Origin of the sequence: Pedococcus badiiscoriae, assembly GCF_013408925.1 — a bacterium.
Taxonomy (GTDB): Bacteria; Actinomycetota; Actinomycetes; order Actinomycetales; family Dermatophilaceae; genus Pedococcus; species Pedococcus badiiscoriae.
This window is the reverse complement of sequence record NZ_JACCAB010000001.1, coordinates 2,046,550-2,102,238: the sequence shown is the minus strand read 5'-3', so window position 1 is coordinate 2,102,238 and position 55,689 is coordinate 2,046,550. Positions and strand designations below refer to the sequence as shown.

The 55,689-nt window shown below is 70.7% G+C and carries 56 protein-coding genes (2 of these 56 cut by a window edge); 28 read left to right on the top strand and 28 right to left on the bottom strand.

From position 1 onward, the window contains the following. The 4 genes from BJ986_RS10075 to bar all read left to right on the top strand — a co-directional run. On the top strand, window positions 1-729 hold the 3' portion of the coding sequence (locus BJ986_RS10075) for a PucR-like N-terminal domain-containing protein (protein WP_179421857.1). The gene continues 504 nt to the left of window position 1, outside the view; only the last 729 of its 1,233 coding nucleotides appear in the window; its start codon lies off the left edge, out of view; it ends in the stop codon at window positions 727-729. 29 nt (window positions 730-758) lie between these two features. Next, the gene (locus BJ986_RS10070) at window positions 759-2,267 is read left to right on the top strand and encodes an acetyl-coenzyme A carboxylase carboxyl transferase subunits beta/alpha (RefSeq protein ID WP_179421856.1); all 1,509 of its coding nucleotides are present in this window, start codon (window positions 759-761) and stop codon (window positions 2,265-2,267) included. 107 nt (window positions 2,268-2,374) lie between these two features. Then, a complete protein-coding gene (locus BJ986_RS10065) occupies window positions 2,375-3,349 on the top strand; it encodes a carbamate kinase (RefSeq protein ID WP_179421855.1) in 975 nt (324 codons plus the stop codon). Window positions 3,350-3,354: 5 nt separating this feature from the next. Continuing rightward, window positions 3,355-4,494 carry a barbiturase gene (gene bar / locus BJ986_RS10060; protein ID WP_179421854.1) on the top strand — a complete coding sequence of 380 codons (1,140 nt, stop codon included), beginning with the start codon at window positions 3,355-3,357 and terminating at the stop codon, window positions 4,492-4,494. A 121-nt stretch (window positions 4,495-4,615) separates the two neighbouring features. Here the strand turns inward: bar and purH are convergent, their stop codons facing one another. From purH to BJ986_RS10040, 3 genes are all read right to left on the bottom strand, one after another. Further along, a complete protein-coding gene (gene purH, locus BJ986_RS10055; RefSeq protein ID WP_179423733.1) occupies window positions 4,616-6,211 on the bottom strand; it encodes a bifunctional phosphoribosylaminoimidazolecarboxamide formyltransferase/IMP cyclohydrolase in 1,596 nt (531 codons plus the stop codon). A gap of 89 nt (window positions 6,212-6,300) precedes the next feature. Further along, window positions 6,301-6,912 carry a phosphoribosylglycinamide formyltransferase gene (purN, locus tag BJ986_RS10045; protein ID WP_337795112.1) on the bottom strand — a complete coding sequence of 204 codons (612 nt, stop codon included), beginning with the start codon at window positions 6,910-6,912 and terminating at the stop codon, window positions 6,301-6,303. Between the two features lie 55 nt (window positions 6,913-6,967). Further along, window positions 6,968-8,203: a cell division protein PerM gene (locus BJ986_RS10040; protein WP_179421853.1), complete on the bottom strand. Its 1,236-nt coding sequence runs from the start codon at window positions 8,201-8,203 to the stop codon at window positions 6,968-6,970. A 189-nt stretch (window positions 8,204-8,392) separates the two neighbouring features. Here BJ986_RS10040 and BJ986_RS10035 point away from each other — a divergent pair, with 189 nt between their 5' ends. Further along, a complete protein-coding gene (locus BJ986_RS10035; RefSeq protein WP_179421852.1) occupies window positions 8,393-8,893 on the top strand; it encodes an RNA polymerase sigma factor in 501 nt (166 codons plus the stop codon). Beyond that, window positions 8,886-10,331 carry a hypothetical protein gene (locus BJ986_RS10030; RefSeq protein WP_179421851.1) on the top strand — a complete coding sequence of 482 codons (1,446 nt, stop codon included), beginning with the start codon at window positions 8,886-8,888 and terminating at the stop codon, window positions 10,329-10,331. Before BJ986_RS10035 ends, BJ986_RS10030 begins: the two co-directional genes overlap by 8 nt. 97 nt (window positions 10,332-10,428) lie before the next feature. Here BJ986_RS10030 and sucD read toward each other — a convergent pair whose 3' ends face one another. After that, entirely contained in the window at window positions 10,429-11,319 is an 891-nt protein-coding gene (gene sucD, locus BJ986_RS10025) for a succinate--CoA ligase subunit alpha (protein ID WP_179421850.1), read from the bottom strand. 19 nt (window positions 11,320-11,338) lie between these two features. Further along, window positions 11,339-12,526 (bottom strand): ADP-forming succinate--CoA ligase subunit beta, encoded by a 1,188-nt coding sequence (gene sucC, locus BJ986_RS10020; protein WP_179421849.1) that lies wholly within the window; start codon window positions 12,524-12,526, stop codon window positions 11,339-11,341. 269 nt (window positions 12,527-12,795) lie between these two features. On the opposite strand from sucC, the gene BJ986_RS10015 reads away from it, so the two are divergent. Further along, window positions 12,796-14,697, top strand: a complete 1,902-nt coding sequence (locus BJ986_RS10015) for a CocE/NonD family hydrolase (RefSeq protein ID WP_179421848.1) — start codon at window positions 12,796-12,798, stop codon at window positions 14,695-14,697. Between the two features lie 41 nt (window positions 14,698-14,738). Here the strand turns inward: BJ986_RS10015 and BJ986_RS10010 are convergent, their stop codons facing one another. Continuing rightward, entirely contained in the window at window positions 14,739-15,149 is a 411-nt protein-coding gene (locus BJ986_RS10010) for a coenzyme B12-dependent isobutyryl CoA mutase small subunit (RefSeq protein WP_179421847.1), read from the bottom strand. A 126-nt stretch (window positions 15,150-15,275) separates the two neighbouring features. On the opposite strand from BJ986_RS10010, the gene BJ986_RS10005 reads away from it, so the two are divergent. Continuing rightward, on the top strand, window positions 15,276-16,259 hold the full coding sequence (locus tag BJ986_RS10005) for a lipase family alpha/beta hydrolase (protein WP_179421846.1): 984 nt from the start codon (window positions 15,276-15,278) through the stop codon (window positions 16,257-16,259). A gap of 112 nt (window positions 16,260-16,371) precedes the next feature. Then, window positions 16,372-17,151: a peptidoglycan DD-metalloendopeptidase family protein gene (locus BJ986_RS16785; RefSeq protein WP_179421845.1), complete on the top strand. Its 780-nt coding sequence runs from the start codon at window positions 16,372-16,374 to the stop codon at window positions 17,149-17,151. Between the two features lie 19 nt (window positions 17,152-17,170). Here BJ986_RS16785 and pcrA read toward each other — a convergent pair whose 3' ends face one another. Further along, on the bottom strand, window positions 17,171-19,627 hold the full coding sequence (gene pcrA, locus BJ986_RS09995; RefSeq protein ID WP_179421844.1) for a DNA helicase PcrA: 2,457 nt from the start codon (window positions 19,625-19,627) through the stop codon (window positions 17,171-17,173). Window positions 19,628-19,765: 138 nt separating this feature from the next. Here pcrA and BJ986_RS09990 point away from each other — a divergent pair, with 138 nt between their 5' ends. From BJ986_RS09990 to BJ986_RS09980, 3 genes are all read left to right on the top strand, one after another. Further along, on the top strand, window positions 19,766-20,605 hold the full coding sequence (locus tag BJ986_RS09990) for a uracil-DNA glycosylase (protein ID WP_179421843.1): 840 nt from the start codon (window positions 19,766-19,768) through the stop codon (window positions 20,603-20,605). A 62-nt stretch (window positions 20,606-20,667) separates the two neighbouring features. Then, entirely contained in the window at window positions 20,668-21,657 is a 990-nt protein-coding gene (locus BJ986_RS09985) for a quinone oxidoreductase family protein (RefSeq protein WP_179421842.1), read from the top strand. 30 nt (window positions 21,658-21,687) lie between these two features. Further along, window positions 21,688-22,881: a DNA polymerase IV gene (locus tag BJ986_RS09980; protein ID WP_179421841.1), complete on the top strand. Its 1,194-nt coding sequence runs from the start codon at window positions 21,688-21,690 to the stop codon at window positions 22,879-22,881. Between the two features lie 56 nt (window positions 22,882-22,937). Here BJ986_RS09980 and BJ986_RS09975 read toward each other — a convergent pair whose 3' ends face one another. Together BJ986_RS09975 and BJ986_RS09970 are read right to left on the bottom strand one after the other, a co-directional pair. Then, entirely contained in the window at window positions 22,938-23,618 is a 681-nt protein-coding gene (locus tag BJ986_RS09975; RefSeq protein WP_179421840.1) for a LuxR C-terminal-related transcriptional regulator, read from the bottom strand. Then, window positions 23,605-24,978 carry an ATP-binding protein gene (locus BJ986_RS09970; protein WP_179421839.1) on the bottom strand — a complete coding sequence of 458 codons (1,374 nt, stop codon included), beginning with the start codon at window positions 24,976-24,978 and terminating at the stop codon, window positions 23,605-23,607. The genes BJ986_RS09975 and BJ986_RS09970 overlap by 14 nt, the downstream gene beginning before the upstream one ends. Before the next feature lie 125 nt (window positions 24,979-25,103). On the opposite strand from BJ986_RS09970, the gene BJ986_RS09965 reads away from it, so the two are divergent. After that, window positions 25,104-26,555 (top strand): PspC domain-containing protein, encoded by a 1,452-nt coding sequence (locus tag BJ986_RS09965; protein ID WP_179421838.1) that lies wholly within the window; start codon window positions 25,104-25,106, stop codon window positions 26,553-26,555. A 5-nt stretch (window positions 26,556-26,560) separates the two neighbouring features. Beyond that, window positions 26,561-26,941, top strand: coding sequence for a tetraspanin family protein (locus tag BJ986_RS09960; protein ID WP_179421837.1), 381 nt, complete (start codon window positions 26,561-26,563; stop codon window positions 26,939-26,941). Window positions 26,942-26,965: 24 nt separating this feature from the next. On the opposite strand, the gene BJ986_RS16780 is transcribed toward BJ986_RS09960, so the two are convergent. Both BJ986_RS16780 and BJ986_RS09950 read right to left on the bottom strand, forming a co-directional pair. Beyond that, window positions 26,966-27,694, bottom strand: coding sequence for an NUDIX hydrolase (locus tag BJ986_RS16780; RefSeq protein ID WP_337795109.1), 729 nt, complete (start codon window positions 27,692-27,694; stop codon window positions 26,966-26,968). Then, window positions 27,691-28,866, bottom strand: coding sequence for a glycosyltransferase (locus tag BJ986_RS09950; RefSeq protein WP_179421836.1), 1,176 nt, complete (start codon window positions 28,864-28,866; stop codon window positions 27,691-27,693). The genes BJ986_RS16780 and BJ986_RS09950 overlap by 4 nt, the downstream gene beginning before the upstream one ends. Before the next feature lie 35 nt (window positions 28,867-28,901). On the opposite strand from BJ986_RS09950, the gene BJ986_RS09945 reads away from it, so the two are divergent. Genes BJ986_RS09945 through BJ986_RS09935 form a run of 3 tightly spaced genes read left to right on the top strand, consistent with a single transcriptional unit; the run spans window position 28,902 to window position 31,292 of the window. After that, window positions 28,902-29,747, top strand: coding sequence for a PIG-L deacetylase family protein (locus BJ986_RS09945; RefSeq protein ID WP_179421835.1), 846 nt, complete (start codon window positions 28,902-28,904; stop codon window positions 29,745-29,747). After that, entirely contained in the window at window positions 29,744-30,868 is a 1,125-nt protein-coding gene (locus BJ986_RS09940; protein WP_337795108.1) for a lysylphosphatidylglycerol synthase transmembrane domain-containing protein, read from the top strand. Before BJ986_RS09945 ends, BJ986_RS09940 begins: the two co-directional genes overlap by 4 nt. Beyond that, a complete protein-coding gene (locus tag BJ986_RS09935; protein WP_337795107.1) occupies window positions 30,861-31,292 on the top strand; it encodes a hypothetical protein in 432 nt (143 codons plus the stop codon). Before BJ986_RS09940 ends, BJ986_RS09935 begins: the two co-directional genes overlap by 8 nt. A gap of 22 nt (window positions 31,293-31,314) precedes the next feature. Here the strand turns inward: BJ986_RS09935 and BJ986_RS09930 are convergent, their stop codons facing one another. Both BJ986_RS09930 and BJ986_RS09925 read right to left on the bottom strand, forming a co-directional pair. After that, complete coding sequence (locus tag BJ986_RS09930) at window positions 31,315-32,133, bottom strand: type 1 glutamine amidotransferase (protein WP_179421834.1); 819 nt, start codon at window positions 32,131-32,133, stop codon at window positions 31,315-31,317. Then, window positions 32,130-33,491 (bottom strand): Mur ligase family protein, encoded by a 1,362-nt coding sequence (locus BJ986_RS09925; RefSeq protein WP_179421833.1) that lies wholly within the window; start codon window positions 33,489-33,491, stop codon window positions 32,130-32,132. The genes BJ986_RS09930 and BJ986_RS09925 overlap by 4 nt, the downstream gene beginning before the upstream one ends. Before the next feature lie 530 nt (window positions 33,492-34,021). On the opposite strand from BJ986_RS09925, the gene BJ986_RS09920 reads away from it, so the two are divergent. Then, window positions 34,022-34,249: a hypothetical protein gene (locus BJ986_RS09920; RefSeq protein WP_179421832.1), complete on the top strand. Its 228-nt coding sequence runs from the start codon at window positions 34,022-34,024 to the stop codon at window positions 34,247-34,249. Window positions 34,250-34,344: 95 nt separating this feature from the next. On the opposite strand, the gene BJ986_RS09915 is transcribed toward BJ986_RS09920, so the two are convergent. Beyond that, the gene (locus tag BJ986_RS09915; protein WP_179421831.1) at window positions 34,345-34,968 is read right to left on the bottom strand and encodes an antibiotic biosynthesis monooxygenase; all 624 of its coding nucleotides are present in this window, start codon (window positions 34,966-34,968) and stop codon (window positions 34,345-34,347) included. 184 nt (window positions 34,969-35,152) lie between these two features. Between BJ986_RS09915 and BJ986_RS09910 the strand changes: the two genes are divergently transcribed. After that, window positions 35,153-35,722, top strand: a complete 570-nt coding sequence (locus BJ986_RS09910) for a dihydrofolate reductase family protein (RefSeq protein WP_179421830.1) — start codon at window positions 35,153-35,155, stop codon at window positions 35,720-35,722. A 42-nt stretch (window positions 35,723-35,764) separates the two neighbouring features. Here BJ986_RS09910 and BJ986_RS09905 read toward each other — a convergent pair whose 3' ends face one another. The 4 genes from BJ986_RS09905 to BJ986_RS09890 form a co-directional block, all read right to left on the bottom strand. Beyond that, window positions 35,765-36,715 (bottom strand): proline iminopeptidase-family hydrolase, encoded by a 951-nt coding sequence (locus BJ986_RS09905; RefSeq protein WP_202881225.1) that lies wholly within the window; start codon window positions 36,713-36,715, stop codon window positions 35,765-35,767. A gap of 37 nt (window positions 36,716-36,752) precedes the next feature. After that, window positions 36,753-37,190, bottom strand: a complete 438-nt coding sequence (locus BJ986_RS09900) for a VOC family protein (RefSeq protein WP_179421829.1) — start codon at window positions 37,188-37,190, stop codon at window positions 36,753-36,755. Between the two features lie 66 nt (window positions 37,191-37,256). Further along, entirely contained in the window at window positions 37,257-38,204 is a 948-nt protein-coding gene (locus tag BJ986_RS09895; protein ID WP_202881224.1) for a phosphotransferase, read from the bottom strand. Window positions 38,205-38,302: 98 nt separating this feature from the next. Continuing rightward, on the bottom strand, window positions 38,303-38,944 hold the full coding sequence (locus BJ986_RS09890) for an NUDIX domain-containing protein (protein ID WP_179421828.1): 642 nt from the start codon (window positions 38,942-38,944) through the stop codon (window positions 38,303-38,305). A gap of 330 nt (window positions 38,945-39,274) precedes the next feature. Between BJ986_RS09890 and BJ986_RS16395 the strand changes: the two genes are divergently transcribed. Further along, entirely contained in the window at window positions 39,275-39,649 is a 375-nt protein-coding gene (locus BJ986_RS16395) for a DivIVA domain-containing protein (protein ID WP_179423719.1), read from the top strand. 139 nt (window positions 39,650-39,788) lie between these two features. Further along, window positions 39,789-40,277: a hypothetical protein gene (locus tag BJ986_RS09880; RefSeq protein WP_179421827.1), complete on the top strand. Its 489-nt coding sequence runs from the start codon at window positions 39,789-39,791 to the stop codon at window positions 40,275-40,277. 85 nt (window positions 40,278-40,362) lie between these two features. On the opposite strand, the gene BJ986_RS09875 is transcribed toward BJ986_RS09880, so the two are convergent. Next, entirely contained in the window at window positions 40,363-41,076 is a 714-nt protein-coding gene (locus tag BJ986_RS09875) for a VanZ family protein (RefSeq protein WP_179421826.1), read from the bottom strand. On the opposite strand from BJ986_RS09875, the gene BJ986_RS09870 reads away from it, so the two are divergent. Beyond that, the gene (locus tag BJ986_RS09870) at window positions 41,060-41,575 is read left to right on the top strand and encodes a DUF2975 domain-containing protein (protein WP_179421825.1); all 516 of its coding nucleotides are present in this window, start codon (window positions 41,060-41,062) and stop codon (window positions 41,573-41,575) included. The two genes, BJ986_RS09875 and BJ986_RS09870, sit on opposite strands and share 17 nt — an antisense overlap. Continuing rightward, window positions 41,575-41,799 carry a helix-turn-helix domain-containing protein gene (locus BJ986_RS09865; RefSeq protein ID WP_179421824.1) on the top strand — a complete coding sequence of 75 codons (225 nt, stop codon included), beginning with the start codon at window positions 41,575-41,577 and terminating at the stop codon, window positions 41,797-41,799. Before BJ986_RS09870 ends, BJ986_RS09865 begins: the two co-directional genes overlap by 1 nt. A 373-nt stretch (window positions 41,800-42,172) precedes the next feature. On the opposite strand, the gene BJ986_RS09860 is transcribed toward BJ986_RS09865, so the two are convergent. Both BJ986_RS09860 and BJ986_RS09855 read right to left on the bottom strand, forming a co-directional pair. After that, window positions 42,173-43,171 carry a DUF2510 domain-containing protein gene (locus BJ986_RS09860; protein ID WP_238338363.1) on the bottom strand — a complete coding sequence of 333 codons (999 nt, stop codon included), beginning with the start codon at window positions 43,169-43,171 and terminating at the stop codon, window positions 42,173-42,175. A gap of 157 nt (window positions 43,172-43,328) precedes the next feature. After that, window positions 43,329-43,793 carry a cupin domain-containing protein gene (locus tag BJ986_RS09855; protein ID WP_179421822.1) on the bottom strand — a complete coding sequence of 155 codons (465 nt, stop codon included), beginning with the start codon at window positions 43,791-43,793 and terminating at the stop codon, window positions 43,329-43,331. A 295-nt stretch (window positions 43,794-44,088) separates the two neighbouring features. Between BJ986_RS09855 and BJ986_RS09850 the strand changes: the two genes are divergently transcribed. Together BJ986_RS09850 and BJ986_RS09845 are read left to right on the top strand one after the other, a co-directional pair. Next, the gene (locus tag BJ986_RS09850; protein ID WP_179421821.1) at window positions 44,089-44,490 is read left to right on the top strand and encodes a hypothetical protein; all 402 of its coding nucleotides are present in this window, start codon (window positions 44,089-44,091) and stop codon (window positions 44,488-44,490) included. A 170-nt stretch (window positions 44,491-44,660) separates the two neighbouring features. After that, window positions 44,661-45,455, top strand: coding sequence for an N-acetylmuramoyl-L-alanine amidase (locus BJ986_RS09845; protein WP_179421820.1), 795 nt, complete (start codon window positions 44,661-44,663; stop codon window positions 45,453-45,455). 36 nt (window positions 45,456-45,491) lie between these two features. Here the strand turns inward: BJ986_RS09845 and BJ986_RS16885 are convergent, their stop codons facing one another. Together BJ986_RS16885 and BJ986_RS16640 are read right to left on the bottom strand one after the other, a co-directional pair. Continuing rightward, on the bottom strand, window positions 45,492-45,941 hold the full coding sequence (locus BJ986_RS16885; RefSeq protein WP_179421819.1) for a ribonuclease E inhibitor RraB: 450 nt from the start codon (window positions 45,939-45,941) through the stop codon (window positions 45,492-45,494). A gap of 422 nt (window positions 45,942-46,363) precedes the next feature. Then, complete coding sequence (locus BJ986_RS16640; RefSeq protein WP_272955380.1) at window positions 46,364-46,495, bottom strand: hypothetical protein; 132 nt, start codon at window positions 46,493-46,495, stop codon at window positions 46,364-46,366. A 356-nt stretch (window positions 46,496-46,851) separates the two neighbouring features. Here BJ986_RS16640 and BJ986_RS09835 point away from each other — a divergent pair, with 356 nt between their 5' ends. Beyond that, window positions 46,852-47,814 carry an oxidoreductase gene (locus BJ986_RS09835; RefSeq protein WP_179421818.1) on the top strand — a complete coding sequence of 321 codons (963 nt, stop codon included), beginning with the start codon at window positions 46,852-46,854 and terminating at the stop codon, window positions 47,812-47,814. 121 nt (window positions 47,815-47,935) lie between these two features. Here the strand turns inward: BJ986_RS09835 and BJ986_RS09830 are convergent, their stop codons facing one another. The 4 genes from BJ986_RS09830 to BJ986_RS09815 form a co-directional block, all read right to left on the bottom strand. Further along, window positions 47,936-48,688, bottom strand: coding sequence for a lysophospholipid acyltransferase family protein (locus BJ986_RS09830; RefSeq protein WP_337795103.1), 753 nt, complete (start codon window positions 48,686-48,688; stop codon window positions 47,936-47,938). A 39-nt stretch (window positions 48,689-48,727) separates the two neighbouring features. Continuing rightward, on the bottom strand, window positions 48,728-50,308 hold the full coding sequence (guaA, locus tag BJ986_RS09825) for a glutamine-hydrolyzing GMP synthase (protein ID WP_337795451.1): 1,581 nt from the start codon (window positions 50,306-50,308) through the stop codon (window positions 48,728-48,730). A 105-nt stretch (window positions 50,309-50,413) separates the two neighbouring features. Then, window positions 50,414-50,752, bottom strand: a complete 339-nt coding sequence (locus BJ986_RS09820; protein ID WP_179421817.1) for a DUF3817 domain-containing protein — start codon at window positions 50,750-50,752, stop codon at window positions 50,414-50,416. A gap of 10 nt (window positions 50,753-50,762) precedes the next feature. Then, window positions 50,763-51,536 (bottom strand): SURF1 family protein, encoded by a 774-nt coding sequence (locus BJ986_RS09815; RefSeq protein ID WP_179421816.1) that lies wholly within the window; start codon window positions 51,534-51,536, stop codon window positions 50,763-50,765. 140 nt (window positions 51,537-51,676) lie between these two features. On the opposite strand from BJ986_RS09815, the gene BJ986_RS09810 reads away from it, so the two are divergent. Both BJ986_RS09810 and BJ986_RS09805 read left to right on the top strand, forming a co-directional pair. Next, window positions 51,677-53,458, top strand: a complete 1,782-nt coding sequence (locus BJ986_RS09810) for an ABC transporter ATP-binding protein (RefSeq protein WP_179423713.1) — start codon at window positions 51,677-51,679, stop codon at window positions 53,456-53,458. Window positions 53,459-53,496: 38 nt separating this feature from the next. Then, window positions 53,497-55,233 (top strand): ABC transporter ATP-binding protein, encoded by a 1,737-nt coding sequence (locus BJ986_RS09805; RefSeq protein ID WP_179423711.1) that lies wholly within the window; start codon window positions 53,497-53,499, stop codon window positions 55,231-55,233. Window positions 55,234-55,507: 274 nt separating this feature from the next. Here BJ986_RS09805 and BJ986_RS09800 read toward each other — a convergent pair whose 3' ends face one another. Then, window positions 55,508-55,689: the 3' portion of a GMC oxidoreductase gene (locus BJ986_RS09800; RefSeq protein WP_179421815.1), read on the bottom strand. It continues 1,558 nt past the right edge of the window; 182 of the gene's 1,740 nt are visible here — the last part of the coding sequence; its start codon lies beyond the right edge, outside the window; it ends in the stop codon at window positions 55,508-55,510.

Here is a 55,689-nt window from a genome sequence, read left to right as displayed (position 1 = left end):
AGCCAGGAACGCCGGCTCGAGCGACTGGCCCTCGACCTGGTGCGGGGCGCTTCCGACGAGGTGACCACCCGCCGGGCGGAGCGTGCCGACTGGGCGCCGCCGACGACGGTCACCGTGCTGCTGGTCCCCGACGAACGGCTGCACCAGGCCCGGGCGCTGGTGGACCCGCGGTCGCTGTTCCTCAGCGAGGACCTGCCCGACCTGGCCGCCTCCGAGGACTTCGTCGCACTGCTGGTGCCCGACCTGCGGGCGCCCGCGCGGCGTCGGTTGCTGCGGTCCCTGCGCGACTACGGGTGCGTGTTGGGACCGGCCAGGCCCTGGCTCCAGACGGCGTCCTCCTACCGTCGCGCGCTCCGCGCCGCACGCCTGGTGGCGGCCGAAAACCCCACGCACGCAACGGCATACGACACCGACGCGCACCTGGCCGAGCTCGTCCTGAGCGCCGACCCCGAAGCCCTCGGCGACCTGAGGGCACGCATCCTCAAGCCCCTGGACGACCTGTCGCCGTCCGCCCGCGAGAAGCTCGTCGAGACCCTGCGGCTGTGGCTGCTGCTGGGCGGAAGGCGCGAGGCCGTCGCGGCCGGGTTGTTCGTCCACCCGCAGACGGTCCGCTACCGCATGGGCCAGCTCCGCGAGCTCTTCGGCGACGACCTCGACGACCCGCTCGTCGTCCTCGACCTCGTCATGGCGCTGGGCGTTCCCGCCGCGCAGGAGACGGGCACGCCCTAGGCTCAGCGCCTTCGCACCAGGGAGGTGGCATGTCAGTCCCCGCAAAGCGCGCACGCCGACTCGGCGGGCTCGAGCTCGCCACTGTCGTGCTCGACCCGGACAGCTGGGTGTCGTGGGACGGTCCCGTCCGCGACGTGGCGCCGGAGGGCTCGGCGTATGCCGCGGAGCTCGCCGCGGCCCGGGAACGCTCTGGTGCCGACGAGGCCATCATCACCGGCGAGGGACGCATCCGGGGGCGCCGCGTCGCCCTCATCGCGGGTGAGTTCCGCTTCTTGGCCGGGTCGATCGGCAGCACCGCAGCCGAGCGGGTGGTGCTCGCGTTCGAGCGCGCCCGCCGCGAGGAGCTGCCTCTCTTCGCCGCACCCTCGTCGGGTGGCACCCGGATGCAGGAAGGCACGCCCGCCTTCGTCGGCATGGTCAAGATCAGCGCCGCCTGCGCGGAGTTCAAGGAGGCCGGACTCCCCTACCTCGTCTACCTGCGGCACCCCACGACCGGTGGCGTCTTCGCCTCGTGGGGTTCGCTGGGACACGTCACCGTGGCCGAGCCCGGTGCGATGATCGGGTTCCTCGGCGCCCGGGTCTACGAGGCGCTCTACGACCACCCGTTCCCCGAGGGCGTCCAGACGGCCGAGAACCTCTTCGACCACGGACTCATCGACGCGATCCTGCCCGTCGAGGCGCTCGCGGAGGTGGCCGACCGGGCCCTGACCGTGCTGACCGGGCCCCGACAGGACCTCCCCGACGTCCCCGAGGTGCCCAAGGAGCAGCTCCCCGACACCCCGGCCTGGGAGTCGATCACCCGCTCGAGGCGGACCGACCGGCCGGGGGTGCGCGCCCTGCTGCGGCTCGGCGCGACCGACGTCCTCCCGCTGCACGGCACCGGGCAGGGTGAGTACGACCCCGGGATGCTGATGGCCCTGGCTCGGTTCGGTGGCGCCCCGTGCATCGTGCTGGGTCAGGACCGGGACCGCCAGACTTTCGACGAACCGTTGTCCCCCAAGGGACTTCGCGTGGCCAGGCGGGGCATGAAGCTGGCGCACGAGCTCAAGCTGCCCCTGGTCAGCATCATCGACACCGCCGGCGCCGCCCTGTCCAAGGAGGCCGAGGAGGGCGGGATGGCCGGCGAGATCGCCCGCTGCCTCGCCGAGCTGGTCATGCTCGACGCGCCCACCGTCTGCGTGCTGCTCGGCCAGGGCACCGGGGGCGGCGCGCTGGCGGTCATGCCCGCAGACCGGGTGATCAGCGCGCAGCACTCGTGGCTGTCGCCGCTACCTCCCGAGGGCGCCTCGGCCATCCTGCACCGCGACACCAGCCACGCCCCGGAGCTCGCCACCAGCCAGCGGGTGCGCTCCCTCGACCTGCTCCGCGCCGGGATCGTGGACCGCATCGTCGCGGAGCACCCCGACGCGGCCGACGAGCCCGAGGACTTCTGCCGAAGGATGTCGCAGGCCATCCAGCACGAGCTGGCCACCCTGGCGCGCGAGGACCCGGCCGCCCGCCTGGCCGCCAGGCTGGAGCGGTACCGACGCCTGGGCTGAACCGGCATACATCTGCCAAGGCGGCACCCGCCATTGGGCAGGTCCTGCCAACGTCATCGGCCGCCGCGCATCCCTAGGCTCGCCGCACGACGACGAACGGAGGTGGCATGCGGGTCCTGATCGCGCTCGGCGGCAACGCCATGACCGGTCCTGACGGCAGCGCCACCCCCCAGGCCCAGCGAGAGGCCATCGGGCGGGCCATGGCTCACGTCGCCACTGTCGTCGCGGCCGGCCACGAGGTCGTGCTCACCCACGGCAACGGTCCGCAGGTCGGCAACCTGCTGGTCAAGAACGAGCTCGCCGCGCAGGTCGTCCCGCCGGTGCCGCTCGACTGGTGCGGGGCCCAGACGCAGGGAACGATCGGCTTCACCATCCTCGACACCCTCGAGCCCGCCCTCGCGACGCTCGGGCAGTCCCACCCGGTCGCGGCACTCGTGACCCGCACGCTGGTGGATCCGGACGACCCCGGGTTCGCCACGCCGACCAAGCCGATCGGCCGGTTCCTGCCCTACGACCAGGCCCGACCGCTCATCGAGCACGGCGAGACCTGGGAGGACCGCGGCGAGAAGGGATGGCGCCGCGTCGTGGCCTCCCCCGAGCCGGTCGAGGTCCTCGAGACCCACACCCTGCTCACCCTGCTGGGCGCCGGCTACGTCGTCGTCGCCGCGGGTGGCGGCGGGATCCCTGTGGTCCGTGACGCCGACGGCACCGTCCGCGGCGTCGAGGCGGTCATCGACAAGGACCTCACCGCCGCCGTGCTCGCCCGCGCCATCGGCGCCGACGCACTCGTCATCGCCACCGACGTGGAGAACGCGGTGCTCGACTTCGGGACCCCCCGGGCCCGACCGGTCGGCCGCGTGACGCTCGCCGAGATGGAGGCGTATGCCGCGGACGGCCAGTTCGCCTCGGGGTCGATGGGGCCCAAGGTCGAGGCCGCCCTGAGGTTCGTGCGCGAGGGCCACGGGCGCAGCGTCATCACGGCCCTCGACCGCATCGCCGACGCCCTCGGCGGCGAGGTGGGCACCGTGGTGACTGCGCCGCACACCGAATCGTCAACAACCGCACAGTCGTCAGGAAGGTAACTCCCGTGCCCGAGCCCATTGAGGTCCGCAAGGTCCCGATCCACAGCGTGTCCGACGCGAGCGAGCTGGCCAAGCTCATCGACGACGGGGTGATGGAGGCGAGCCGCGTCATCGCCATCATCGGCAAGACCGAGGGCAACGGCGGGGTCAACGACTACACCCGGATCATCGCCGACCGTGCGTTCCGGGAGGTGCTGGTCGCCAAGGGCGCTCCCGCCGAGCAGGTGAAGCAGGTGCCCATCGTCTGGTCCGGCGGCACCGACGGGATCATCAGCCCGCACGCGACGATTTTCGCCACCGTCCCGGCCGACCAGGCGGAGCAGTCCGACGAGGCCCGCCTGACGGTCGGGTTCGCGATGAGCGAGCCGATCCTGCCCGAGGAGATCGGCTACACCGGCATGATCAGCAAGGTCGCCGATGCGGTGAAGGTCGCGATGGAGCGTGCGGGGATCACCGACCCGGCCGACGTGCACTACGTGCAGACCAAGACCCCACTGCTGACCATCCACACGATCCGTGACGCCGAGTCGCGCGGCAAGTCCGTCTGGACCCACCACACCCACGAGTCGATGGACCTCTCGAACGGCACCACCGGCCTCGGCATCGCCGTCGCCCTTGGCGAGATCGAGATGCCGACGAACGAGGACGTGATGAACAACCGCTCGCTCTTCTCCGCGGTCGCGTCCTGCTCGTCGGGTGTCGAGCTCGACCAGGCGCAGGTCGTGGTCGTCGGCAACGCCAAGGGCATCGGCGGTCGCTACCGCATCGGCCACTCCGTGATGCGCGACGCGCTGGACGCCGACGGGATCTGGGCGGCCATCAAGGACGCCGGACTCGACCTGCCCGAGCGCCCGCACACCAGCGACATCCAGGGCCGGCTCGTCAACGTGTTCCTCAAGTGCGAGGTCAGCCAGGACGGGGCCGTGCGAGGTCGGCGCAACGCCATGCTGGACGACTCGGACGTGCACTGGCACCGGCAGATCAAGTCGGCCGTGGGCGGGGTCACCGCCTCCGTGACCGGCGACCCGGCGGTGTTCGTCTCGGTGTCGGCGGCCCACCAGGGGCCCGACGGCGGTGGCCCGGTGGCCGCGATCGTCGACCTCGGCTCAGGTGAGCCGACCGGGTACCGCGCGCCGACCACCTGAACCCCGGCACAGCGCCGCCTCACCCTGTCGCCGGACATTCCCCGCCCGGCGACAGGGTCAGGCGGCGCTGTGTCTGGTGGCTGCTGTGTCTGGTGGCTGCTGTGCCCAGCGGCTGCTGTGACTAGTGACTGAAGTGGCGGGTGCCGGTGAAGTACATCGTCACGCCGGCAGCCTCGGCCGCGGCGACGACCTCCTCGTCGCGCACCGACCCGCCGGGAGCGACGACCGCTCGCACGCCCGCGTCGAGCAGCACCTGCAGCCCGTCGGCGAACGGGAAGAACGCGTCCGAAGCCGCCACCGCACCCCGCGCCCGGTCGGCGCCGTCGGTGTTCGCACGTGAGACCGCCAGGTGGCACGAGTCCACCCGGTTGACCTGACCCATGCCGATGCCGACCGAACCGCCGTCCTTGGCGAGCAGGATCGCGTTGGACTTCACTGCACGCACCGCCCGCCACGCGAACTGCAGGTCGGCCAGCGTCGCCTTGTCCGCGGCCGCGCCGGCCACGAGCCGCCAGTGCGAGGCGTCGTCACCGCCCGGCGCCGAACCCTCGACGACGGCGTCGATCCGGTCGGGGACCTGCACCAGCAGGCCACCACTGATGGGGCGGGTCTCGATGGGGTCGCGGTGCGCTGCCAGGTCGGCGGGGAGCTGCAGCAGGCGACGGTTCTTCTTCTCCCGCAACACCTCCAGGGCGTCAGCGTCGAAGGACGGAGCGGCGATCACCTCGCTGAAGGTCTCGTTCGCGGCCAGCGCCATCGCCTTGGTCACCGGGACGTTGGTCGCGATGATGCCGCCGTAGGCGGACACGGGGTCGCAGGCGTGCGCCGCGGCATACGCCTCCTCGACATTGGCGCCCACGGCGATGCCGCACGGGTTGGCGTGCTTGATGATCGCCACGGTCGGCTGGTCGCCGTGGTCGTGGGCAGCGCGGACGGCGGCATCGGTGTCGATGTAGTTGTTGTAGGACATCTCCTTGCCGTGCAGCTGCTCCGCCGAGGCAACCCCGGGCCGCCAGTGCGTGTAGAGGGCTGCCGGCTGGTGCGGGTTCTCCCCGTAGCGCAGCACGTTGGCGCGCTGGAACGTCGCACCCGTCCACGCCGGGAAACCGGTGCCGTCGCTGGTGTCCGCGTACGTGTTGCCCATCCAGTTGGCCACCGCGGTGTCGTAGTCCGCGGTGTGCACGAAGGCCTGCGCGGCCAGCCGCTTGCGCTCCGTCAGGGAGAACCCGCCGGCCGCGACGGCCGACAACACCGCCGGGTATGCCGCGGGGTCGGTGATGACCGCGACGCTCGGGTGGTTCTTGGCTGCGGCCCGGACCATGGAGGGTCCGCCGATGTCGATCTGCTCGATGACCTCGTCGGGGCTGGCCCCGGAGGCGACGGTCTCGCGGAAGGGGTAGAGGTTCACGACGACGAGCTCGAACGGCTCGACCTCGAGCTCGGCGAGCTGGGCGAGGTGGTCGGCCTTGCGGGTGTCGGCCAGGATGCCCGCGTGCACGCGCGGGTGCAGGGTCTTGACGCGGCCCTCGAGGCACTCGGGGAAGCCGGTCAGGTCCTCGACCTTGGTGACCGGGAGGCCGAGACCCTCGATGAGGGCCGCCGACCCGCCGGTCGACACGATGGCGACGCCGGCCTCGTGCAGTCCCCGCGCCAGCTGCTCCAGCCCCGTCTTGTCGTACACGGAGACCAGTGCCCGGCGGATCGGGCGCCGCTGCAGGTCGGTTGCGCCCTCGGCTGGGCGGTCGGCGGCCTGGTCGGTTGGGCGCTCGGCTGGGCGGTCGGCGGTGTGGTCGGTCGGCTGCTGGCTCACGGGATGCTGGCCTTCCCCTCGGAGACGGTGATTCCTTCGCGGGCTGCGCGGCCCACGATCTGGACGAGCAGCGGGTGCTCGACAGCTTTGATGCGCTCGTGCAGGGTGTCCTCGGTGTCGTCCCCAGCCACGTCCACCGTGGCCTGGGCGAGCACTGGTCCGGTGTCCACCCCGGCGTCGACGACGTGCACGGTGCACCCCGTCTGCGCGGCCCCGGCGGCGAGCGCGTCGCGGACCGCGTGGGCGCCGGGGAACGCGGGCAGCAGGGCCGGGTGGGTGTTGACCACGGTCCAGCGACCGAGGACCGCTGGGCCGAGCAGCTTCATGAAGCCGGCCGACACCACGAACGCAGGGTCGTGCTCGCCGATCAGCTCGGCGAACGCGGCATCCCAGTCGGCGCGCGAGGCGAAGTCCTCGACCCGGCACACGAGGGTGGGGATGCCCGCAGCCTCCGCACGACGCAGACCCTCGATGCCCGCGCGGTCCGCGCCCACGGCGAGGATCCGCACTCCGTAGGCAGGATCGGCTGCGGCGTCGATGAGGGCCTGGAGGTTGGTGCCGGACCCGGAGACCAGGACGACGATCCCGGTGGGCTCAGGCGAAGTCACCCGGGAGACGATACCGAGGCGCGAGCCCCGACCCGCACCCGCGTCCACGCCTCCGTCAGCGGCGGAGCTTCCAGCGGTCCCAGGCCAGGACCAGCGAGGCCCCGATGCCGAGCTCGACGAGCAGGGCCAGCGTCATGAGGCCCGCAGGCGCCCCGATGTGGGACAGCCGCGCGACCCCCAGCGAGCTGCCGCCCAGCATGTCCAGCAGGCCCAGGGTCCCGGCCGCCACGAGCACGGCCGCGCCGGCGACCGTCAGCTTGGTGCGTTCGGTCGACAGCCGCGCGACCGCACGCAGCGACCGCCATCCGACGAGGGCGCCGACCGCGACCGGCAGCAGCACCACGACGGGCAGCACCCCCGGGAAGGCGCCCGGCTGGGGCAGTGCACCGAAGACCGGAACCATCGGCAGCAGCGAGGTGCGGCTGCCGGTCCAGGTCGCCGACGCGCCCTGCACGGCGGAGAACCCGGTCCCGGCGACGAACGACACCGCCCACAAGGCCAGGTTCGGCAGCACGGCGAGCTGGCCGAGGGTCAGGACCACGCCACCGATGAACCCGGGAGCCAGCTCGCCCTGGAGGTGGCTCACCCGGTCGAAGTGCAGCACGACGAACAGCACGCACAGCACCATGGCCGCACCGAGCAGGGCGCCGGCCCCCTCCAGACCCGGCCGCAGGGCACGTCGGACCGCGTCGGGCAACCATCGCGGTCGACCGAGGCCGGGTCCGGCCAGCTCGGGACGCCGCGTGACGAGCCTGGCCAGGGCGATGGCGGCCGACAGGGCCGGAACCCCCAGCACGGGCAGGACCAGCGTCCACACGACGGGACTCGGACCCGCCAGGAAGGCGATGAGCACCCACAGCAGCGCGCACGCGGCATACCCGGCGGTCCAGGCGCCCAGCGCGAGGGCTAGCGGTCGGTGCACGGTGTCCCCGACGAGACGGATGGTGCGCGCCTCGGCGGTCTCGCGCGCGGCACGCATCGCGGCCCACGATCCGATGGCGACGTTGACCGCGAGGGCGAGCAGCGGGACCACGGTGACCTGGGCGATGCCCACGCTCAGGTGGGCACCGCAGGCGAGCAGCCACAGGCTGGCCCCGACCCCCAGCGAGCTGGTCCAGGACACGGTGCTCTCCGGCGCGGCCACCCAGACCAGAAGGGCCGGCAGGACGAACACCGAGGCGGAGCCGGCGGCCGCCAACGCTCCAGCCAGCATGGCCCGCCGGTGCTCGACGAGGCCGGGCCCGCCGTCGGTCGACACGGTTCCCCCACGCAGCATTTCCATCACAGTCATCGCTGCTCCATCGTCGCCGAACCGGTCGTCGCAGCCCGCGTGCAACGCCGAGCAGCGCGCAGAAATGTCCGAACGCGCCGCAACCCAACCTCGCGCGAGCGCGTCTGCTGCGGTGTGATGGCCACAGTGGTCCCGACGGGCGCCGCCGTTCCGAGGGGAAGAGTCGAGCCGACCGGGCAGGGGGTGGCGATGGGCGCGCAGTCCGCCGAGGCGGAGTTCGACGCGTTCTACCGCGACACCGCCCGGCGGGTCGTGCAGCTCGTCTATGGCTTCACCGGCGATCTCACCGTGGCCCAGGACTCGACCCAGGAGGCCTACGCCCGCGCTTGGCAGCAGTGGGCGACGGTCCGCCACCACGACGACCCGCTCGCCTGGGTGCGCACCGTCGCCCGCCGGGTCGCCATCTCCGGCTGGCGCAAGAAGACCAGCCAGTCCCGCGCGCACGAGCGCCACGGCGCCCACGACACCACGGCGCCACCCACCGAGGACCGGGTCGCCGTGGTGGCGGCCCTGCGCACCCTTCCCGAGCCTGTGCGTGAGGCCGTGACCCTGCACTACATCGGCGACCTGAGCATCGACCAGATCGCCCACGAGACCAACACCCCCGCAGGCACCATCAAGGCGCGCCTGCACCGGGGTCGCGCGCAGCTCGCGCTGGCCCTGCGGCACGAGGAGAACCCCCATGGCTGACCACGACGACTGGACGGCGGACGACGACGCCCGGCTGCGGGCTGCCCTCAGCTCCCTGCGCACAGAGGTCGAGTCCGCCCCCCTGCCCGACGCCCGCTTCGTCAGGGCCAGGGGGCGCGTGTTGCGGCGCCGCCGGTTCCTCGCCGTGGGTGCCGCCGCCGCAGCCGCTGCCGTGGTCGCCGGCACCATCGGGTATGCCGCGTGGAACCCGGCCGGTGACATCGTGCACCTCCCGGCTGGACGCACGACGAGCACCGCACCGGTCACGACCACCTCGCCCGGGCCGTCACCCAACACTTCGTTCTCGCTCGACAAGCCCGGCATCCTGCCGCTCGCCGAGGAGTGGGAGACCAGTCTCAAGCTACCGGCGCACTCCGTGCAGATCGTCCAGGCCACAACGCTCGAGGGTGGCGTCGAGTGCGCCGACCCGATGGGCAAGCCGACCGCGCAGCAGTCGGTCACGCAGGCCGGCTCTCCGGTGAGCGCCGCGGCGACCTACTGGCAGACCGGGGGCGACAAGGCCAAGGTGAGCTCGTTGGAGCAGGCCGTGCTGACCTGCCAGGCGGGGCCCGGGTTCACCGTCAAGTCGGAGTCCGTGGGCGGCTACGCGCTGTACTCCTACAGTGCTGGGGCGGCCGGGTCCGGCTGGTTCGCCGTCGTACCCGGCGACGACGGGGTCGAGCTGCTCCAGCTGATCGACCCCGCCCACCCGGACGTGAGGTCGGGCGGGTTCATGAAGGACGAGCTGGTGGCGCTGTCCGAGCTGGCCCAGATGCGACTCGGCGTCTATGCGACGGGTCCCCTGCCCACGGAGCTCACCAGCCCGACCGGTGGGTCCACCAAGGCGTCCGAGAAGATGATGATCGTCAGCGGACCCGACCCCCTACCACCGTCGAGCCTGTTCGTCCCGGCGTCGCAGTGGCGGAATCCCCTCTTCGGGAAGGGCGCCGGGACCATCTTGGGCCAGAGCGCCGACATCGGAGACATCGGGGTCTTCTGCGAGACCAAGGACTTCCTGTCCGGGTTCGGCGGGGAGCTCGGGGTCGCCGAGATCAGCAGGGGCCCTGGCGACGCCACCGTGATCGGGCACCAGCGGGTGCGGGTCGACCAGTCGGCCGACCCGGCCCTGGCCAAGGACTCGGTGAACGCCCAGCTCCAGCAGGAGCGAGCGCTGCTGGCCAAGGGCTGCACCGAGTCCGACGGCACCGTGACGGCCACGCGGGGACCGACGGAGGGCACCTACCTGCTGACCAAGAGGGCCAACGGCGGGGCCACCCGCACCGACTACCGCTGGGTGGGCGTCACCGCCATGGCGACCCCCGGCGCCTGGACCACGGTCGTGTTCCCAGGCAGCAGCGATGGCCAAGGCTTCCAGGGCACCGCGGCGCAGGGGTTCGCCGAGCTCCACCGACTGCTCTCCCTGGCCCACCTGAAGTAGGGACCAGTGCGGCCCGGGCCGCCGGCCCGCGGCATACCCGCATGCGCGAGGGCCGCCACCCACTGGGTGACGGCCCTCGCGAAAGGTGACGCAGGACCTACTTCTGGAGACCCTTCATGATCTCGCGCATCAGGTCGGCGGTCGCGGACGGCGTCTTGCCGACCTTGACCCCGGCGGCCTCGAGGGCCTCCTGCTTGGCTGCGGCCGTGCCCGCGGAGCCGGAGACGATGGCGCCGGCGTGGCCCATCGTCTTGCCCTCGGGAGCCGTGAAGCCCGCGACGTAGCCGACGACCGGCTTGGTCACGTGCTCCTTGATGTAGGCCGCGGCCCGCTCCTCGGCGTCGCCGCCGATCTCGCCGATCATGACGATGGCGTCGGTCTCGGGGTCCTTCTCGAACGCCTCGAGGCAGTCGATGTGGGTGGTGCCGATGATCGGGTCACCGCCGATGCCGACCGCCGTGGAGAAGCCGAACTCCCGCAGCTCGAACATCATCTGGTAGGTCAGGGTGCCCGACTTGGAGACCAGGCCGATGCGCCCGGGTCCCGCGATGTTGGCGGGGATGATGCCCGCGTTGGACTTCCCGGGGCTGATCAGGCCGGGGCAGTTGGGTCCGACGATCCGGGTCACCTTGCCGAGCGAGTAGTTGTAGAACTCTGCCGAGTCCTTGACCGCGATGCCCTCGGTGATGACGACCGCGAGCGGGATCTGCGCGTCGATCGCCTCGACCACGGCGGACTTCGCGAAGGCCGGAGGCACGAAGATGACCGACGCGTTCGCACCGGTCTCCGCGATCGCCTCGGCGACCGTCCCGTAGACGGGCACCGAGACACCACCGTCGAAGTCGACCGACGTGCCGGCCTTGCGCGGGTTGACCCCACCCACGATCTGGGTGCCGGAGGCGAGCATGCGCTGCGTGTGCTTCATGCCCTCTGAGCCGGTCATGCCCTGGACGATGACCTTGGAGTTCTCATCGAGAAAAATTGCCATTGGTATGCCGTTCCTTCGGTCAGTTCGTCGCGGCCGAAGCCAGCTCGGCGGCCTTGCGGGCCGCGCCGTCCATGGTCTCTTCGATGGTCACCAGCGGGTGGTTGGCCTCGGCGAGGATGCGCCGGCCCTCCTCCACGTTGTTGCCGTCCAGTCGGACGACCAGCGGCTTGGTGGCCTCGTCGCCCAGGTTGTTCAGCGCGCCGACGATGCCGTTGGCCACGGCGTCGCACGAGGTGATGCCACCGAACACGTTGACGAACACCGACTTCACCTGCTCGTCGCCGAGGATGATGTGCAGGCCGTTGGCCATCACCTCCGCCGAGGCGCCACCGCCGATGTCGAGAAAGTTCGCCGGCTTGGGCTGGCCCGGGAACTCCTCGCCGGCGTAGGCCACGACGTCGAGGGTCGACATGACCAGCCCGGCGCCGTTGCCGATGATGCCGACCGAGCCGTCGAGCTTGACGTAGTTGAGGTTCTTCTCCTTGGCGGCGGCCTCGAGCGGGTCGGCCGCGGCCTTGTCCTCGAGGGCCTCGTGGTCGGGGTGGCGGAAGCCTGCGTTCTCGTCCAGCGTCACCTTGCCGTCCAGCGCGACGATGTCGCCCGACTCGGTCTTGACCAGCGGGTTGACCTCGACCAGCGTCGCGTCCTCGTCACGGTAGACGGTCCAGAGCGCCTGCAGGACGGGGACGATCTTGGCGGCGGTCTCGTCGTCAAAGCCGGCGGCGGACACGATCTCCTGCGCCTTGGCCTCGTCGATGCCGGTGTTCGGGTCGACCGCGATGCGGGCCAGTGCCTCGGGGCGCTCGACGGCCAGCTGCTCGATCTCCATGCCGCCCTCCTTGCTGCACATCGCAAGGTAGGTGCGGTTGGCCCGGTCGAGCAGGATCGAGAAGTAGTACTCCTCGGCGATCTGGGCGCCCTGGGCGATCATCACGGTGCCCACGGTGTGGCCCTTGATGTCCATCCCGAGGATGGCCTCGGCGTGCTGCTGCGCCTCGTCAGCGCTCTTGGCGACCTTGACGCCGCCGGCCTTGCCACGACCACCGGTCTTGACCTGCGCCTTGACGACGGTCACGCCGCCGCTCTTGGGGCCGATCTCCTCGGCGGCCGCGCGGGCCTGCTCGGGAGTGGTGGCGATGGCACCGGCGAGCACCGGCACGCCGTGCGCCTCGAACATGTCTCGGGCCTGGTATTCGAACAGATCCACGTCTGACGTCCTCGTCCTAAGGATGGGTTGGTTCGAGGCCGAGACTAGCCCTGTCACGCCTGCCGGGCTCGCGCGGGTGCGTGCTCACCAGCGCAATGGGACCAATCTCACGCGACGGCGGTATGCCGCGTGGGACGCGCGTGCCGCGCCTCCGCTGAGCACGACGGGCACCCCACGGGCCGGGGAAACGTAACCGCCCAGGTCACGGCCTCGTTGACAGACCACTGGAGCGGTGCCACCCCGGCCCGCCCGCCCACAGTGGAGGCCCGATGTCGCGCCGCACCTCGTCCCCCATCCGGTCCGTCGCCGTCCTGGCGGCTGCCACCCTGGCCGGAACCGCGCTGGCGGTGCCGCTGGCCGCCGCCCCCGCCGCGCAGGCTGCAGCCGCCCCCGCGCTGGGCACGGTCGACACCTACACCGGACTGAAGTTCACCGTCCCCGCCGGCACCAACGACCTCGGACAGCCGCAGACCTGCACGATCGATGCAGACCTCTACAAGCCGCACTCGGCGAGCCCCTCCGCCCGGGTGCCGGCCATCCTCACCACCAACGGGTTCGGTGGCAGCAAGGCCGACCAGGCGGGGCTGGGCGAGGCCTTCGCCAAGCGCGGCTACGCCGTGTTGTCCTACACGGGCCTCGGCTTCCCCAACAGCGGCTGCAAGATCTCCCTCGACGACCCGGCAGTCGACGGTGTGGCCGCCTCGTCGCTGGTGACCTTCCTCGGCGGCGGCGGCTCCGCGGCATACACGTCCTCGCAGGTGGGCGGCACGACCGGTGGGCCGGGGACCCTCGGCGTCGACTTCACCGTGCTGGACAACCCGGCCACCCATGACCCGCGGCTCGGCATGATCGGAGGGTCCTACGGCGGGCAGATCCAGTTCGCTACTGCCGCAGTCGACTCCAGGGTCGACACCCTCGTCCCGCTGATCACCTGGAACGACCTGCGTTACTCCCTCGCGCCCAACAACACGAGCTTCACGAGTGGGGTGACCTATGCCGGGTCCGTGCCCGGCACCGAGAAGCTCGGCTGGACCGACCTGTTCTTCGGCGTCGGGATCGCCGACGGCCTGCAGGGCGCCGCGATCGACCCGACCCGGAACGTCGGGTGCCCCAACTTCGTCCTCGAGGCCTGCGGGGCCAAGGCCACCCTGGACACGCTTGGGTATCCCACCCCCACGACCTACCAGCTCACCGACCGGGTGTCCGTCGGTCACTACATCGACAAGGTGCGGATCCCGACCTTCTTGATCCAGGGCGAGAACGACACCCTCTTCAACCTGCAGGAAGCCGCCGCGACCTACCGGTCGCTCAAGGCCCGTGGTGTGCCGGTGACGATGGCCTGGCAGTCCTGGGGCCACTCCGGCGGGACCGGCAGCAACAGCGGCGCGGCTCCCGGTGAGCTCGACCTCAGCGGCCAGCACATCGAGGACACCTACCTCGGCCTGCGCATCAAGAACTGGTTCGACCATTACCTCAAGCGGGCCGCGGTCTCGACCGGTCCGACGTTCGCCTATTTCCGCGACTGGGTGGGCTACACCGGCAGCGCGGCTCCGGCCTACGCCAGCTCGAGCACGTACCCGGTGGGGACCCGCAAGGCCCTGTACCTCTCCTCGGCCAACGAGCTGGTCTCGTCGAAGTCGGCGATCCTGCCCGGCTCGACGTCCTGGTCCAACCCGGGAGGGGGCGCGGCCGCCTCGTACACCGAGATCTCCGGCCTCGAGGGCCGGGTGCCGCTCCCCAGCGGCCTCACGACGCCGTTCGACACCCCCGGCACCTTCGGCGCCTGGTCCACCCCCGCGCAGTCGACGCCGCTGACGATCGTCGGCGCCCCCACGCTGGACGTGCGGTTCGACTCGCCGGCCGTCGCACTCACCCAGTCGGCCGGACCCAGCGGTCAGCTGCAGGTGTTCGCCAAGCTCTACGACGTGGCCCCTGACGGCACGAAGACGTTGGTGCACAAGCTGATCAGCCCGGTCCGGGTGGCCGATGTGACCCAGCCCGTGCACATCGAGCTGCCGGCGATCGTGCACCGCGTCGCCGCGGGCCACCGGATCGAGCTGGTGCTGGCCAGCACCGACGCGGCCTACAAGAACGCCTATGCCGTGCAGCCGGTGACGGTGCACGCCTCACCGCTCACCCCGGCGACGCTCAGCCTGCCCGTGACGCCGTGAGCAGCGGTGCGCGGCGCAGCGTCGGCCTCGTGAGGAGCGGGTCAGGCGTCCTCGTCGGGCCGGACGGCGCCGCGCACCCAGGCCACGATCTCGGTCGTGGTGGCGCCGGGGGTGAACACCTTGGCCACCCCGATCTTCTCCAGCTCGGGGATGTCGGCCTCGGGGATGATGCCGCCGCCGAAGACGACGATGTCCTCGGCGTCACGCTCCTTGAGCAGCTCCATGACCTTGGCGAAGAGCGTCATGTGCGCGCCCGAGAGGACGGACAGGCCCACCAGGTCGGCGTCCTCCTGGATGGCCGCCTCGACGATCTGCTCGGGCGTCTGGTGCAAACCGGTGTAGACGACCTCCATGCCTGCATCACGCAGGGCACGGGCGACCACCTTCGCGCCGCGGTCATGTCCGTCGAGTCCGGGCTTGGCCACGACGACGCGCAGGGGAGATCCAGTCATGGCCGCAGACTAGCCACTCCCGGCGGCCAGGAGTGGCTCGGGTGGCGCACGCCACGAGCAGACACGCGCCACAGAGCAGCCGGTGACCCCGTTGCCGCCCCGTCAACCGCTACGTTCACTTAGGTCATGTCGCAGAGCATCCCGCGCCCTCATCGACCGACAGCCGCAGAGCAGCGGGCGTCGGACGGGACTTCGCGCCCCGGCCTCCTCACGCGTGCGACAGGCGGTGTCCGCACCGTCTCCGAGGCGGCGGCCGACATCGTCGGCGGAGCCGTCAAGGCCCTGGCCACCCCCACGGGCGCGCTGGGCGCCGTCGTGGAGGCCGCCTGGGTGACGACCCACCTGGCTCTCTACCCCTGGGGCGTCGTCGGTCGTCACGGACGGGACAGCCAGCTCGGGTTCGGGGTCGAGCACCTGCCGCCGATCCAGCGCGGCCTGGTGATCTCCGACGTCGAGGCCGCCGGCACGCCGATCCTGCTCGTGCACGGCATGGTGGACAACCGGTCGATCTTCACCCTGCTGAGGCTCGGGTTGCGCCGCCGTGGCTTCGGCCGGGTCACGAGCATGAACTACTCCCCCTTCACCGCGGACGTTCGCGTGGCGGCGGCCCAGCTCGCCGAGGAGGTGGAGGCCCTCGTGGCCGAGACGGGCTATGAGCGGATCCACGTCGTCGGCCACTCGATGGGCGGCCTGATCGCCCGCTACTACGTCACCCGGCTCGGTGGCGACGAACGCGTCCACACCCTCGTCACGCTGGGCACCCCCCACCAGGGCACGTACACGGCATACGGATGGCACAACCAGCTGACGCGTCAGCTGCGCCCCGGCAGCGGGCTCATGCGCGAGCTGGACCAGCCAGTGCCCGACTGCCGCACCCGGTTCGTCGTGTACTGGTCGGACCTGGACCAGATGGTCTTCCCGCAGCGCAACGCGGCCCTGACCCATCCCGACCTGAGCGCCCGCAACATCGACCTGCACGGGGTCGGTCACATGTCCCTGCCCATCATCGGCAGCGTCGTCCACGGCATCTCCAGCACGCTGGCGCACCTCGACTCCGAGGGCCACACCCTCACCCCGGGGGTCACCGAGCTGCGCCGGCACGGCTCCTGACGACGGATATTTCGGACATTCAACGCGGATTTTGCCGGAACGATTTTGGATAACGAACTGATCACGCTACCCTCTGTGACTCCGTGTCCCCCCGCACGCAAGGTTTCCATTCGTGACCAACGCTGACTACCAGGGCCGCCACCGTGCCCCGGGCCGCCACCGCGCGCCTCGCAGAGGAGCCCGCTTCGCCCGAAGCGGCTACCTCCTCCCCGGAGCTGCGGCAGCCGCACTGGTCGTCACCGCGACGGGGGCCAGCGTGGCCGAGTCCGCGCCGGCGTACTTCAACCTGAAGACCGCCCCGGCCAAGGCCAAGACACAGGACGACGCCTTCGCGAAGTTCGACCGCGTCGATGCCGCTCAGCAGCGCGAGGTGCAGCTCACGGCCGTGCAGGCCCGAGTCCTCGAGGCGCAGCGCATCGCCCGCAGCGCCGAGCGCCACTCGGTCGCCAAGAAGGGCGCCGCGGCGGTCGCCCTCATCAATGCAGAGACCGTCCGCAAGAACAGCGAGAAGTGGGTCATGCCCATCCAGGGCGCGGTCTTCACCTCCGGCTACGGCTGGCGCTGGGGCCGCCTGCACGCCGGCGACGACTTCGGCACCCCCGTCGGGACCCCGCTCAAGTCGATGTCCACCGGCACCGTCACCTTCGCCGGCTGGGAAGATGGCTACGGCAACAAGATCGAGATCCAGTACTGGGACGGCACCGTGTCGGTGTTCGCCCACCTGAGCCAGGTCGAGACGACGGTCGGCCGCAAGGTCGCCCCCGGTGAGCTCGTCGGCCTGTCGGGCAACACGGGCCACTCCACCGGCCCCCACCTGCACCTCGAGATCCACCCCAACGGCGGCGCCCCCATCGACCCCGCCCCCTGGCTGCGCGACCACGGCCTGCAGTAGGCGTTGTCAGCCGAGGTCGTCAGAGCTTCTCGAGCGGGGCGTACCGCAGCAGGAAGCGCTTGACCCCGGTGTCGCCGCCGAAGTCGACGTGGGCCTGTGTCTTGTCGCCCTCGCCCTCGGTCTTGACGACCGTGCCCATGCCGTAGCTGTCGTGCGTGACCTTGTCACCCGGGTGCAGCGCGATCAGCGGGCGGTTGCCGGGCGAACGCACCCCCGGACGCTGGGCCAGCGTCGCGACCGCCGGCATGCCCGGACGTCGCGAGGTGGTGGCCGCCTCCGCCCGCTGCCACTCGACCAGCTCGCCGGGGATCTCGTCGAGGAACCGGCTGGCCGGGTTGTACTGCGGGGCGCCCCAGGCCGACCGCACGGCGGCACGCGACAGGTGCAGCCGCTCGCGGGCCCGCGTGATGCCCACGTAGGCGAGCCGGCGCTCCTCCTCGAGCTCCTTGGGATCGCCCAGCGCGCGCAGGTGCGGGAAGGTGCCGTCCTCCATGCCGGTGAGGAACACGACGGGGAACTCGAGGCCCTTCGCGGTGTGCAGGGTCATCAGCGTGACGACCCCGAGGTCCTCGGCCTCCTCGGAGTCGGGGATCTCGTCGGCATCGGCGACCAGTGAGACCTGCTCGAGGAAGTCCTCGAGCGACGCCACCTCACCGGTCTGGGCGCGCGTCTCGTCGAACTCCTGCGCGACGGCGACGAGCTCGGCGAGGTTCTCGACGCGGGTCTCGTCCTGCGGGTCGTGGGACGCCCGCAGCTCCGCGAGGTATCCCGACTTCTCGATGACCGCCTCGAGCAGGGCACCCACGCCCTGCTCGTCGTCGGCGTGGATGGTGCCCAGCTCCTCGAGCAGAGCGGTGAAGCCCTTGATCGCCGCGACGGAGCGGGTCGCGATGCCCGGGGCGTCCTCGGGACGTCCCAGGGCGGCGATGAACGGGATCCGCTCGCGCTCCGCGAGGGCCGCGACACAGGCCTCGGCCCGGTCGCCGATGCCTCGCTTGGGGGTGTTGAGGATGCGGCGCAGGTTGACGGTGTCCGTGGGGTTGGAGATGACCCGCAGGTAGGCCAGCGCGTCCTTGACCTCGCGACGCTCGTAGAACCTGGTGCCACCCACCACCTTGTAGGGCAAGCCGACCCGGACAAAGACCTCTTCCAGCGCCCGGCTCTGGGCGTTGGTGCGGTAGAACACCGCGACGTCCTTGGGCTTGACCCCGGCCGAGTCGCCGAGCTCGTCGATGGTCTTCGCGACGAAGGCCGCCTCGTCGTGCTCGTTGTCGCCGACGTAGCCGATGATGGCCGCGCCGTTGCCGCTGTCGGTCCAGAGGTTCTTCTTGCGACGCTCGGGGTTCCTGGCGATCACCGAGTTCGCGGCCTGCAGGATGGTCTGGGTCGAGCGGTAGTTCTGCTCGAGCAGGATGGTGCGGGCGTTCGGGTAGTCCTCCTCGAACTCCACGATGTTGCGGATCGTCGCACCCCGGAAGGCATAGATCGACTGGTCCGCGTCCCCGACCACCACCAGCTCGGCCGGACCGACGGACGGGCCGTCGCCGACCGGCATACCTGCGCTGCCGGCGGCGCCACCCACGAGCTCGCGGACGAGCTGGTACTGCGCGTGGTTGGTGTCCTGGTACTCGTCGACGAGGACGTGGCGGAACCTGCGCCGGTAGTGCTCGGCGACGTCGGGGAAGGCCTGCAGGATGTTGACGGTCGTCATGATCAGGTCGTCGAAGTCGAGCGCGTTGGCCTGCCGCAGGCGTCGCTGGTAGCCGCTGTAGGCCTCGGCCAGCATCCGCTCCTGGTGGGTCCCCTCGACCACCTGCGAGGCGAACGTCTCCTCGTCGACGAGCTCGTTCTTGAGGTTGGAGACCTGGTGGCTGAACGAGCGGGGCGGGTAGCGCTTGGGGTCGAGGTCGAGGTCGCGCATCACCATCGCCATGAGCCGCTGGCTGTCGGCGGCGTCGTAGATCGAGAACGTCGACTTGAGCCCCACCTTGGCGGCCTCGCGGCGCAGGATCCGCACGCACGCGGAGTGGAACGTCATCACCCACATCGCCTTGGCGCGCGCCCCGACCAGGGAGGCGACGCGCTCGCGCATCTCGGCAGCGGCCTTGTTGGTGAAGGTGATGGCCAGCACCTGTCCCGGCTGCACTCCGCGGGCCGCCAGCAGGTAGGCGATGCGGTTGGTGAGCACCCGGGTCTTGCCGGACCCTGCACCGGCCACGATGAGCAGCGGCCCGCCCTCGTGCAGGACGGCCGCTCGCTGCTGCGGGTTGAGCCCCTCGAGCAGCGCCTCGGGGTCGGGGTGCCGCTGGCTCGCCTCCTCGGGGCCGCGCCCCTCCGCGGCAGCCTGCGCCCAGGTGGGGACACCACGCTCGTCGACGGCCGTCGCCCGGGCCGCAGCAGCGCTCGGGCGGGAGCCCGAAGGGTCACGGGGACCCTGCTTGTCGAAGGGCGTGAGGTCATCGAAGAGCGTGCTCATGTTGGGTCCAGCCTACGTGGCTCGGGCGACAGACCTGATATCCCGTGGTTGCCGCGCTGGTGTCCCGCTGGCTGTCGCCCTGGTGTCCGCTGGCTGTCCCGGTCGCTGTCCCGTGGGCTGCCGGGCTAGCGTCGGGCCATGACCCGCCTCGTGGACCCGCACCCGGTCACGGGGCAGCTGTTCGAGTCACCGGTGCCACCGGGCACCGGGTGGCCAGGCGATCCCGCCACCGCTGCGACGCCGGTGGCGCGCACTGCCGCGCAGACCGATGCGCTCGCCTGCACGTCGCGTGACGTCGCGGAGCTCGATGCGCGGATCACTGTCTGTCGAGCCTGTCCGAGACTGGTCGAGTGGCGCGAGACCGTGGCGACCCAGGGGCGCCGCGCTTCCTTCGCGGACCAGCCCTATTGGGGCCGCCCCGGCCCGGGCTTCGGCGACGCCGAGGCGGAGGTGCTCGTCGTCGGACTGGCGCCCGCCGCGAACGGCACCAACCGCACCGGTCGCATGTTCACCGGCGACCGCTCCGGCGACTGGCTCTATGCCGCGCTGCACCGCGCCGGCTACGCCAACCAGCCGACGTCGCTGGCGAGTGGGGACGGGCTGGAGCTGCGTGGGCTGCGGATCATCGCGGCGGTCCGTTGTGCTCCACCGGCCAACAAGCCGACCACCGCCGAGAAGGTCGCCTGCGCCCACTGGCTGGACCGCGACCTCGAGCTCGCGGCGCCCCGGTTGCGGTCCGTGCTGGCGTTGGGGTCGATCGCGTGGGACGCCACCCTCGGCAGCGCCCGACGGCTCGGCTGGGACGTCCCCCGTCCCAAGCCCCGGTTCGGGCACGAGGCGGAAGCCGTGCTCACCACCACCGACGGCCGTGGCGTGCGGCTCGTCGGCAGCTACCACGTGAGCCAGCAGAACACCTTCACGGGCAAGCTGACCCAGACCATGCTCGACGCAGCGATCGCCCGGCTGGGCCAGGACTGAGCGCGCCCTCCCCCGACGGCGGTGGGCTCGATGCTTCCAAGAGCCTCGCCTAGGGTCGGGGTATGGCTTCGACAACCACCGCCCGCGCCCTCGTCGTCCCCCACACCGGTGACTCCTCGGTCCTGGAGGTCCGGGACGTGGAGGTGGCACCCCCGGGGCAGGGCGAGGTGCAGGTCGAGGTCGCCGCGGTCGGCGTCAACTTCATCGACGTCTACCAGCGGCAGGGGGTCTACGCGATCCCCACCCCGTTCGTCTCGTGCTCGGAGGGTGCCGGCACGGTGACCGCCGTGGGCCCCGGCGTCACGGACTGCGCAGTCGGCGACCGGGTGGCGTGGGGTTCAGGCCTCGGCGCTGGCGCGTCGGTGGTCAACCGCGACGCCGACACCGTGGTGCCGGTCCCGTCGGGTGTCGAGCTCGATGTCGCCGCCGCGGCGATGTTGCAGGGCATGACCGCGCACTACCTCGTGAACTCCACGTATGCCGTGGGGCCGGGCACGACGGCGCTGGTCCACGCAGCGGCGGGTGGCGTCGGCCAGCTGCTCGTGCAGATGATCAAGGCCAAGGCCGGACGGGTCATCGCCACCGCCGGGTCGCCCGACAAGCTGGAGATCGCCCGTCGCCTCGGCGCAGATGCCGTCATCAACTACCGCGAGGCCGACGACCTGGCCGGCACGGTGCGAGAGGCCAACGGCGGGGCCGGAGTCGACGTGGCCTACGACGGGGTCGGCAAGGCGACCTTCGACGCCTCGCTCGAGTCGCTGCGACCCCGCGGGTTGATGGTCCTCTTCGGTGGAGCGAGCGGGCAGGTGCCACCGTTCGACATCCAGCGGCTCAACGCCCTCGGCTCGCTGTTCCTGACCCGGCCCACGATCGCGAGCTACACGGCGACGCGCGAGGAGCTCCTCGAACGCGGCACGTCGGTGCTCGGCGACATCGCGGCGGGACGGCTGTCGATCGAGATCGGCGGACGCTACCCGCTCACCGAGGCGGCCACGGCATACGACGATCTCGAGGGCCGCCGCACGACCGGCAAGCTGCTCCTGATCCCCTGAGCTGACACCGGCGCGGGGCAGGATGGCCCCATGGCTCCCGCCAGCCCAGTCGCCGCGGCCGCGCCGTGGGTCCTGCACGTCGACCTCGACCAGTTCCTCGCCGCGGTCGAGATCCTGCGGCACCCCGAGCTGGCGGGGGTGCCGCTGATCGTCGGCGGCCGAGGAGACCCGACGGAACGTGCCGTGGTGTCGACCGCCTCCTACGAGGCCCGGGAGTTCGGGGTGCGGTCGGGGATGCCGCTCAAGGTGGCAGTGCGACGCTGCCCGCAGGCCGTCCTGCTGCCGGTCGACTTCCCGGTGTACGAAGAGGCGTCAGCCCGCGTCATGGAGGTGCTCCGGGGTATGCCGGGTGCGGTCGTGGAGGTGCTCGGCTGGGACGAGGCCTTCGTGGGCGTGACGACCGACGACCCCGTCGCCTTCGCCCAGTCGATCCGCAGCGCGGTGCTCGAGGCCACCGACCTGCACTGCTCGGTCGGGATCGGGGACACCAAGGTCCGGGCCAAGATCGCCACCGACTTCGGCAAGCCACGAGGGGTCTTCGTCCTCACCCGCGACAACTGGTTCGAGGTGATGGGCGACCGGCCGACCATCGCGCTGTGGGGGGTCGGGTCGAAGATCTCGCAGCGGCTTGCGGCGCACGGCTACCGCACCGTCCGCGACCTGGCCCAAGCCGACGACGCCACCCTCGTCGCGGAGTTCGGCCCGTCGATGGGTCCGCACTACGGCCGCCTGGGCCGGGGCGTGAGCTCGGCGACGGTCGACGACACCCCCTGGGTCGCCAGGGCGCACGGCCGGGAGATGACCTACCAGACCAACCTCGTCGACCCGGACGAGATCGCGACCGCAGTGCGGACTCTCGCCGCCCAGGTGGTCGAGGACATCCGACGCGAGGGGCGCCCCTGCCAGCGGGTCTTCCTCAAGGTCAGGTTCGCGCCGTTCTTCACGACGAACCGGGTGCGCAAGCTGGGCGAGCCGACGTTCGACGCCGAGGTCATCGCCACCACCGCGCTCGAGCTGCTCGCGGCCCTGCAGGACGAGCGGCCGATCCGGCTGCTGGGGGTGCGGGCCGAGATGGTGCCGCCCGAGGGTGGCTACGTCGACCCTCGCACCACGGGGCGCGGTGGACCGAGCGCCCGCGCGGCCGGCACCGGCGGCGGCACGGAGGCTCAGGACCCGACCAGCCCTCACGTCACAGAGGCCCAAGCCCCCGCCAGCCCTGAGTGAGCGCCAACTGACTCAAGACGCGCGCCAAGCGTCAGTTGGCGCTCACTGAGACGCGGTCAGAGGAGGCGGCGGCCCATCGCCCAGGCGGTCAGCTCGTGTCGCGACGACAGCTGGAGCTTGCGCAGCACCGATGACACATGGGTCTCCACGGTCTTCACGGAGATGAACAGCTCCTTGGCGACTTCCTTGTACTGGTAGCCGCGAGCGATCAGGCGCATCACCTCGCGCTCACGGGCCGAGAGCCGGTCGAGCTCCTCGTCGACCTGGGCCACCTCGCCGGCCGCCGCCCCGAACGCGTCGAGGACGAAGCCAGCCAGCCGCGGCGAGAACACCGCATCGCCGTCGGCGACCCGCTGGATCGCGCGGGTCAGGTCGGTGGCGCTGATCGTCTTGGTGACGTACCCGCGGGCGCCGGCGCGGATCACGGCGATGACGTCCTCGGCGGCGTCGGACACCGACAGCGCGAGGAAGCGCACCGGCTGGCCGTCTGCGGTCTCCAGCCCCTTGCAGCCGTGCAGGACGTCGATGCCACCGTTGCCGTTGCCGCCCGGCAGGTGCACGTCGAGCAGCACGACGGGGGGCTTGGTCTGGCGGATCACGGCGATGGCGGAGTCCACGTCGGGTGCCTCGCCCACGATCGAGACCGTGCTGCCGAGCTCGGCCCGCACTCCCGAGCGGAACATGCGGTGGTCGTCGACGAGCACGACCTCGACGGGCTTCTTGTCAGGCGTGTTCACGGGTCTCCTCCGACGCGGGTTGCGGGTGCTCTGGGTCGGGCTGAGGGTGAGGGGGCCGCATGACCGGGGGCAGGCTGAGGCTGACCTCGGTGCCCTGCTCGAGCCGGCGCACGGTTGCCCTGCCGCCGTGGCGCTCCATCCGTCCGAGGACCGACTGCCGGACACCGAGCCTGTCCGGCGGGATGTCGCCGAGCTCGAACCCCGGCCCGTGGTCACGCACGAAGGCCTCCACTCCGGCCGGTCCGACCTCGAGGTAGAGGGAGACGGGTGGGGCGCCGTGGCGGACCGCGTTCTGCAGCGACTCGCGGACGGCGCGGACCAGGGCATGACCGCCCTCGTCCAGTGGCCGGTCCCCCGTCGACACGACGTCGATGGGTATGCCGTGCAGGTCCTCGACCTCGTGGGCGGCCTCGACCACCGCGGTGGCGAGGGTGGCGTCGGATTGGGACGGGCCGGCATACAGCCACGAGCGGAGCTCGCGCTCCTGGGCGCGGGCGAGCTGGGTCACCGCCGGGGCATCGCCGGCCTTGCGCTGGATGAGGGCCAGGGTCTGCAGCACCGAGTCGTGCAGGTGCGCGGCGATGTCGGCGCGTTCGGTAGCTCGGGCGAGCTCGGCCTGCTCGTGACGCAGGTCGGACCACAGCCGCAGGGCCCACGGGGCGGCGATGAGCGCGACGCCCGCCAGCACGGCGAGGACCGCCGCCCCGATGTCCCAGATCGCCGCGAGCGAGCGGCCCCGCGTGGCCATGATGACCAGGCCGGTGAGCGCCAGGACGCCGCCGAACGCCAGACGGGCCACGCTGAATCGCCTTGTCCCCGTTTCGGATCCGAGCCAGCGACCTCGTTGGGAGTCGTCGAGCTGCGACCAGGCGAGGACCGCTCCGGCGGCGACCACCAGCAGGGGGACGAGGATGCCGAGGCGGGCGTTGAGACCGGCGTTCTGGGCCACGACGACCAGGCCGATGCCGAGCAGCAGGCCGCCCACCAGGAGCACCCGGGTCGCATCCCGCTCGCCTGGACCGGTGACCGGTTCGGACGGGGTCCGGCCCGCCGCGGCGACGGCTGCGGCGTCGGCCGGGTCGACCGCCTGCCGGCCGCCGCGGACCATCCCACCGCGCGACTGCGGCGTGAGCGCCCACAGGAAGACGTAGGCCACCAGCCCGGCCCCGGTCGGGATCGAGAGCAGCACGAACCCCAGACGGATCCAGCGCACCGGCCAGCCCAGGTGCTGGGCCAGGCCGACGGACACCCCCGCGATCACCTTGTCCTCGACGGGTCGCGTGAGGGTCGGGCGAGCGGCGCGGCGCTCTGCGGCCCTTGCCTCCGCTGGGGGGACGGGCCGCTCGTAGGGAGTCGGCATGTCCTCATCCTGACGCACGAACCAGTGGATCCCGAGCAGATTCAGGGTGCGCGGACCCTGCATCAGGGTCCGTTCAGGGTCGACCCTCATGGCAGCGCCCCGCAGGCCCGGACACCATGGTTGACATGACGCAGATCCCTGGGCCGACCACCGGCCCGACGAATGCCGGTCCCACCCCTGCCGGTCCCACGAACGCCGGTCCGACGAACGGCGGCACCGTCAGCGGTCTCGACCGGTTCTTCGGCTGGATCCGCTCGATCGACCTCCGCCGCGATGCCGACGACAAGTGGCTCGCCGGTGTGTGTTCCGGCATCGCCACCCGGCTCGGGGTGGACCCCATCGTGATCCGGGCCGCCTTGGTGCTGCTCGTGATCCTGGGCGGTGTCGGCATCACCGTCTACCTGATCGCGTGGGCCTTCCTGCCCAACAACCGCGACGAGATCATCGCCGAGAAGGCGCTGCGCGACGGTGACGTGCTCGGGATCATCCTGCTCGTCATCATCGGGCTGTCCCTCGTCGGCGGCACGGGTCTCGCGGGCGACAGCCCCGGACTCGGCTGGGTCTGGTGGGTCGTGGTCCCGGTCGGCCTCGTCGTGTGGCTGGTGACCCGCCACCGCGACGGCAAGCCACGGCGGCAGACCGCCTACGGCCCGGCGCCGTACGCCTCCGCGCCCTACGGTCCGGCTCCCTACGCCTCCGCGCCCTACGCGCCATCCGCGCCTTACGCACCCCCCGCAGGCCCCACGTCCACTGGCCCCACCAGCGCCGCCACCTTCGGCCCACCGACCCTGGAGTATGCCGCGTCGCCGACCAGCTACACCCCGGCGCCCGCGGACATCCCGCCCGGCGGCACCTATGGCCCGCCCCCGACCCCGGCGGCCCCGCGGCCGCCCCGCCCGCCCAAGGTGCCCCGGCGCCGCAGCGGAGGCTTCGTCTCGGTGCTGCTCGTGGGCGGCCTCGCCATCGCGGCCTACGGCGCGACCCTGTCCCTGCACCGGGCCGGCGGCTGGGCCGGTAGCGACGAGACGGTCGCCCTGGCCGCGGCGCTCGGTGTCCTCGGCGCCGGGACCCTGGTGCTCGGTCTGCTCGGCCGTCGGGCCGGCTTCACCGGGTTCCTGGCCATCGTCATCGCCCTCGTCACCTGGATGGCATCCGTGGTGCCCGACGTCACCTTTGGCGGGGGGATCGGCGAGCGCACCTGGCGTCCTTCGACCACCGACACCACAGCCAAGTACCGACTCGGGATCGGCTCGGCGGTGCTCGACCTCGCAGCCGCCCAGGACAACCCCGGCACCGCGAGGGCGATCGACGCCCGCGTGGGGATCGGCGAGCTGAGGATCTACATCCCGTCGAACCTCACCGTCCAGGTCCGCAGCTCGGTCGGCGCCGGAGACATCTCCCGCCTCGTCACCCCTGACCTCGGAACCGGTGCCACGCCCAGCGGCGAAACCACCGTCCCCCTCGGCAAGGGCGACGGCCGCAACATCAGCACGGTCGAGACGTTCGGTGTCGGCAGCCCCGACGTCGTCGTCACCGCCCACGTCGGCCTCGGCCAGATCCTGATCGGCAAGGAGTGAAACCCATGACCACCCCCGACCACCCTGACGAGACAACGCCGTTGGAGCAGCCCGTGCACCCCGAACCGACCGAGGCGACTGCCTCAGTGACGACCGACCCGGTGACCGCCGACCCGGTGACCGCCGAGCAGTCGAGCGAGCACCCGACCGCCGACCAGCCGGTGTGGCCCCCCGTCGTCCCGGAGCGTCCGAGCGGCCCACACGCCCCCGCCATCGTGCTCGGGCTGGTCTGCCTGGCGGTTGCAGGCATCGTGCTGGCGGAGGAGCTCGGGCACCTGCGGGTCGACTGGGGCAACATCGGCCCGCTCGGGATCGTCGTCGTCGGCGCGATCCTCGTGCTGTTCGGGCTGGCGGGCCTGATGAGCTCGCGCCGCAGGTCCTCCTGAGCCGAGCCCGTCGAGCCGAGTCCGTCAGGGCACCAGCCAGCGCTTCATGTGCGGTGCGAAGGACCGGCTCAGGTGGTACCGGTCGAGCTCGTCGCGCCGCACCCAGCGCACCGCCTCGGTCGAGCCGCCCACGTCGTGGACGACGGGGTCGGTCGGCTGCGGGCACCACGCGGCATACACGATCCGGACGGCGTGGAAGTCCTCGAGGCGCCCGCTGGGTGCCCGCCCGATCCAGTGCGACGTGTGTGCCTCGAGCAGGCGGACGGCCTCGACGACCTGGCCGCTCTCCTCCCACACCTCGCGGTGCAGGGCGTCGACCGGTGTCTCGCCGGGGTCGAGCCCGCCCCCCGGGAGCGTCCAGCGCCCCGGGGCGGAGGTGAGGGCGGACAGCTCGGTGAGCAGGATGCCGCGATCGCTCGTGACGACACCGTATGCCGCGGTGCGCTGGTAGGGGCGCGGCTCCTCCCCCGGCTCGAGCACCAGGCCCGGGTCGGTGGGCACCGGGGTCTCGAAGCTCGCCACCGCGGACGCGGCCGTCACGGTGTAGGTGAAGACCAGGGAGCCGTCCGCCTCCCGCTCTGCCTCTCGCAGGTGCGGACGCGACCACCCGAGGCGAGCCAGCTCCCGGACCGGGTCGGCACCGTGCTCGAGGACGAACTCGGCGACGCGGCGACCACCCACGGCGTCGGCCCGGACGACCACGCGGTCACCGGCGAACTGCGGCTCCTGCGCCGACGTGGGGGGCTGGGTCACGAGGCACCGGCCCGGCGGTACTCGGCCTCGGCCAGGGCGGCGACCGCGGGCCAGTCCTGCTCGGGGGGCATAGAACGGTTGGTGGCGGTGATCCCGGCCCGCAGCTCTGGGTCGGTCAGCAGCCGGGCCAGCGCGCGGGCGAGGGCGGCGTCATCGGTGCCGAGCAGTCCGTTGACCCCGTCGACGACGAAGTCGCCCACCCCGGTGTCCCGTCGGGCCACGACCGGCAGCCCGGCAGTGCGGGCCTCGAGGGCGGCGATCCCGAACGCCTCGAGGCGGGCCGGGGTGAGGTAGATGTCGCTGTCCCAGTACCGCTCGCGGAGCTGGTCGCGCCCCACCCGGCCCGGCATGCTGACCCAGTCCGTCATGTCGTGCCGGGTCGCGAACCGTTCGAGGCGACCCCGTTCGGGGCCCTCGCCGAAGAGCGTGAGGTGCATCCGGGGGCCGGAGCCGGTCGACGCGGCGACGAGGTCCCTGGCCCGGGCTGCGACCTCGAGGACTGCCATCGGGCGCTTGCGGGCCGCGAAGCGCATGGCCGCCACCACCTCGATCGGCGCCTCGCCCGGCGCATCGATCGGCGAGGCGGCGCCGCCGGCACCGGCGGGAGGCGCGGCAGGCGGCGGACTCCACCGGGAGGCGTCGATGCCGTTGGGAAACACCCGCACCTCGCTGGCGCCGCCCACCACCTGCTGGACCGACGCGGCCGCGACCCCGGAGACCGCGGAGAGGGCTGCTCCACTGGCACCCCACCGACGGGCGTGGCCGAGGACCCGGAAGAGCGGACGCGAGCGTTCCATCAGGCAGTGCCAGGTGATCGCGGTGGGCAGACCCAGTCCCAGGGCGACCCCGGCCATGTCGGTGGCGAACGGGCTCACGACCCCCATCTGCACGTGGGCCACGTCGAAACCGCCAGCCTGCAGCCGCTGTCGCACCTGCGGTGGCGCGAACGGGTTGACGGGCAGCTCCCACGGCAGCCGGATCGCCATCCTGTGCACCGGCACGCCGTCGACGTCCTCGACGAAACCCTGCCGCTCGCCGCGCTCACCGACGGTTGCAGTGAAGACCTCGACCTCGTGCCCGCGCGACCGCAGCTGGGCGGCGAGGTCGTGCGTCTGGACCTCGATACCGCCCAACCGGGGCAGATAACAGTCAGTCAGCAGGGCCACCTTCACGGACCTGAGCCTGCCATGCGTCAGGATGGCCCGTGATGACCCACACCCGCACCACCACCGGGAGCCACACCTTGGTGGCCTTCCACGCCCACCCCGATGACGAGGCGTTGCTGACCTCGGGGACCTTGGCGCGTGCGGCGGCAGAGGGGCACCGGGTCGTCGTGGTGGTGGCGACCGACGGCGCCCTGGGGCTGGCGTCGGACGCCTTCGCGGCCGACGGCGGGCTGGCTGCGCGACGCCTGGAGGAGCTGCGCCGGTCGGCGTCCGCGCTGGGGGTCGCACGCGTCGTCTACCTCGGCTACGCCGACAGCGGCATGGGACCCGAGCTGCTGCCCGACCCTCCCGATCGCACCCGGTTCATCCAGGCTCCGCTGGAGGAGGCTGCTTCCCGCCTGGCCGAGGTGCTGCGCGAGGAGGACGCCTCGGTGCTCACCACCTACGACCGCAACGGCGGCTACGGACACCGCGACCACGTGCGAGTGCACGAGGTCGGTCGGCGGGCGGCATACCTCGCGGGAACCCCTCGGGTGCTCGAGGCGACGGTCCCGCGGGACACGATCGCGCGCGCCGCCCGCCTGGCGGCCCGGATCTACCACTTCCCGCCCGACTTCGACCTGGCGGCCTTCTGCCGCGCGTTCAGCCCACGGTCCGCGATCACGCACCGCATCGACGTGCGCCGGTATGCCGCGGCGAAGCGGGCTTCGATGCGCGCCCACGCCTCCCAGTCCAGCGCGCAGGACGGGGCGGACCGCACCCTGGCCGCGTTCCTGCGCATCCCCCGGCCGCTCTACGACCTGGTCTTCGGGCGCGAGTGGTTCATCGACCCGGCACGTCCCGCCGGGCTGCCCGTCTCGCACGACATCTTCGAGGGGCTGCCGTGACGAGCCAGACGGCGGGCCCAGGAGGCGCCACGGACGGCCGCCGAGGGCGGTCACGGGTGCGGACCGCCGTGCAGGCAGCCGTCGGGCTGGGGCTCGCCGCGGTACTGGTGGTCTACGTCCTGCCCCGGCTGGCCAAGACGAACTGGTCGAGCGTGTGGGTCGTCCTGTCGCAGGTGCCGCTGAGCACGGTCCTGGTCCTGCTGGGCGGCGTCGTCGTCGGGCTCTACTGCTACACGTTCACCCTTACTGGTTCGCTGCCGGGGCTGAAGCACTGGCAGGCGCTCATCGTCAACGTGGCGGGCTCCTCGGTGGGCAACCTGCTGCCGGGCGGCGGGGCGGCGGGCCTGGCCGCGACCTACACGATCTGCCGGTCCTGGGGCTTCTCGCGGCGCGACATCTCGACGTCCGCCATCGTCACTGGTGTCTGGAACGTCCTGTCCCGCGTGGCGCTGCCCCTCATCGCGATCTTCGGGCTCGTGGCGGGCCGCAACTCCAACGTGCCGCAGGCTCTCGGTGAGGCGGCGGTGGCTGGTGCCCTGACCGGCGGGGTGATCCTGGCGGTTTTCATCTCGATCCTCGTGTCCGAGCGGGCCGCCGTCGCGATCGGCAATGCCGTCGACCGGGTGATCGGGCGGTTGTGGCGCCGCCGCACCATGAGTGTCCAGTCGCTCGTCATCGACCTGCGCCACCGGATCAACGGCGTGGTCCGCACGGGCTGGCTCCGCATGACGTTGGGCCTCGCCGGGTTCTTCGGCGTCTACTACGTGCTGTTCCTGATCTGCATGCACACGACGAACGTCCACCTCTACTACGGAGAGCTCTTCGCCGCCTATGCCATCGGACGGCTGCTCACGGCCGTCGGACTGACGCCCGGCGGCCTGGGGTTCACCGAGAGCGGCACGGTCGCGGCCCTGGTGGCCTGGGGCGCACAGCCGGCCGACGCGCTCGCCGGCGTCGTGCTCTTCTCGTGCTTCACTCATCTCATGGAGATCCCGTTGGGAGCCATCGGCTGGGCGGCCTGGACACTCAGCCCGAAGAGCCCCCACGTCGACGACGTGGCCGCGGACGGCACGGAGGCTGGGCACGGCAGGCACGCGACCGGACTCGGCGCCGGTGGATGACGAGGCCGCGCGGCGGCGAGCCGAACGCGCCGAGAAGGCCGACTACCACGTCGAGGCGGACCGGCTGCGCCGCGAGCGCGAGTCGGCCAAGGCGCAGGTGCTGGTGGACCGGTTCGTGGTCCGGGCGCGCGAGGCCGGGCTGCCCACCGAGGAGCTGACTGCGCGCCCCTGGTCCGGTGGCGGTCGCTACCGCACCGGCGTGCTCGGCTGGTACCTGCGACGGGACCGCTCGATCGGCGTCGGCATCGACGGCGGGTACTACGTGCTCGTCGTCGCCCCGCACCGCTTCGGACGCTGGCGGGTGGTGCCGATCGAGCCCACGCCTCCCCCGCTGCAGGTCGGAGCCGGTGCCCGGGACGGGGAGTCGATCGCCCTGGACGCCCTGCTGGACCTGCGACTGCAGTGGCCGCCGGGCGAGGACTGACTGTCTCGTCGCGCGGCCGGGCTCAGCGCCTGACGAGCCGCCGGACCTGGCGGGTGCGTGCCTCGTCGGCGATGGCGTCGTCCTGGGGCTCCGGTTCGAACGGACGACCCGTGGCGTGCTCGGCGGCGAGGCCGATCAGCGCGTCGGCGAAGACAGGGTTGGCCGGCAGGATCGGCCCGTGCAGGTAGGAGCCGAAGACGTTGCCCGTGCGCGCACCCTCGGTGCCATCGGTGCCGTTGTTGCCGAACCCGGACCGCACGGTCCCGAACGGCGCCTGCCCCGCACCGAGAGTGGTCGAGCCGGAGTGGTTCTCGTAGCCCACGACGTCACCGAACTCGGTCGTGAGGACGACGGGCCCGATCATCCGCTTGGCGTTGCCCTGGGTGGTGACGTCGAGGATCCCCAGCCCTGGCAACCGCTTGCCGTCCACGGTGATGAACGCGTTCCCGAGCAGCTGGTACATCCCGCAGATCATCAGCATCGGCGTGCCAGCGTCCGCCAGCGCATGCAGCCGGTCGCCGATCTGCTCGAGGTCCGCCTCGACCCGCACCTGTCCCGAGTCCTGGCCGCCGCCGCCGACGATGAGGTGGGCAGTCTCCGGGAACTCGCCACCGGGGTGGTGCTGGTGCACGACCGGGCTGTATCCGTGGCGCCGGATGCGGGCCGCGAGGGTCCTCGTGTTGCCGAGGTCGCCGTAGATGCTCATCTCACGCGGGTAGAGGTGCACCACGTGGATGACGCCCTTGCCGGCGCGGTCCGCATCGGGCACCCGCGCCGAACCCTCCGGCTCCCCCGGGATGGAGACATCGGGTATGCCGTGCGGCTGGCTCGCGGTGCTCATGACGCCTCCTCGCCGATGTCGGGCAGGTCGTAGCGCGCGGCCAGGGTGCGGCGCAGCGCCATCATCGCGGTGTAGGTGCAGAAGATCCGCTTCGGCTCCTGCGGATGCTGGGCGAGGAACGAGTCGAGCGCCGCGTCGAGGTCGGTCTCGACCGCCGCGACGGCGACGTCGTCGTACTGGAGCCGCAGCGCCATGTCGTAGCCCCGGACGCCGCTGGTGATCGTGACGCCGCGGGCCCGCAGGCTCTCGAAGCTCACGTCGTAGAGCCAGGAGACGTCGCGACCGTCCGCGTAGTTGTCGTTGATCGCGATCATCGTCGCGACCGGGGTCGAGCCGTACGTACCCAGTGCCACCGTGAAGCCCGCGGGGTTCTTCACGAGGACGAGCTCGAGCGGCTGGCCGTCGACCATGACCACCTCGCCGCGGCCGAACGGTGGCGTCACCGCGCGGAGGGCCTCCGCGGCAGCTGCCGGGTCGAACGCGTCGCCGAGCAGCATCCGGGCCGTGGCCGTGGCAGCCGTGGCGTTGATCATCGCGGCCAGTCCGCGCTGCTGGAGCTCGAGCGGACCGACCGTGCCGTTGCCTTCTGTGTTTGAGCCCGCTGTGTCCGAGCCTGATGTGTCCGAGCCTGCTGTGTCAGAGCCGAACACGACCTCGAAGGTCCGCTCGTCGCTCGGCTTCAGCAGCCCGTCCTGCGGACCCGCGACGGGTGGCACGAAGTCGTCCTCGAACCGGACGTCCTGCTCCTGGAGCTCGGGCAGCCGGTCCGCGATCGACTTGTCCACTCCGAAGTAGCGGACGGTCACCCCGTCGGCGACCCTGTCCCGGATCCGCGAGACGAACGAGTCGTCGAGGTTGAGCACCACCCCGGTCGTCGTCTGCTCGGCCAGCGAGGCGAGCAGCTGCGCGGTGTGGTCGATCTCGGCGAACCGGTCGAGCTGGTCGCGGGCGACGTTGAGCAGCAGGGCGTGGGTCGGACGGACTGCGGCGGCGAACTTCAAGGCGTGGGCCTCGTCGAGCTCGAGCACCGCCAGGTCGGCGTCGAGCCGGCCGCGCAGGGGCAGCTCACCCAGCATCGAGGAGATCACCCCGCGGGTGAAGTTGGAGCCGGTGGGGTTGCTGAAGACGGTGCGTCCGTGGGCGCGCAGCACCGCGACCAGCATCTTCGTGGTCGTCGTCTTGCCGTTGGTGCCGGTGACGACGACGATCCCGTCCGGCACGTCAGCCAGCGCATGGGCCAGGAAACCCGGGTCGATGCGTTCGGCCACCAGGCCGGGGAGCGCGGAGCCCCCGCCACGAAGCCGCGAAGCGACCCTCGCAGCCTTGCCCGCGACTACCGCCGCCGTCGTCCTCAGCATCCCCCAAACCCTAGTGCGTGCCCGGTAAGTGACCGGCCGCAGGGTTGCACCGGCGGTCCCCCCTGTGGCGACCTGCCGGCAGGTGCAGAGGGGCCCCACGGGGAAGGCACAACGCCTTAAAGGAGCTCGAGGGAGCCCGCAGGCGTTGATACTGCTCAGGTGATCCCAGCCCAGGCCTCGCCGCTCGCGCGCCGCGTTCGGCGAGTGCTGCTCGTGGTTGGCGTCCTGGTCACGTGTGTCGCGCTCAGCCGGCTCGCCTGGGCTCAGGTCGACCCATTCGAGGTTGCGCAGCGCGACGCCACGCGGGTCTATCAGGCGTTCACCGGGCACGAGCCCCAAGGCGTTCGTCGTGAGGGCACGTACATCGGGGACCAGCAACCCACGGGAGTGGCGTATGGCCCGCTGGCAGTGCCCACGACGATCCGGTCGCGGATGTTCAAGGCAGGCGCTGCGCTCACCGCCGCCGGCTATCGCCCCGCTGACCTCTCAGCGGTCCCGAGGTTGTGGTGCAGGGTGGAGGGTGACACCGCGTGGCTACCGGGCAATGTGCCGGCCACGGTGCAGGTCATCTGCTCGGTGGTGGGTCCACGTCCCGGGCCAGGTCGACAGCCCAGATCGCCCTCGTGCTGACGGTGAAACCGCAGGACCTTCACCTCAGCACGACCGCTACCGGGTACGAGGAGGTCTCCACCGACACGGCCCCCGACATGCAGGTCTCCTCGGGCATGGTGGAGGTCTCCGTCTCGCAGTCGCTCTAGCCGCACTCGGGGTCTGCGCCGTCACGTGAGTGCGCCGCCGAGTCAACCGCGTCGTTGACACCGACGGCGCACGTTCGCGCCCTGACCCGAAGAGGTCAGACCAGCTCGGGCACGTGCAGGTGGGCGAGTGCCACCTCCATCTCCGCCACGTCGTCGACCGTCGCGCCGAGCCGTTCGCTGGCGCGCTGGCGCAGGTCCTTGGCCGCCTCACGCGTGGCCTCGAGCTGGGCCGAGGTCTCGAAGGTGACCGTGCCTACGATGCGACCGGTCTCCCGGCTGATCATCAGGTTCGCGCTGCAGAACCCGTCCCACTCCTGCACCGTGGGAAGGACGACCGACCGGTAGACGTCAGCAGCCCGGTCTGCCAGTCCCTCGTCCCCGCGCAGCCAGGTGACGCGAGCACACGCGCCCTCAGGACTGGCGTGGTCGCGGTGCATCACGGCGACCTCCCAGGTCGCGACCTCGCTGGAGTTCGCTCCGAAGCTCTGCTCAGCGTCGTCTCGCAGGGGCTTCACCTGGTCAGTGCTGGCTCGCATGGCGGCCTCTGACTCCCAGGCGGTCGTCGCGATGCAGCGGCCCGACTCGCGGTCGACAAGCAGCGACATCCCGGCACAGCCGTCGATGGCCGTCACGGCGGGGAAGACCTGGTCCCGGACGCGGCTGATCCCGTCCTCGACCTTGGAGCGGTCCGCCTGAATCGTGGTGGTGCGTGCATACACGACGTGCTCCTTTGATCGGGGCAGCGCCCCGACGGCGCTGCCGTCACCGCACAACCCTTCCCCTCTCGGGCGGGTCTGGCAAGGGACAATCAGGGCATCCGCAGCGCGATTACGGGGACACCTCGAGGGCGGCCTGAGTACGGTCGGGAGAAGGCGCGCGGGGCGCAGCTCAGGAGGGCAACAGATGAGACCACTTCGCTACTCGATCAACGTCACGCTCGACGGCTGCTGCCATCACGAGGCAGGACTCCCCCCTGACGAAGAGTCGATGCGCTACTGGACCGCTGAGATGGAACGCGCCGATGCCCTCCTGTTCGGGCGGGTGACCTACGAGATGATGGAGTCGGCGTGGCGGCGACCGGCCACGGGCACGTGGCCCGACTGGATGGGTGAGGCGGAGATCCCGTTCGCCGAGGCCATCGACCGAACGAAGAAGTACGTCGTGTCGAGCACGCTGAGCGGCGTCGACTGGAATGCCGAGCTGGTGCGGGGCGACGTGGGGCAAGCGGTGCAGCGGCTCAAGCAGGAGCCGGGCGAGGGCCTGTTCGTGGGTGGCGTGACGCTCCCCCTGGCGTTGGCAGATCTGGGACTGATCGACGAGTACGCGTTCGTGGTGCAGCCGGTCCTTGCCGGTCACGGGCCGACGTTGCTCGCCGGTCTGAGCGAGCGCATCCAGCTCGAGCTCGTGGATCGCCATGAGTTCCGCTCGGGGGCGGTCGCCGTGCGATACCGGCCCACCGGAGCAACGGCTTGACGTGACGTGCCCTGACACGTCGGCCGCTGCCTCGACTACTTCTCAAACCTGCGCATCGACGCGGTGGAGGAACGCGGTGAGTCCCGCGAAGTAAGTGTCCGCGTCGTCCACAAGGCACATGTGACTGCCGTTGGGGCAGTGGTGGTAGGTCCCGTTGACGAACTGGGAGGCCATCCATTCGAGGTGATGGGGATCCATGGTGTCGTGCTCGGCGCCGATCACCAGGGTCGGCACCGTGATCTCGGACAGCTCGGCCGTGCGGTCCCAGTCGGCGAGCTTCCCGCTGGCCCCGAGCTCGCTCGGTCCCTGCATCAGCGTGTACACCGGTTGGTTGAGGTGGGCGAACGATCGCACGAGCGGTTCGGGCCACTCCTCGAGCGGCAACCGGCAGATGTGGTGGACGTAGAAGTGCTCCATCAGGAGGGCCTCGTAGGCAGGGTCTTGGGTCTGGCCAGTCGACTCAAGACGCTTGATCTGTGCCAAGGCGTCCTGGTCCATGGCCGGCATCAACGAGCTCTCGGCGTACGCGTTGTATGCAGGAGCGCTGGCCATCATGTTGGAGATGACCAGACCCTTGAGCTGCTCCTGGTGGGCCAACGCGTACTCGATTGCCAACAACCCGCCCCACGAATGGCCGTAGAGGAAGAAGTCCTCCGGGCCCAGCTCGAGGGCGATCCGGACCTGCTCGACCTCCTCGACGAAGCGATCCACCTCCCACAACGAGGGGTCGTCCGGCTGGTCGCTGTAGTGCGAGCCCAGCTGGTCGTAGTAGAAGTACTGCACGCCCGCCTGTGGCATCCAGCCATCGAACGACTCGAGATACTCGTGGGTCGCGGCCGGGCCGCCGTGCAAGAGCAGCACCTTGATGCGCGGATTGTTGCCGACCCGCTTGGTCCACACCCGGAAGTCACCCGCGGCAGTCGAGATGGGAATCATCCGCACGCCACCTGCGATGCGGTCCGCGAGCCCGGTGTAGTCGAGGTATCCCCCCACGCCCTTACTCTCCCACACCTCAGGCGTCCGACCGCTGTCAGTTCTTCGTCAGGTCCTGGGCGAGCATCACGATGATTCCGCTCGGACCGCGGAGGTAGGTGAGCCTGTACACGTCCTCGTAGTTGGCCACCCCGCGAAGCGGCTGGCAGCCGTGCCTGGCTGCGATTGCCAGGGCCTCGTCGATGTCGTCGACTGAGAAGGCCACCCTGTGCATGCCGATCTCGTTGGGCCGGGTTGGCTGTGTCTCGATCGCGTCGGGGTGGATGTACTCGAAGAGCTCGAGGCGACCGTTTGCGTCGGGGGTCTGGAGCATGGCGATGTTGGCGTGGTTGCCGTCAAGACCCACGGCGGTGTCGGTCCACTCTCCGCTGACCGTGTCACGTCCAACCAGGATGAGCCCCAGATCGGTGAAGAAGGCGATCGTCGCCTCCAGGTCGCGGACGGCGATCCCGACGTTCTCGAGTTTGATTGGCATGCGCTGCACGCTACCGAGTCAGGCGCAACGGTTCCGAGACGTAACCAACGGAGCACGCGCCATTGGTCATGGAGTTGACGCGGCGTCGGCGAGCACGGACCGCGCGACGGCAAGCCTGCTGGCGCACCGGTCGGGCATGGTGTTCCAGTAGTACGGAAAGGTCCCGAGGGCCAACGAAAGCGCCCATGCCCTGCCTCGCAGCCAGGACGTGTCGTCGACCCCGACGGCGCGACGGAACACATCGCGGGCCGCAGGGTCGAGCACGTCCCACGCAACGATCAGATCGACTGTCGGATCGCCGACGGCCAGTCCACCGAAGTCCAGCACTGCGGCGAGGCGCTCACCGCGCACCAGAAGGTTCTCGGCCACCAGGTCCCCGTGGAACCAGCGCGGCTGCGACCCTCCACCTTCTGTGGGAAGGGCCATGGCGTGTTCCCATACCCGCAGCGCGGCTTCCAGGTCCAGGTCCAGATCCGGGATGCCGCGACATTCACCAAGGACGCGACGCGTTGAGTCAGCCATCGACTCCAGTGGGGCGCCGCGATACCACCGAAGCTGCGGGTCACCCAGCGCGCTGTGAGGCACCGGGATGTCGCGCAGGGCGGTGACCACGGCAGCGAGGTCACGCGCCAGGCCCGTGCGCGTCGGGCCGGTGCGCGACGCGGGATCTGCGCCCGTGGGGACCTCGCCATCGAGCCAGCGCACCACCGACCACCGTTCGGGATAGCCGAGATCCGGCTTCCCGACAGCGAGGACCTCGGGCACGCTGACCGGGAGCAGCGGCCCCATCCGGGGCAGCCAATGCGCTTCCTTGTCAATGGTCGCGGCTCCCCCCGGCTGTCGGGGAAGGCGGACGAGGAGCTCGTCGCCGAGCCGGAAGAGCGCGTTGCTTGAACCCGAAGCACTCAAACGACTCAGGGGTAGTGACGCGTATTCCGGGAGGGCGCGGTCAACGAGGGCCCGAACGAGACTGGCGTCGATCCGCAGTTCGTCCTCGTGCAGCGCGTCAGTCACGCGGCCGAGTCCATCAGCACGGACGAGCGGTTGTCGACGGAGTTTCGCTCCGAAGCTGCTCGGATCGCGCAGAACCGGAGGTATGCGTGCCCAAGGGATCACGGGCCGAGGATCGTCACCGGCGCGTCGGGGATGTCACCCGCGATCAGCAACCCGAGGGGTGTGGCGAGGTCCCGGGGTGAGAACAGGTCGGTTCCCTCGTATGCGGCGATGTCAGCGTGCTGCCACCATCGCATCCCGCTGATGTGCTCAGCGACGAGGTCGTCCTCTGACAGCGAGCCACGGGGGTCGAAGTGCCTGGCGCGCACGAGGTAGTAGTCGTTGACAAGCCCGGCGTAACCGTCCGCCAGGCCGGGACCGACGACCTCCTGGTGCCAAACGTGGGGCGGGTCGACGTCGATGACGAGCCCCGTTTCCTCGTGCAGCTCCCTGCGCAGTGCCGCGAGCGGGAGCTCACCGGACTCGACGCCGCCGCCTGGGGCCGCCCACACGACCGTCGCGGCCGCCGGAACAGCTGGGTGCGGGAAACTGAAGCGACACAACAGAACTCGGTCGGCATCGGCCAGGATGATCGCCCGTACGGCATGTCTCAATCTGGGTGGCTGAGAGGATGAAGTACTCACAGCTCGGAGGCCGCGTCCAGGTCCGCCTTGGACAAGACCCGCCTGGTTGCCACGCCGACTTCGTGCAGTGAGTTGGCACCCGGCTCGGACCTGTCGCCACAGTGAGAGTGAGCGCATGAGACACCAAATCACCGTCCACCGGAATGGCCGTCGCTACCAGGAGATCGAAGGCGACGCGCGCATCCTGGACGGCTTGGTCGACTGGGACCCGACCGCCTAACCGTTACAGAGCACCATGGGTGCCAAAGACCGTGCGACCTTTATGCCTAGAGAGTAGGACTCGGCCGCGCAGGCGTCGCCCCGATATCAGGGGCCTGGGCATCCCGCTGGCGGGCTCGCCACCATGCTGGGAAGCGGGGAGTCCTCGGGCCGACTTGTGGGCACAAGGAACGGTGGGTCGTCGCCAACTTCCCAGCCAGACCCTTGGCGGGAACGCATGATGGTCGAATGCTCACCTCGAAGGACGTCATGAAGAAGACGCTCACACCTAGGCAATTCCAGGGCGGGTATGACGAGCGCGAGGTCGACGACTTGCTGGACAAGGTCGTGGGGGTCCTGCGGTACTACGAGCAGGGCGGTCGACCGGGGCCACAGGCGCCGGCCTCGCCGATCGCAGGTCACAGGTTCACGTCAACGAAGTTCCGTCGCGGGTACGACCAGATGGAAGTCGACGACTTCCTCGACCAGGTGAGCGAGACCTTGCACTTCTACGAGCAGGGCGGTCGACCCGATCCGCAGACGTTGGCATCGATGGTCGGTCCAGAGCCGGAAGGGTTCGGTCAGCGGGCCCTTCGCTGGCTGCGTGGAGACCCAAGGCCCTGAAATCGGTTCTGTCTCAGCACCGGGACGCCTTCACAGCGTCCGCGTAGGTCTACGACAGTCCCGACGAAGGAAGCGGCCCGAGAGTCGAGGCATACCAGGCAGCAACGCCCGGTTTCCTTCGACCTCAGGAGAAACTGACATGAAGCTCAACTCACGACTCGCCAAGATCAGCTACGTCGGCGCGGGGCTGGTCGCCGGCGCGGTGCTGGCAACCACCCTCGGCGCCCAGGCCGCCACCGTGTCGCCGAGCGCGTCTGGCACGACCTCGAGCACCGCCGCTGCCGACCCGCACCCGGGGGACAACGGTGCCGACGGCGTCCCCGAGGCCAACGAGGTGCACGGCGGCGGTGGCGGCAGGGCGCTGGGCCTCAGTGGAACGGTGACCGCGGTCGGCGCCTCCAGCGTCACCATCAAGACCGCCACTGCCACGACCACGTACTCAGTGACCAGCGCCAGCGACATCGACAAGAACGGCGAGGCCGCAGTGTCCGCCCTCGTGGTCGGCGACAAGGTCACGTTCAGCGTCGACAGGGCCAACGCCAAGCAGATCGACAAGCTGCACACCGGTGACGAGACCAAGAACATGCCCGCCCGGCCGGCGAACCCCGGAACCCCGAACGCCGGCTGACCCCGGCCGCCGCCACAGGAGAGGCCCCCACCGAGGTGGGGGCCTCTTGCCTTGCCACGCCCAGGGCAACTGCCCCCTCCTGTCGTCACATATGAAGTCGGATGACGACGAGGAGGTAGCACCAGACCGGTATCGCAAGCAGGGACAGTGCGGCAACGGCGGACCGTACTCGAGATTGCGTGCGCAAGGTTGCGGTAAGCAGTGTCAAGGCCAGGATGCCGATGAACCCTCCGACGCTGTTCAGCATCACATCGTCGATGTCGGATGCTCCCACCCCGAGAATCCCCTGAAGGACCTCCACGGCGACGCTGATGGAGGCGACGATCAGCATGATTCGCGCTGTGGTCGCTCGGTGTCGGAGCCATGAGGCGTAGAACCCCAGCGAGATGAAGATCAGGATGTTGCCGACGATGTTTGCGAATCCTGTTCTCGCAGCTCCGGGAGCATGGCTGGAGGCGTATGCCGCGATGCTCGCGAACGGGACGAGGTTGATGGACCTTTCGGAGCCCGGGACGCGAGAGAAGAGAAGCAGCTTCAGCAGGAAGGCGGCGTACAGGGCGAAGGCTGCGAAGATCGCAGCGCTCTTGACCTTCCTACGTCTCGTGGTGACTCGGCAGTCAAAGTAAGGGGTTGACGACGGCGACCGTCGGCCATATCGTTTTTCAATATCCATATTGTTTTTCGATACGTCTGGAGCATTGATGACCGTAAGCCTCAACACCTGGCTGCGCTGGCTGCACGTCACCGCCAAGCTCGTCCACATCGCCGCGCTGTGCCTTGCGGTGGCGGTGCTGGTCATTGCCTTCATCCCCGGGTCACCCGTGATCCAGGATCTGCCAGGGGCGGCACTGACCGGCCTGCAGCGGATCGGCGGAGTCGCGACCGGCGTCGGCGCCGATCCCTCCGGCTGGTCACCGTTCGAGATCCACGACCCGTCGTTGGGGCAGCGGCTGCTGCACATGCTGACCGAGGTGCCCGGCCTCCTCCTCATTGCAGAGATCGGCCGTCGCATGTCCAACCTTGTGCGCGCCGCTCAGGACCTTGACCCCTTCACCGCACAGAACGCCCGGGCGCTGGCGACCCTCGCCAAGCTCACAGCGATCGGCGGCACGGGGACCTGGATCCTCAGCCAGGTCGCGCAAGGGGTTCTGGCCGCGACGATGCTGACCTCGTTGCCCACCTTCAGGCCTCAGGACACGCCGCTGGGATGGCTCGCGGTCGGCCTGATCTTCGCCGCCTTCGGACGGATCCTCGACCGGGGTGTGGCCATGCGAGCCGAACTCGACACCGTCATCTGATGGCAGAGAATCCCGACCACCATCGGATCGCGGTCCACCTCGACGAGTTTCTCGAGAAACGAGAGATGACTCTGGTCGAGCTGTCGTCGCGGGTAGGCCTGACCGTCGCGAACCTCTCCATCCTCAAGAACGGCCACGCCAAGGCGATCCGCTTCAGCACACTCACGGCGATCTGCGACGCCCTGAATTGCACTCCGAGCGACTTGCTCAGCCTGCGCAAATGACCACGCCCGCGCACGCACTCTCATCGGCATAGAGGACGGAAGCGCACCGATAGGCGACGGAAAGACGCGGCAATCGCGGCGGATCGCCCCCCGAACCGCGAGTCCAGACCCCAAGGCTTGAATCATGAACGCCCCGCCTCATCTCTTGCCCCGCCCCTTGCACCGCTTTCGTATCGGTGTGGCCGCTCTACGGCTGGGGTAACAGGCGTCCGGCAACGTGGCAGTTCAGGAGGCGAACACCCGAAAGGTATTGATTCGCTGGAAGAGCAAGACGTCCGGCCCGCACCGGACCACAGAGTCCCATTGCAAGCGCCAAGCTCTTGGCCCGTCGTTGCCCCGGCAGGACAAGATGATCACCAAACCGAGCTTCGAATCACGCCTCGCAGGCGATCCCGTCACCGTCGCGGTCGCTGAATGAGTTCGCCTCGTAGAGCGCCCTGTTGTAAACAGGCGCGTATTTCGCGTGGCCGCCATTGCTGCGGTGATCGACCGCACCTGGCAGGGCCACACCGCCTTTGTAAACTGCATGCATGGCAGTGCAGTTGGCGTAGGACGTGGCGGCTGGTGGGGGTGGTGCGGATGCGCTCGCCTTGGCCTGTGCAGCCGCCTTTGCCTTTGCCGAAGCAGCAGCGGCCTCCTGCGCCCTGCTCTGTGCCGCAGCCTTCGCCTGCGCGGCAGCTTGGGCCTTCGCCGAGGCTGCGGCTACCGCCTTCGCTTGCTTTGCTGCCGCATCCCTTGCCGTCTTGGCTGCGGCGTCGGAAGCTGCCTTCGCGGTCGCAGCAGCTGCGTCGGCTGTAGCCTTCGCCGCAGCGTCCGCAGCGGCCTTGTCCGCTGCAGCCGCGGCCGCTGCGGCCGCGACCTCGGCGGCCGCGGAATCTGCTGTTGTCGTTTCGGCTGCGGCATTTCTGGCGGGTGCGGCGGCGCGGCTCGTCAGAGGCAATCCAGGGGATGAGGGCGCGGGAGGGGGTGCGGCCACTGCACCGATGGTGAGTAGCGCCAAGGCCGCACCGATCACGACCCCGGCTGCCCCGCGGCTGCGCAGTCGGGCCCAACCGATGCGGCCGCGAGCCAAGGCGATCACCCCGAGCACGAAGGTGAATAGCCCCGCCAAAATTGCGGCGCCGCTAAAGCCGGAGCTCAGCGCGCCGATCACAGCCGTGAGGGCCAGACCTCCCCAGCCGAATGCGGCGGCCTTGCCGAAGGGGCGGCTACCAGGCCCGGCCAACCGCGCAGGCTTCGATGATGGCCGGCTGGCTGGTTGGGTCGACAAACTCGGCGCAAAGTGCTGAGTCCACGACTCGCCATTCCAGTACCGCTGCTGGCCATCTCCCTGCGGGTACCAGCCAGCTGGAGCGTTTGTGGTGTCGGCCATCTCGTCCACATCCCCTTGGTTGAGCGCAATCTATCGGTCTACCACCTTGAATGTGAGGGTTTGCCGGAATCGTCGCTCCGGGAGCAGCCATCTGGCCTCGCTCGAGGGGCTCCAGCCCCCATGCGGCCGAAAGACGCGGCAATCGCGGCGACTCAGGCTAGGCGTGCTCGTCCTCCGCCGCGCGTGGTTGAACCGACCATTCGGCTGGTTCGTCGTCCGTGTCGTTGTCAGCGTCGGTCTTGGTCTGGTGCACCTTGCCCGGCTTGTGGTGTTGCGGTGCGTAGACGGTGTAGAGCTGCATGGGCTCGTCGCCGATGTTGGTGACGTTGTGCCAGCTCCCAGCGGGAACGAGGATGCACCAGCCGTCGGTGACCTCTTGGTCGAAGGTCAGTTCGTCCTTGGCGGGGCCCATCTGGGCGCGACCCCGGCCGCGGTCGAGTCGCAGGAACTGGTCGGTGGCGGGGTGCTTCTCAAGTCCGATGTCGCCGTTGACCGGAATCGACATGAGGGTGACCTGCAGGTAGGTGCCACTCCAGGCCACGGTTCGGTAGTTCGTGTTCTCAAGCGTTTCGGTCTCCAGGTCGAAGGACTGGGGACGTGGGCCGATGTCGGTGATGCTCATGGTTTGACCGTAGCCCTGCCCGGACCCCATCGGAATGCTCAAGATCAGGCGGGCTGGCGAGCCGTAACCGACGCTCTTTCGGCTCGTTGATAGGGCAGCAGTCCTAGGGGGAAGGTTGGGGCCATTGCTTGAGCGGGGAGCCACCCAAAGCGGCGGCACGGGGGTTTGGACATGGGGCGGATGCGCACGCCTGCGATCCGGGCAATCCGGGGCACGGCCTGCACCGAACTACTGGGCAGCGCAGTGATGATTTGTTCTGAGGTGTCCTCCGACCTACTCCATGCAAGGGGCGATCATGGCAAATGAACTCGGCATCCTCATCGAAGACCGACTGCTCGAGCTGGGGTGGTCGGTCTCCCGGCTCACGCTCGAGAGCGGGCTGAGCGCAGACGTCGTCGTCGACCTCGTCGGGCGGGAGCAGCTGCCTGCCATGCCCGACGCGCATACTCTCAGGCAACTCTCGACGTCCCTCGACCTGCCTTACCGGCAGATGGTCGTTGCGGCAGGTGTCGCGTGCGGGCTCCCGAAGAACCAGGAGGGCGAGCCCACGTTCGCGCTGCGGTTCGCGACCAACCAGGAGCTCCTCAACGAACTACGTCGGCGGCTCGTCCGCGGCCACGGCGATGCCGGGTCTCAGCATCAACGTCGGACCCACCTCGCGCTCGTGAAGCAAGTCCTCGCGCACGAGGCCGGCTGACCCACGGTTTGAGGCACTGGCATGTTGCTCACGTCGACACGACTCGGCCGGTAGCGTGCTGTGCACCACGGCGTGAGCGCGTCGCGGTGGCCACCGGAGGAGATGTCGTGAGTCGATCGCGAGCGAGGCGGCTGACGTTGGCAGTGGCGGCTTGGTGCGCGGCGGGGGTTATGGCTGTGGTGACACCGGCGATGGCTGGGACGCCGGGCGCGGTGGCAGCCGCGAGGCCGCTGGGTGCCTGTGCGTCCGGGCTACCCGTCAGCCACCGCACGGTGGTCTTCCTCGACCCCGGCCACGGGGCGAACGTGGCGCCGACCAAGGCGACGTCAGGCGGTTCGACGGGTATCTACTCGGGCGAGAACACCAGCGGCGGCGGTGAGGACGCCAACGTCTTCACCGTTGCGCTGCGCGCCAAGGCGCTCCTGGAGCAGGCCGGATACAAGGTCGTCCTGTCCCGGACATCGAACCCGGACAGGCTGCGCCGGACCCTCTGGCAGAAGGGGAACGCGGCAGAAACGGCCAACTCCGGAAAGCCCGCAGACATCGCCGTCAGCCTGCACACCGACGCGAAGGCGAACATCGGCGCCGGTCAGATCTACTACGACAACCAGGGCGGTTACCGGCAGAACAACTCGAACTCGACGCGCCGGGTCTTCGACAACCCGGCCGTGGCCGCCAAGAGCAAGGCGTACGGAGTGCAGTTCCAGAAGGTGCGAAACTCCCTACAGGGAACTTGGATCGGCCTGTACGCCGGGCACCACTTCGCGGCGTCGCGCAACCTGGGCTCGTACGGGACCATCCCCATCGTGATGCTGTCTGCGCAACATGTGCCGTGGGTCTACAACGAGTTCGGTCGGACTACGAGCAGCGGCTTGAGCTCCCACGACATCAGCGTCTACGTGACGTCCGTCGTCCGCGGTGTCGAACACTCCATCGGTCCCGCCGTTGTCGGGTGCACCCCCTGATAGGGGTCGCCGCCGATCCGGAGCAGCGGATCGAGCTCAGTCCTGCCCGCCGTGCGCCTCGGTCGCCGCGGGGTGCGACGTAGCCGGCGGATAGACGCCCTCACTTTTGCTCCCGAAAGCGACTGGTTTAGGCGCTGGCTTCCCAGCCGTCGTAGTCGCCGCCCGGCCACTGTTGAGCGACGCCTTCGAAGAAGGCTCGCGCTCGCGAACGGTGTCTGGATCTGTGACGGCTCCATGCCGTTCAGCGATGACGACCCAATCGGGGCCACCGGCCGCGGACTCGGCGACGTTCTGCAACTCCCACCCCGCGGCAGCCACCACTCCAGCCGCCTCACGCACCCCGGCCTCGTCGGCAAAGTAGGGGTAGTGCACCCAGCGACGCGGAGCAGTCAGACCGCTCATCTGCGACAACTGAGTCAGAGTCTGGTCGTCACCTGCGTGTCCGGTGTCGAATGACGCCAGTTTGTTACGCCAAAAGAGTCCCATGGCCTCAAGGTTGCCAGTTGGTCACCGCGGGCATGACCCAACTCGAGAATCGCCACTCACGCGCGCCTCTTGGCGGAGCAAAGACGCAGCCGTCGGGCAGGCGACCGAGCGAGACTCGCGGCCACACCTCTCACAGGTGGAGAACGGGGTTGGGGTGGTCGCTGCGCGCTCACTTTCAGCCTGGCGGCCAAGTCTGCCGGAGCGGTGACAGAGACACCGGACCCCGTGTCAGTCTCGGTCGAGGCGCCCAACGAAGGCCATGGCACCCATGCCCCATCGAGAGGCGGGCAGGGGTCGGGCCCCGCGACGGCACCACCGGCCCGGCGGCGGCCAGCACCGGCCCGGCGGCGGCCAGCACCGGCCCGGCGGCGGCCAGCACCGATGTGCCCGTGGGACGCGCGAGCCGGGTGCCTCGGCGGGGCCTACCTCTTGCGGATCTCGCCGATCTCGAGGTGGTCCTTGGCCTGTGCCTTGGCGTGCTTGTCGGCCCGCTTCTCCTTGATCGACTTGCTCGCCTTCTGGGCCATGTGCTGTCGAGGTGACTTGTCGGCCATGACTGTGCTCCCGGCGCTAGGAAGCCTGGATGGCTCCGTACCTCGACAGTACGCCGTGCTGCTGCGGGCGCCCCCGGGATCGGCCCGCGGATCGGGTGCCACCTCGTGTCGGGCTCCACCAGTCCTCGATGAATGCGTTCCTTCCTGTCACGAAGGTGAGTTGATCCGCGATGTGCCCGTGCTCAGCAGACCCGTCGTGCGTGGACAGACCCCTGGTGGTGAATGGGTCCCCGCCACATGCCTCTGAACCTTCACGGTGGCGGCGGGGAGGCGACGACGAGACCGGACCTTCGCACGGCATACGCTCCAGGGGCCGGCGATCACCCGCGGGCGCCGACGACCCGCGGGAGTGGACCATGGCTTGGAAGCCCACCGAGATCACCGACCTGAGCGGTACGACCGCCATCGTCACCGGCGCCAACTCTGGAATCGGGTTCGTGGAGGCCCGAACCCTGGCCGAACACGGCGCTCACGTCATCCTCGCGGTCCGCAACCTGGACGCGGGCCGCGCGGCCGCCGCAAGGATTGCCGGCAGCACCGCCGTCGAAACTCTCGACCTGGCGTCCCAGGAGTCGGTGCGCGAGTTCGCAGCGCGGATCGACGGCCCGGTCGACCTGCTCGTGAACAACGCCGGCGTGATGGCGCCCCCGACGCGCCGGACCACCGCTGACGGGTACGAGCTGCAGTTCGCGACGAACCATCTCGGGCACTTCGCGCTGACGGCTCGACTGCTGCCCGCCTTGCTGGCGGCTCCCTCACCGCGAGTGACGACCGTGGCCTCAGTGGCACACCACCAGGGTGACGACCGGGTCGTCGATGGCAATCCCCCGGAGGGCTACGACCCGAGGGTCTCGTACGGTCGCACCAAGCTGGCCAATCTCTTGTTCGCCCTGGAGCTCCACCGCCGGGCCACTGCGGCGGGATCACCACTGACGTCGACAGCGGCCCACCCGGGGGTGGCCGTCACCAACCTCGTCGCGAGTCGCGACGGCATGGGGGCGCGATGGATCGTGCGCACCTTTGCACCGCCCCTCATGCGCCTCGTGCTTCCGGGATCCGAGGGCGGAGCCGAGGCGATCCTGTATGCCGCGACTGCGGCTGCCGCGGGCTCGTACAGCGGGCCCCAAGGGCCCGGTGAGGTCCGCGGCAAGGTGGGCCCAGCGAAACTCAGCTCGCTGGCGAGCGACCCCGACCTCGCCCGTCGACTGTGGACCATCAGCGAGGAGCTCACGGGCGTGCCGTTCGACATCTGGGGCAAAGACGGGCCCGAGAGCCATAGCGGTCGGACCCCGGGCCTCACGGATCCCCCTCGGAGCTGAACTCGCCGAGCGGAATGGCGCGGGCCTGAAGGTGCCCGGCTTTCGCGATTCATCGGTCCGCGTGACAGGCGGCGGAAAGCCGCACCGCCCAATCCCCTAGGCCAGACGGGCGTCGACGGGGTCAGGCCGAAGGCCCGCGTGCTCCCGTGCCCATCCCAGACTTCACGTCGGAGGCGTACATCCCAGAGCGCTCCTGTCCGGAGAGCTCGCCGATCGCGTCCATGGTCGCGTCCGTGATGGCCCGCAACAACGCGGCCTTCTGGAAGCGAGCGGAGAGGCCTGCGACGTCGACCGGCTGACCGAATCGGACGGTTACCTTCCCCGGTCGGAAACCGTTGGAGCCTGCCGGCTGCACCTTGTCCGTCCCGATCACCGCGCACGGCAGCAGGGTCGCCCCGGTCGACAGCGCCATCCGGGCGACTCCGGTGCGGCCGCGGTGCAGGCGGCCGTCGGGCGAACGGGTCCCCTCGGGGTAGACGCCGAACGCCTCTCCCTGGCGCAGCACCTCTTCGGCGAGGTCGAGCGATGCAGCAGCAGCCCGCGGATCGGCACGGTCGACGGGAATCGTCCCCGCGGTCGAGTGGAACCACCGGACCGCCGCCCCCCGCAGCCCCGACCCCTGGAAGTACTCCGCCTTGCCCAGGAAGTGCACCTGCCGGCCCGAGGCGAGCGGGATCACGATCGAGTCGATGAAGGACAGGTGGTTGGACGCGACGATGAGGCCGCCCTCGCGCGGGACGTTGGCGCGCCCCTCGACGTGCAGTCCGGTCAGCAGCTTGAGCGGTGGCCCGATGAGGACGTGCCGCATCACCGCCCGGCTCAGCGCGTCGTTGACCGCGGCTGTGCTCAGGCCGCGCTCCCTACCGGGCCGCACGCGCCACCTGGCCAGCCACGCGGCATACCCGAGGCATATCTACTCCCACTCGATGGTGCCGGGCGGCTTGCTCGTGACGTCGAGCACGACCCGGTTGACCTCACGCACCTCGTTGGTGATCCGGGTCGAGATCTTGGCCAGCACGTCGTAGGGCACGCGCGTCCAGTCGGCCGTCATGGCGTCCTCGGAGGACACCGGGCGCAGGACGATCGGGTGACCATAGGTGCGCCCATCCCCTTGCACGCCAACGGATCGCACGTCAGCCAGCAGCACCACGGGGCACTGCCAGATGTCGCGGTCCAGGCCGGCCAAGGACAGCTCGTGGCGCGCGATGGCGTCGGCCGCCCGAAGGATGGAGAGCCGCTCGGCGGTCACCTCACCGACGATGCGGATGCCGAGCCCCGGACCCGGGAACGGCTGGCGCCAGACGATCGCCTCCGGCACTCCGAGCTCGAGCCCGACCTGCCGCACCTCGTCCTTGAACAGCGAGCGCAGCGGCTCGACGAGCTTGAACTGCAGGTCCTCGGGCAGCCCTCCGACGTTGTGGTGCGACTTGATGTTGGCCGCCCCCGTGCCACCACCGGACTCGACGACATCCGGGTACAACGTCCCCTGCACGAGGAACTCCACCGGGTGGTCGGAGTCGCCGCGCGAACCCACGACGTCACGCGCCGCCTGCTCGAACACCCGGATGAACTCGCGCCCGATGATCTTGCGCTTCTCCTCCGGGTCCGTCACTCCGGCCAGCGCCGACAGGAAGCGCTCGCGCGCGTCGACGACTACCAGGTCGACCCCGGTGGCCGCCACGAACTCCTTCTCGACCTGCTCGGCCTCCCCCGCGCGCAACAGCCCGTGGTCCACGAACACACAGGTCAGCTGGTCGCCCACGGCCTTCTGCACCAGCGCTGCGGCCACCGACGAGTCGACACCACCGGACAGCGCGCACAGCACGCGCGAGTCGCCGACCTTCTCCCGGATCGACTCGACGAGCTCCTCGACGACGTGCGCCGCCGTCCAGTCACCAGCGAGCCCCGCGCCGCGGTAGAGGAAGTTCTCCAGCACCCGCTGGCCGAACGTCGAGTGCATCACCTCGGGGTGCCACTGCACGCCGTACAGGCGACGCTCGTCGTCCTCGATGGCCGCGACGGGCGCGCCCGCCGTGGAGGCGGTCACCGCCATGCCCGCGGGCGCCTCCGTGACCGAGTCGCCGTGGCTCATCCACACCGACTGCTCCAAGGGCTGCCCGTTGAACAGGGTGGACTCGGTGTCGGAGACCGCGGCACGCGTCGCGCCGTACTCCCCCAGCCCGGTGTGGGCCACCGTGCCGCCGAGCGCCTGGGCCATGGCCTGGAAGCCGTAACACATGCCGAACACGGGTACGCCGGCCTCGAGGACGGCCCGGTCGAGCTCGGGGGCGCCCTCGGCATATACCGACGAAGGGCCACCGGAGAGCACGATCGCCGCCGGGTCCTTGGCCAGCAGCTCGGCCGTGCTCATCGTGTGCGGCACGACCTCGCTGTAGATGTTCGCCTCACGCACCCGCCGCGCGATCAGCTGCGCGTACTGCGCGCCGAAGTCGACGACGAGCACCGGACGCGCCTGCAGCGGCGTGGTCGGCACCTCCACGACTTCGCCGTCAGGGGCCTCGACCCGGTCGTCGTCCTGGGCCTGGGTCACGTCAGTGGTCACCACGTCGGCGGCTGCGGGGTCGCTCACGGGCACAGGTTACCGGCGGCCCGCTGCCAGCCGCGCCTCGGTCTCACCCGCGAACCGTCGCTCCGCCCAGAACGGCAGCAGCGGCACGAACCCGGTGAGCATGATGAGCACCATCTTCGGCAGGCTCCAGCCGACCTTGAACCCGAGGTTGGCGATGGACACCACGTAGACGAAGTAGATCAACCCGTGGATCGGGCTCCAGACCGCGGACGCGCCCCCCTTCCCGAAACCACCGTTGACCACGATGATCCCGATCAGCACGAACAGCGCGAGGCCGGACAGCACGGCCATCACCTTGAAGAAGCGCAGGGCCTTGCGCGTGGACACCGGGTCCTTGATGTCACTCATGCTGGCTGGCTCACTCACGCTCTGGGTCTCCTTCGAGGGCTGGGTCACGTAGGGCATCCTCTCGCACCATCCTGAACCACATGAACGCGGCAAAGCCGCCGAACACCCACCACTGCAGCGCGTATGCCGCGTTGCGCCACTTCAGCCCGCCGGTCACCGCGGGTGGTGGCACCCGTTCGAGGCCCGCGGGCACGGGGATCGCGGCGCCGGTGCCGGTGCTCTCCGTCTGGGCGAAGACGAAGGCGTTGTAGAGCTCCCCGCGCCAGTCGTTGACGAGCAGCGAGAAGTCGATGGAGCCGCGCGCCGGCCGCGGCCACCCCGGCACACCGGACGGCGCCGCGGCCGGAGCCTCCCCCGGCGCCAGCGAGCCGTCGACACTGACCGGTCCGGCCGGCGGCGCCACTGGCCGGCTGACGTCGGTGACGAAGCCCCGCACCACGGCGAGCCTGGCACCCGTCGCGGTCACGTCGAGCGGGGTGACGACCCAGTAGCCGGTGCGCCCCCCGAGCCGGCGAGGGCCGACGAGGAACTGGTCGGTCGCGGCATACGTGCCGATGGCGGTGACGGCACGGTTGGACTGGGGGTTCGGGAAGGCCTGGTGCGGGCGGATGACGGCCTCGACCAGGGCCGGGCGGGCCTCGTGCGCCTTGCGCAGCGCGTCGGCCAAGCCCTTGTCCTGGGCCACGTGCAGCTGCCAGAGGCCCAGCTGGGTGCAGGCCGCGATGATCACGAGCAGCAGGGCGAACAGGCCCAGCCACCGGGGCTTGAGGGCGGTTCGCAGCACCGGGTCAGGCTACGGGAAGCGCCCGGGCGTCGAGGACGAGGCCGCGGCGTTGTGCTCCAGCCACGATGCCGCCCCACTCCCCGGTGGCGCGGAAAACCGGTGTCGGAGCGTCGGCGCCGCGGCCTACGGTGGTGACCCTGATGCAGACGATCCCGTTCCCTGACCCAGGCCGCCCCGACACCCGCAGCACGACGAGGTTCATGCTCTGGGTCGCACGCAAGCAGTGGCGCACCCAGCTCCTCGGGATGTTCGCGGGCATGGCGTGGATGCTGGCGATCGCGCTGGTGCCCGCCGCGGTCGGCAAGGGGGTCGACGACGGCATCGTCCCGGGAGACCTCGGCGGCCTCCTGCGCTGGGCCCTGGTGCTGATCGGGCTCGGGGCCACGTGCGCGGCCACGGCCGCGATCCGGCACTACTTCGCCGTCTACAACTGGCTGTTCGCGTCCTACCGCGGCGCGCAGCTCACCGCACAGGGAGCCGAGCGGGCCGGGCCGGCCCTGACCCGGACCATGCCCTCCGGCGAGGTGGTGGCGGTGTTCGCCAACGACGTGATGCGCCTCGGCGGGCTGTACGACGTGATGGGCCGGTTCTCCGGAGCCGTCGTCAGCTACGCCGTGGTGGGCGCGATCCTGCTCGCGGCCTCGCCCGCCCTCGGCTGGCTGGTGCTGCTGGGCGGCCCGGTCATGCTGGCCAGCCTGAGCCTGATCGTGCGTCCTCTCCAGCGCCGCCAGGCCCGACAGCGCGAGGAAGCCGGCCGACTGACCACGCTCGGCGCCGACACCGTCGCAGGCCTGCGGGTGCTGCGTGGCATCGGTGGTGAGCAGACCTTCCTGCGACGCTACGAGGAGCAGTCGGCGCGGGTGCGCGAGCGCGGGTTCCAGGTGGCCGGCATCCAGGCGGCGCTCGACTCGGCCGAGGTGCTGATCCCCGGCATCTTCGTCGTCCTGGTGACCTGGCTCGGCGCTCGCGAGGCCGTCGCCGGTCAGATCACGGCAGGCCAGCTGGTCGCCTTCTATGGCTACACCGCGTTCCTCACCATGCCGCTGCAGACCGCCATCGAGGTGGTCGACCGCGGCATCCGGGCACAGATCGCGGCGGGCAAGATGCTGCGGGTCATGGCGGTCCAGCCCGACCACGACGCCTCGCGGACCGGCACCGCCGCCGTGCCCGCCGACGACGCCGACCTCGTGGACCCCCTGTCGGGCACCGTCGTGCGCGGCGGGCTGCTGACGGCCATCGTGTCGGCCCGCCCCGAGGACTCGGCGTCGCTCGCGGACCGGCTGGGTCGACACGGCCCCGGTCCGCACCAGACGACCTGGGGTGGCACCCGGCTCGACGACCTGTCGATCGCCGACGTGCGCCGCCACATCGTCGTCAGCGAGCCCGACCCGCGGCTGTTCACCGGCGTCCTGCGCGAGCAGCTGCTCGGCGACAGCGCCCGTCGGTCGGGCGTGGCCACCGACCGCGATGAAGGCGCCAGCAACGGCGGTCGCCCGGGCGCAGGCGCCGACTGCGAGGTCATGGCGGCCCTGACGACCGCGAGCGCACTCGACGTCCTCGACGCGGTCGCCGACGGTCTCGACGGCACCGTCGAGGAGCGCGGCCGCTCCTACTCGGGCGGACAGCGACAGCGCCTCGCCCTGGCGCGGGCCCTGCTCACCGACGCGCCGGTCCTCGTGCTGGTCGAGCCGACCAGCGCGGTCGACACCCACACCGAGGCCAGGATCGCGGAACGCCTCGCCGAGCACCGTCGCGGGCGCACCACCGTGGTGACCACCGTCAGCCCGCTGCTGCTCGGCCAGGCCGACGAGGTCGTGCTGCTGGAGGACGGTCTCGCCATCGCCACCGGCACGCACCGCGAGCTGCTGGCCCACCCGGCATACCGACAGATCGTGAACCGCGCAGAGGAGGACGACCAGTGATCACCGACCACGCCCGACGGACGCTGCCCATCGCCGACATGCGCGGCGTCTGGCTGCACACCCGCGGACTGGCGCGCCAGCACCGTGGCCTCGTGCTCCGCGTCCTGGGGCTGCACGCGCTGGCCGCACTCGCCGCCCTCGCCGCGCCGTGGCTGGTCGGCCGGCTGGTCGACGTCGTCACCGCGAGCCACGGCGACACCAGCACCGTCGACCGGATCGCGATCGGCCTCGCTGCCGCCGTCGTCGCCCAGACCGGGCTGACCTGGGCGGCGCGTCGGTGGTCGTTCATCCTCGGCGAGACGGTGTTCGCCCAGCTGCGTGAGCAGTTCGTCGGGCGAGCGGTCAACCTGCCGCTGTCGACCGTCGAACGAGCTGGCACCGGCGACCTCGTCGCCCGCACCACCAACGACGTCGAGGCGCTGTCGCACGTCGTGCGTTTCGGGATCCCCTCGTTGTTCGTCGCGTCGATGACGGTGCTCATGACGACGGTGGCCGCCCTGTTCACCTCACCGCTGGCCACTCTGCCGATCCTGCTGGGCCTGCCGTTCTACTGGTTCTCGACGAGGCGCTATCTGCGGCACGCCTCCGACGGGTACCTCTGGGAGCGGGCGACGTACGCCCAGCTCAACGGCGTCGTCGCCGAGACTGTCGACGGTGCCCGCACCATCGACGCCCTCTCGCTCACCGGCGTCCGTCGGGCGCGGTTCCACGAGGCGCTGCGCGAGTGCTTCCAGGCCGAGCGCTACACCCTGGGCCTGCGGCTGCACTGGTTCCCGGCGGTGGTCTTCGGCTACTACGTCCCCACCGCCGGGGCGGTGCTGTGGGGCGGCTGGCTGGCCATCAACGGCCACATCACCGCGGGGGCGGCCACGGCCGTGACCCTCTACATCCACCAGATGACCAACCCGCTCGACGAGGTGCTCGGCTGGCTCGACGAGATCCAGGTCGGCGCGACCTCGCTGGCCCGGGTCATCGGGGTCGGCGACGTGCCGCCGGACCGCGTCGCCACGGGTGAGCAGCCCGCGGGATCGGACCTCGCCGTCGACGACGTGCGCTACGCCTACCGCTCGGGCCACGACGTCCTGCGCGGGGTGTCACTCGACCTGCGTCCGGGCGAGCGGCTCGCGATCGTCGGACCGTCGGGGGCCGGCAAGTCCACCCTCGGCCGGCTGATGGCGGGCATCGACGGTCCACGCGAAGGCAGCGTCGAGGTGGGCGGTGTGCCGCTGGTCGACCTCACCCTGGGCCAGCTGCGCGGCGAGGTCGCCCTCGTCACGCAGGAGCACCACGTGTTCGTCGGCAGCCTCGCGGACAACCTCCTGCTCGCCCGACCCGGCGCCGCCCGCGACGAGCTCGAGGAAGCCCTGCGCGCGGTCGACGCCCACGAGTGGGCCACCGAGCTGCCCGAGGGCCTGGACACCGTCGTCGGCAGCGGTGGGCACCCGCTCAGCGAGGCGCAGTCGCAGCAGGTCGCGCTCGCCCGCCTCGTGCTCGCCGACCCGCACACGCTGGTGCTCGACGAGGCGACCTCGCTGCTGGACCCTCGCGCGGCGCGTCACCTCGAGCGCTCGCTGGCCGCCGTGGTCGAGGGCCGCACCGTCGTCGCGATCGCACACCGCCTGCACACTGCGCACGACGCGGACCGGGTCGCCGTCGTCGAGGACGGCGTGGTCAGCGAGATCGGCACGCACGACGAGCTGGTCGCCGCCGACGGCCCGTATGCCGCGCTGTGGGCTTCGTGGCGCAACCAGCCCAACGCCGCGGTCGTCGAGTGATCTGAGGTTCCTCTCGGGGCCCGGGGACCACGCCGGGATCACCTGACGACCTGGGCCCGGACAATTTCCGGGGCTCCGCGTAACCCCTGGTCAGCGGGGTCGTTGTCTGGGTGGTGTGGCTGGAGACCCACCCCCCGGCTCGTCTCCAGCCACGCCACCTGGGGGCGGTGGTCGGCGCAATGCAGGGGTTTGTGTCGCCCGCCGCCCTTGCCGCCGGATCGCGGCGCGTCGTATGGCGGCCGGTCGGATCCCGGCCCGCCAGATCGCGGGCCCGTCAGACCTTGGCGCTCTCGTGGGTGTAGCGGGTGACAGCCGGGTTGGCGGCCTTGACGGCCTCGAGTCGGCGGTAGCCCTCACCCTGCGCGGGACGCGGATCGGCCTCGCCCTTGTTGGGCCACAACGACATCGCCCGCTCGGCCTGCGCGGTGATCGTCAGCGACGGGTTGACCCCGAGGT

Coding starts and splice junctions, on each gene's coding strand:
- BJ986_RS10070 (WP_179421856.1), top strand. CDS start 759: ATGTCAGTCCCCGCAAAGCGCGCACGCCGACTCGGCGGGCTCGAGCTC.
- BJ986_RS10065 (WP_179421855.1), top strand. CDS start 2,375: ATGCGGGTCCTGATCGCGCTCGGCGGCAACGCCATGACCGGTCCTGAC.
- BJ986_RS10040 (WP_179421853.1), bottom strand. CDS start 8,203: ATGACTGTGATGGAAATGCTGCGTGGGGGAACCGTGTCGACCGACGGC.
- BJ986_RS10035 (WP_179421852.1), top strand. CDS start 8,393: ATGGGCGCGCAGTCCGCCGAGGCGGAGTTCGACGCGTTCTACCGCGAC.
- BJ986_RS10030 (WP_179421851.1), top strand. CDS start 8,886: ATGGCTGACCACGACGACTGGACGGCGGACGACGACGCCCGGCTGCGG.
- sucD (WP_179421850.1), bottom strand. CDS start 11,319: ATGGCAATTTTTCTCGATGAGAACTCCAAGGTCATCGTCCAGGGCATG.
- BJ986_RS10015 (WP_179421848.1), top strand. CDS start 12,796: ATGTCGCGCCGCACCTCGTCCCCCATCCGGTCCGTCGCCGTCCTGGCG.
- BJ986_RS10010 (WP_179421847.1), bottom strand. CDS start 15,149: ATGACTGGATCTCCCCTGCGCGTCGTCGTGGCCAAGCCCGGACTCGAC.
- BJ986_RS10005 (WP_179421846.1), top strand. CDS start 15,276: ATGTCGCAGAGCATCCCGCGCCCTCATCGACCGACAGCCGCAGAGCAG.
- pcrA (WP_179421844.1), bottom strand. CDS start 19,627: ATGAGCACGCTCTTCGATGACCTCACGCCCTTCGACAAGCAGGGTCCC.
- BJ986_RS09990 (WP_179421843.1), top strand. CDS start 19,766: ATGACCCGCCTCGTGGACCCGCACCCGGTCACGGGGCAGCTGTTCGAG.
- BJ986_RS09985 (WP_179421842.1), top strand. CDS start 20,668: ATGGCTTCGACAACCACCGCCCGCGCCCTCGTCGTCCCCCACACCGGT.
- BJ986_RS09980 (WP_179421841.1), top strand. CDS start 21,688: ATGGCTCCCGCCAGCCCAGTCGCCGCGGCCGCGCCGTGGGTCCTGCAC.
- BJ986_RS09970 (WP_179421839.1), bottom strand. CDS start 24,978: ATGCCGACTCCCTACGAGCGGCCCGTCCCCCCAGCGGAGGCAAGGGCC.
- BJ986_RS09965 (WP_179421838.1), top strand. CDS start 25,104: ATGACGCAGATCCCTGGGCCGACCACCGGCCCGACGAATGCCGGTCCC.
- BJ986_RS09960 (WP_179421837.1), top strand. CDS start 26,561: ATGACCACCCCCGACCACCCTGACGAGACAACGCCGTTGGAGCAGCCC.
- BJ986_RS09945 (WP_179421835.1), top strand. CDS start 28,902: ATGACCCACACCCGCACCACCACCGGGAGCCACACCTTGGTGGCCTTC.
- BJ986_RS09930 (WP_179421834.1), bottom strand. CDS start 32,133: ATGAGCACCGCGAGCCAGCCGCACGGCATACCCGATGTCTCCATCCCG.
- BJ986_RS09925 (WP_179421833.1), bottom strand. CDS start 33,491: ATGCTGAGGACGACGGCGGCGGTAGTCGCGGGCAAGGCTGCGAGGGTC.
- BJ986_RS09910 (WP_179421830.1), top strand. CDS start 35,153: ATGAGACCACTTCGCTACTCGATCAACGTCACGCTCGACGGCTGCTGC.
- BJ986_RS09900 (WP_179421829.1), bottom strand. CDS start 37,190: ATGCCAATCAAACTCGAGAACGTCGGGATCGCCGTCCGCGACCTGGAG.
- BJ986_RS09890 (WP_179421828.1), bottom strand. CDS start 38,944: ATGCGCTCACTCTCACTGTGGCGACAGGTCCGAGCCGGGTGCCAACTC.
- BJ986_RS16395 (WP_179423719.1), top strand. CDS start 39,275: ATGCTCACCTCGAAGGACGTCATGAAGAAGACGCTCACACCTAGGCAA.
- BJ986_RS09880 (WP_179421827.1), top strand. CDS start 39,789: ATGAAGCTCAACTCACGACTCGCCAAGATCAGCTACGTCGGCGCGGGG.
- BJ986_RS09875 (WP_179421826.1), bottom strand. CDS start 41,076: ATGACCAGCACCGCCACCGCAAGGCACAGCGCGGCGATGTGGACGAGC.
- BJ986_RS09865 (WP_179421824.1), top strand. CDS start 41,575: ATGGCAGAGAATCCCGACCACCATCGGATCGCGGTCCACCTCGACGAG.
- BJ986_RS09860 (WP_238338363.1), bottom strand. CDS start 43,171: ATGGCCGACACCACAAACGCTCCAGCTGGCTGGTACCCGCAGGGAGAT.
- BJ986_RS09855 (WP_179421822.1), bottom strand. CDS start 43,793: ATGAGCATCACCGACATCGGCCCACGTCCCCAGTCCTTCGACCTGGAG.
- BJ986_RS09850 (WP_179421821.1), top strand. CDS start 44,089: ATGGCAAATGAACTCGGCATCCTCATCGAAGACCGACTGCTCGAGCTG.
- BJ986_RS09845 (WP_179421820.1), top strand. CDS start 44,661: ATGGCTGTGGTGACACCGGCGATGGCTGGGACGCCGGGCGCGGTGGCA.
- BJ986_RS16885 (WP_179421819.1), bottom strand. CDS start 45,941: ATGGGACTCTTTTGGCGTAACAAACTGGCGTCATTCGACACCGGACAC.
- BJ986_RS16640 (WP_272955380.1), bottom strand. CDS start 46,495: ATGGCCGACAAGTCACCTCGACAGCACATGGCCCAGAAGGCGAGCAAG.
- BJ986_RS09835 (WP_179421818.1), top strand. CDS start 46,852: ATGGCTTGGAAGCCCACCGAGATCACCGACCTGAGCGGTACGACCGCC.
- BJ986_RS09820 (WP_179421817.1), bottom strand. CDS start 50,752: ATGAGTGACATCAAGGACCCGGTGTCCACGCGCAAGGCCCTGCGCTTC.
- BJ986_RS09810 (WP_179423713.1), top strand. CDS start 51,677: ATGCAGACGATCCCGTTCCCTGACCCAGGCCGCCCCGACACCCGCAGC.
- BJ986_RS09805 (WP_179423711.1), top strand. CDS start 53,497: ATGCGCGGCGTCTGGCTGCACACCCGCGGACTGGCGCGCCAGCACCGT.